This is a genomic window from Acetobacter estunensis, assembly GCF_011516945.1.
GTDB classification, from domain to species: Bacteria; Pseudomonadota; Alphaproteobacteria; order Acetobacterales; family Acetobacteraceae; genus Acetobacter; species Acetobacter estunensis.
The window spans coordinates 1-41,625 of record NZ_WOTH01000024.1; the positions used below are offsets into that span (position 1 = coordinate 1).

40 protein-coding genes and 3 pseudogenes are annotated in these 41,625 nt (G+C 59.6%); 33 read left to right on the forward strand and 10 right to left on the reverse strand.

The genetic code is table 11. The features are described from left to right. Positions 1 to 220: 220 nt before the first annotated feature. The 12 genes and pseudogenes from GOB87_RS11145 to GOB87_RS11200 all read left to right on the forward strand — a co-directional run. Positions 221 to 388, forward strand: a pseudogene (locus tag GOB87_RS11145) (YrrC family ATP-dependent DNA helicase); the annotation flags it as partial. Positions 389 to 450: 62 nt separating this feature from the next. Next, a pseudogene (locus GOB87_RS11150) lies at positions 451 to 1,532 on the forward strand (IS5 family transposase). Between the two features lie 213 nt (positions 1,533 to 1,745). Then, positions 1,746 to 3,149, forward strand: a complete 1,404-nt coding sequence (locus GOB87_RS11155) for an aminotransferase-like domain-containing protein (protein ID WP_166316577.1) — start codon at positions 1,746 to 1,748, stop codon at positions 3,147 to 3,149. 340 nt (positions 3,150 to 3,489) lie between these two features. Continuing rightward, positions 3,490 to 3,972, forward strand: coding sequence for an MSMEG_0572/Sll0783 family nitrogen starvation response protein (locus tag GOB87_RS11160; protein ID WP_010512648.1), 483 nt, complete (start codon positions 3,490 to 3,492; stop codon positions 3,970 to 3,972). Between the two features lie 24 nt (positions 3,973 to 3,996). Continuing rightward, the gene (locus GOB87_RS11165; RefSeq protein ID WP_166316580.1) at positions 3,997 to 4,980 is read left to right on the forward strand and encodes a Nit6803 family nitrilase; all 984 of its coding nucleotides are present in this window, start codon (positions 3,997 to 3,999) and stop codon (positions 4,978 to 4,980) included. Next, positions 4,977 to 6,086, forward strand: a complete 1,110-nt coding sequence (locus GOB87_RS11170) for an MSMEG_0568 family radical SAM protein (RefSeq protein ID WP_166316583.1) — start codon at positions 4,977 to 4,979, stop codon at positions 6,084 to 6,086. The genes GOB87_RS11165 and GOB87_RS11170 overlap by 4 nt, the downstream gene beginning before the upstream one ends. Continuing rightward, positions 6,083 to 6,646, forward strand: coding sequence for an MSMEG_0567/Sll0786 family nitrogen starvation N-acetyltransferase (locus GOB87_RS11175; protein ID WP_166316586.1), 564 nt, complete (start codon positions 6,083 to 6,085; stop codon positions 6,644 to 6,646). Before GOB87_RS11170 ends, GOB87_RS11175 begins: the two co-directional genes overlap by 4 nt. Beyond that, complete coding sequence (locus tag GOB87_RS11180; RefSeq protein WP_264806054.1) at positions 6,643 to 7,617, forward strand: sll0787 family AIR synthase-like protein; 975 nt, start codon at positions 6,643 to 6,645, stop codon at positions 7,615 to 7,617. The genes GOB87_RS11175 and GOB87_RS11180 overlap by 4 nt, the downstream gene beginning before the upstream one ends. Then, entirely contained in the window at positions 7,614 to 8,792 is a 1,179-nt protein-coding gene (locus tag GOB87_RS11185) for an MSMEG_0565 family glycosyltransferase (protein ID WP_166316592.1), read from the forward strand. The genes GOB87_RS11180 and GOB87_RS11185 overlap by 4 nt, the downstream gene beginning before the upstream one ends. Next, positions 8,780 to 9,067, forward strand: a complete 288-nt coding sequence (locus tag GOB87_RS11190) for an MSMEG_0570 family nitrogen starvation response protein (protein ID WP_130732860.1) — start codon at positions 8,780 to 8,782, stop codon at positions 9,065 to 9,067. The genes GOB87_RS11185 and GOB87_RS11190 overlap by 13 nt, the downstream gene beginning before the upstream one ends. Before the next feature lie 16 nt (positions 9,068 to 9,083). Further along, positions 9,084 to 10,331, forward strand: coding sequence for an MSMEG_0569 family flavin-dependent oxidoreductase (locus GOB87_RS11195; RefSeq protein WP_166316595.1), 1,248 nt, complete (start codon positions 9,084 to 9,086; stop codon positions 10,329 to 10,331). A gap of 14 nt (positions 10,332 to 10,345) precedes the next feature. Continuing rightward, entirely contained in the window at positions 10,346 to 12,118 is a 1,773-nt protein-coding gene (locus GOB87_RS11200; protein WP_166316598.1) for an AMP-binding protein, read from the forward strand. Between the two features lie 40 nt (positions 12,119 to 12,158). Here the strand turns inward: GOB87_RS11200 and GOB87_RS11205 are convergent, their stop codons facing one another. Further along, complete coding sequence (locus GOB87_RS11205; RefSeq protein WP_166316601.1) at positions 12,159 to 12,920, reverse strand: SDR family NAD(P)-dependent oxidoreductase; 762 nt, start codon at positions 12,918 to 12,920, stop codon at positions 12,159 to 12,161. 104 nt (positions 12,921 to 13,024) lie between these two features. On the opposite strand from GOB87_RS11205, the gene GOB87_RS11210 reads away from it, so the two are divergent. Beyond that, positions 13,025 to 13,957 carry a LysR family transcriptional regulator gene (locus GOB87_RS11210; RefSeq protein ID WP_166316604.1) on the forward strand — a complete coding sequence of 311 codons (933 nt, stop codon included), beginning with the start codon at positions 13,025 to 13,027 and terminating at the stop codon, positions 13,955 to 13,957. Here GOB87_RS11210 and GOB87_RS11215 read toward each other — a convergent pair. Continuing rightward, entirely contained in the window at positions 13,933 to 14,874 is a 942-nt protein-coding gene (locus GOB87_RS11215) for an AEC family transporter (protein ID WP_166316607.1), read from the reverse strand. The genes GOB87_RS11210 and GOB87_RS11215 overlap by 25 nt on opposite strands. 99 nt (positions 14,875 to 14,973) lie before the next feature. On the opposite strand from GOB87_RS11215, the gene GOB87_RS11220 reads away from it, so the two are divergent. Continuing rightward, the gene (locus tag GOB87_RS11220) at positions 14,974 to 15,861 is read left to right on the forward strand and encodes a LysR family transcriptional regulator (protein ID WP_166316610.1); all 888 of its coding nucleotides are present in this window, start codon (positions 14,974 to 14,976) and stop codon (positions 15,859 to 15,861) included. Positions 15,862 to 15,919: 58 nt separating this feature from the next. Here the strand turns inward: GOB87_RS11220 and GOB87_RS11225 are convergent, their stop codons facing one another. Further along, entirely contained in the window at positions 15,920 to 16,549 is a 630-nt protein-coding gene (locus tag GOB87_RS11225) for a LysE family translocator (protein WP_166316613.1), read from the reverse strand. A 205-nt stretch (positions 16,550 to 16,754) separates the two neighbouring features. Between GOB87_RS11225 and GOB87_RS17160 the strand changes: the two are divergent. From GOB87_RS17160 to GOB87_RS11235, 3 genes and pseudogenes are all read left to right on the forward strand, one after another. Then, positions 16,755 to 16,843 (forward strand): annotated as a pseudogene (locus GOB87_RS17160) (AsnC family transcriptional regulator); the annotation flags it as partial. A 33-nt stretch (positions 16,844 to 16,876) separates the two neighbouring features. Next, complete coding sequence (locus GOB87_RS11230) at positions 16,877 to 17,206, forward strand: Lrp/AsnC family transcriptional regulator (RefSeq protein ID WP_242006328.1); 330 nt, start codon at positions 16,877 to 16,879, stop codon at positions 17,204 to 17,206. Positions 17,207 to 17,267: 61 nt separating this feature from the next. Further along, the gene (locus GOB87_RS11235) at positions 17,268 to 18,380 is read left to right on the forward strand and encodes a Fic family protein (protein WP_166316663.1); all 1,113 of its coding nucleotides are present in this window, start codon (positions 17,268 to 17,270) and stop codon (positions 18,378 to 18,380) included. 50 nt (positions 18,381 to 18,430) lie between these two features. Here GOB87_RS11235 and GOB87_RS11240 read toward each other — a convergent pair whose 3' ends face one another. The 3 genes from GOB87_RS11240 to GOB87_RS11250 form a co-directional block, all read right to left on the reverse strand. Then, positions 18,431 to 19,597 (reverse strand): site-specific integrase, encoded by a 1,167-nt coding sequence (locus tag GOB87_RS11240; RefSeq protein ID WP_166316666.1) that lies wholly within the window; start codon positions 19,595 to 19,597, stop codon positions 18,431 to 18,433. Positions 19,598 to 19,773: 176 nt separating this feature from the next. Beyond that, positions 19,774 to 21,438 carry a recombinase family protein gene (locus GOB87_RS11245; protein WP_166316669.1) on the reverse strand — a complete coding sequence of 555 codons (1,665 nt, stop codon included), beginning with the start codon at positions 21,436 to 21,438 and terminating at the stop codon, positions 19,774 to 19,776. A 12-nt stretch (positions 21,439 to 21,450) separates the two neighbouring features. Beyond that, positions 21,451 to 21,627 (reverse strand): hypothetical protein, encoded by a 177-nt coding sequence (locus GOB87_RS11250; protein ID WP_166316674.1) that lies wholly within the window; start codon positions 21,625 to 21,627, stop codon positions 21,451 to 21,453. Positions 21,628 to 22,098: 471 nt separating this feature from the next. Between GOB87_RS11250 and GOB87_RS11255 the strand changes: the two genes are divergently transcribed. The 4 genes from GOB87_RS11255 (at position 22,099) to GOB87_RS11270 (ending at position 26,628) form a co-directional block, all read left to right on the forward strand. Continuing rightward, on the forward strand, positions 22,099 to 23,211 hold the full coding sequence (locus GOB87_RS11255; RefSeq protein WP_166316677.1) for an iron-containing redox enzyme family protein: 1,113 nt from the start codon (positions 22,099 to 22,101) through the stop codon (positions 23,209 to 23,211). Positions 23,212 to 23,433: 222 nt separating this feature from the next. After that, positions 23,434 to 23,994, forward strand: a complete 561-nt coding sequence (locus tag GOB87_RS11260; RefSeq protein ID WP_231621157.1) for a TetR/AcrR family transcriptional regulator — start codon at positions 23,434 to 23,436, stop codon at positions 23,992 to 23,994. 163 nt (positions 23,995 to 24,157) lie between these two features. Continuing rightward, entirely contained in the window at positions 24,158 to 26,179 is a 2,022-nt protein-coding gene (locus tag GOB87_RS11265) for a conjugal transfer protein TraG (RefSeq protein ID WP_166316680.1), read from the forward strand. Next, positions 26,176 to 26,628 carry a hypothetical protein gene (locus GOB87_RS11270; protein WP_035350883.1) on the forward strand — a complete coding sequence of 151 codons (453 nt, stop codon included), beginning with the start codon at positions 26,176 to 26,178 and terminating at the stop codon, positions 26,626 to 26,628. Before GOB87_RS11265 ends, GOB87_RS11270 begins: the two co-directional genes overlap by 4 nt. 27 nt (positions 26,629 to 26,655) lie before the next feature. Here the strand turns inward: GOB87_RS11270 and GOB87_RS11275 are convergent, their stop codons facing one another. Continuing rightward, positions 26,656 to 27,534, reverse strand: a complete 879-nt coding sequence (locus GOB87_RS11275; RefSeq protein ID WP_408737138.1) for a MucR family transcriptional regulator — start codon at positions 27,532 to 27,534, stop codon at positions 26,656 to 26,658. Positions 27,535 to 27,935: 401 nt separating this feature from the next. On the opposite strand from GOB87_RS11275, the gene trbB reads away from it, so the two are divergent. The 12 genes from trbB (at position 27,936) to GOB87_RS11335 (ending at position 38,613) form a co-directional block, all read left to right on the forward strand. Then, the gene (gene trbB / locus GOB87_RS11280; RefSeq protein WP_086898811.1) at positions 27,936 to 28,958 is read left to right on the forward strand and encodes a P-type conjugative transfer ATPase TrbB; all 1,023 of its coding nucleotides are present in this window, start codon (positions 27,936 to 27,938) and stop codon (positions 28,956 to 28,958) included. Further along, positions 28,958 to 29,311 (forward strand): TrbC/VirB2 family protein, encoded by a 354-nt coding sequence (locus GOB87_RS11285; protein ID WP_173572147.1) that lies wholly within the window; start codon positions 28,958 to 28,960, stop codon positions 29,309 to 29,311. The genes trbB and GOB87_RS11285 overlap by 1 nt, the downstream gene beginning before the upstream one ends. Beyond that, complete coding sequence (locus GOB87_RS11290) at positions 29,311 to 29,586, forward strand: VirB3 family type IV secretion system protein (RefSeq protein WP_089179097.1); 276 nt, start codon at positions 29,311 to 29,313, stop codon at positions 29,584 to 29,586. The genes GOB87_RS11285 and GOB87_RS11290 overlap by 1 nt, the downstream gene beginning before the upstream one ends. Positions 29,587 to 29,598: 12 nt before the next feature. Continuing rightward, positions 29,599 to 32,043, forward strand: coding sequence for a conjugal transfer protein TrbE (gene trbE / locus GOB87_RS11295; protein WP_166316683.1), 2,445 nt, complete (start codon positions 29,599 to 29,601; stop codon positions 32,041 to 32,043). Continuing rightward, positions 32,040 to 32,804 (forward strand): P-type conjugative transfer protein TrbJ, encoded by a 765-nt coding sequence (gene trbJ, locus GOB87_RS11300; RefSeq protein WP_166316686.1) that lies wholly within the window; start codon positions 32,040 to 32,042, stop codon positions 32,802 to 32,804. Before trbE ends, trbJ begins: the two co-directional genes overlap by 4 nt. Before the next feature lie 3 nt (positions 32,805 to 32,807). After that, on the forward strand, positions 32,808 to 34,220 hold the full coding sequence (gene trbL / locus GOB87_RS11305; RefSeq protein ID WP_166316689.1) for a P-type conjugative transfer protein TrbL: 1,413 nt from the start codon (positions 32,808 to 32,810) through the stop codon (positions 34,218 to 34,220). Then, entirely contained in the window at positions 34,220 to 34,903 is a 684-nt protein-coding gene (trbF, locus tag GOB87_RS11310; protein ID WP_166316707.1) for a conjugal transfer protein TrbF, read from the forward strand. Before trbL ends, trbF begins: the two co-directional genes overlap by 1 nt. Beyond that, positions 34,900 to 35,907: a P-type conjugative transfer protein TrbG gene (gene trbG, locus GOB87_RS11315; protein WP_166316692.1), complete on the forward strand. Its 1,008-nt coding sequence runs from the start codon at positions 34,900 to 34,902 to the stop codon at positions 35,905 to 35,907. Before trbF ends, trbG begins: the two co-directional genes overlap by 4 nt. Beyond that, on the forward strand, positions 35,904 to 37,127 hold the full coding sequence (locus tag GOB87_RS11320; RefSeq protein ID WP_176373140.1) for a TrbI/VirB10 family protein: 1,224 nt from the start codon (positions 35,904 to 35,906) through the stop codon (positions 37,125 to 37,127). Before trbG ends, GOB87_RS11320 begins: the two co-directional genes overlap by 4 nt. Next, the gene (locus tag GOB87_RS11325) at positions 37,120 to 37,359 is read left to right on the forward strand and encodes a DUF2274 domain-containing protein (protein ID WP_086898505.1); all 240 of its coding nucleotides are present in this window, start codon (positions 37,120 to 37,122) and stop codon (positions 37,357 to 37,359) included. Before GOB87_RS11320 ends, GOB87_RS11325 begins: the two co-directional genes overlap by 8 nt. A gap of 97 nt (positions 37,360 to 37,456) precedes the next feature. Beyond that, a complete protein-coding gene (locus tag GOB87_RS11330) occupies positions 37,457 to 38,347 on the forward strand; it encodes a pyridoxamine 5'-phosphate oxidase family protein (RefSeq protein WP_166316695.1) in 891 nt (296 codons plus the stop codon). Continuing rightward, complete coding sequence (locus GOB87_RS11335) at positions 38,344 to 38,613, forward strand: hypothetical protein (protein WP_194303331.1); 270 nt, start codon at positions 38,344 to 38,346, stop codon at positions 38,611 to 38,613. Before GOB87_RS11330 ends, GOB87_RS11335 begins: the two co-directional genes overlap by 4 nt. A gap of 323 nt (positions 38,614 to 38,936) precedes the next feature. On the opposite strand, the gene GOB87_RS11340 is transcribed toward GOB87_RS11335, so the two are convergent. From GOB87_RS11340 to GOB87_RS11350, 3 genes are read right to left on the reverse strand one after another with little or no spacing between them, the layout of a single operon-like run. After that, entirely contained in the window at positions 38,937 to 39,716 is a 780-nt protein-coding gene (locus tag GOB87_RS11340; RefSeq protein ID WP_166316698.1) for an SDR family oxidoreductase, read from the reverse strand. Next, positions 39,703 to 40,467 (reverse strand): SDR family NAD(P)-dependent oxidoreductase, encoded by a 765-nt coding sequence (locus tag GOB87_RS11345; RefSeq protein ID WP_166316701.1) that lies wholly within the window; start codon positions 40,465 to 40,467, stop codon positions 39,703 to 39,705. Before GOB87_RS11345 ends, GOB87_RS11340 begins: the two co-directional genes overlap by 14 nt. After that, positions 40,464 to 41,453, reverse strand: a complete 990-nt coding sequence (locus GOB87_RS11350) for an oxidoreductase (RefSeq protein ID WP_242006329.1) — start codon at positions 41,451 to 41,453, stop codon at positions 40,464 to 40,466. Before GOB87_RS11350 ends, GOB87_RS11345 begins: the two co-directional genes overlap by 4 nt. Positions 41,454 to 41,625 lie beyond the last annotated feature (172 nt).

Here is a 41,625-nt window from a genome sequence, read left to right on the forward strand (position 1 = left end):
TCCTATCCCCGCAACCAAGCGCAAGTCCTTGATAGGACACGATAAACCCGCCCTAACACGGCGGGTTTTTTTGTGCCCGAAACGCGGCGCAGGATGCGTATAGGATGCAGATGGGAGTGAAACTCCAGCGTAGGTTGGGCTGAAATCGGGACTCTTCACGATTGCGTGTCAGGCGTGTTGGAGCCCGGCGATACGGTCGGCAGCGCGATCCTGTGTTACGATGGATCATGGTTTCCGACCCTCTCGATTCCGCGCCTGCAGGAGCGTCCCGTTGAGTGGCACGGCTGCCTTATCCGAGGCACTGGCCGGTCTCGTAGAGCGGGTGACGTTCCACAACGCCGAGAACGGCTTCTGCGTCCTGCGGGTGAAGGTGGAGGGTTCGAAGAACCCTCTGGTTTTGGGTCTCCCTGTGTGATTCCATTCCTCATGTGAAGAGTGGGGGGATGGCTTATGAAGCAACCAGGTTTCTTTGATGTTGAAGAGCGTCTTGCTCGGCTGAGCGGGCTTGGTGATCAGCTCGAAGCATTTTCCCGGACTGTGGATTTCGAAACATTTCGTTCTGAGCTGGATAAAGCTCTGGCCTATGCAAACGGCAGTAAAGGCGGTCGTCCACCGTTTGATCCGGTCCTGATGTTCAAGATTCTGGTCATCCAGACGTTGAACAACCTGTCCGACGAACGGACGGAATATCTGATCAACGATCGGCTCTCCTTCATGCGTTTTCTTGGTCTGGGGCTGTCGGACCGCGTACCTGATGCCAAGACGGTCTGGCTGTTTCGCGAACGTCTGACCCAGGCTGGCGCGATTGAAAGGCTGTTTGACCGGTTTGACGCGACCCTGAGGACTGCCGGTTATTTGTCAATGTCAGGCCAGATCCTGGATGCGACATTGGTGGCAGCTCCAAAGCAGCGCAACACCAACGCTGAGAAAGCAGATATTCGGGAGGGACGGATCCCACAAGACTGGCAGGACAAGCCCTCAAAGCTTTCTCACAAAGATCGTCATGCACGCTGGACTTTGAAGTTTACCAAGGCAAAGCGGCAGGATGACGGAACGATCCCTGCAACGGATCTCGCCATTCCCTTCTTTGGCTACAAGTCCCACATTTCCATCGACCGGAAGTTTCGGCTGATCCGGAAATGGAAAGCGACAGATGCAGCAGCCAGTGATGGTGCCCGACTGCGCGAGGGGCTGCTGGACAAAACCAACACCGCCTCAACAGTCTGGGCAGACACAGCCTGCCGCGCTCAAAAGCCAACGAAGACTTCATGGACAAGCAGGGCTTTGTCTCGAAGGTCCACAGGAAAAAGCCGCATCTCAAACCCATGCCCCGGCACATCCAGCGCTCCAATGCCGGAAAGTCCATTATTCGATCGCGTGTCGAGCATGTCTTTGCTGATCAGAAGTCACAGACCGGGCTGTTCGTCCGGACTGTGGGCATAACTCGAGCCACCATGAGGATCGGGCTGGCCAATATCATCTATAATATGCGCCGCTTCCTTTTCCTCGAGAGGATCAGGGTCGCCACGTAGCAAGCCAAAGCCAATGTCCAACGCTCTGCGAAAAACGCAGCGCTAAAATCAGGATCAGGAACCAGAAATCAACACGTCACAAACCTGAAATCAGGCGCAAGGGGAATCAATCAATGGTTCTTCGAACCCTCCACCTTATTGATATCGTGATTGCGCTGATTGTATGGCATGTGGTCGAATGGAATTTCATAGAATGTATGGAAATTCCATCCCATGTCAGCATACCCCTATCTCGCCCATTGGAAAGAAGAGATCAGCCGGAGTCCGAATGCGATTTACATGACGTTGGCTGATGCCCTGGCGCTTTCCATCCGCAAGGGCGACCTGCGGGAGGGGGACAGGCTGCCGCCACAGCGAATGATCGCAGAGTATCTTGGCACTAATCTGACGACCGTGACCCGGGCCTTTACCGAGGCCCGACGGCGCGGCCTGATTGACGCGACGGTTGGCCGGGGCACCTTTGTTCGTGTTGGTGCCGGGGAGAGTCATTGGCGGCATACGGGGCCGGCCGTGGTTGACCTGACCATGAACCTGCCGCCGATCCCGCAGGACCCGCCGCTTCAGCGGCTTATCCAGAGCGATATTGCGACTATCCTGAAACAGCAGGATCTGAACAGCCTGATGTCCTACCGGGTCACGGGCGGTACATTGGAGGAACGCCAGCTTGGCGCGAAATGGATCGCGCCCGTCATCGGGCAGCGGCGAACGGAGGAAATCCTTATCTCACCGGGCGCCCAGAGCGCTCTGGCGGCCATTGTCAGCACCCATACCCAACCGGGCGATGTGATTGTTACCGACCGTATTGCCTATCCCGGCATCCGGACCATAGCAGCGCAGTTCGACCTCATCCTGGTCGGTGTGGGCAGTGACATGGAAGGCATGATGCCGGACCAGCTTGATCGGGTCTGCGCCGAACATCATCCCCGGCTGCTCTACTGTATCCCGACCATCCACAATCCCACCACGGCCACCATGTCGCTGCAACGGCGCATGGATATTCTGGCGGTCGCCCAGCGTCATCATCTGCATATTGCCGAGGACGACCCCTACAGCCTGCTGATGGACACTCCACCACCGGCGCTGGCAGCCCTCGACCATAGCCGTGTCAGCTACGTAGCTACCCTCGCCAAGACGCTCAGTCCCGGCCTGCGCACCGCCTATGTGGCCCTGCCCAATGCGGACATGACCCGACGGGTCGCGGCGGCCATCCGGGCAATCGCGCTGACCAATGCCGGTCTGCTCAGCGCGCTCACGGCGCGATGGATGCAGACTGGACAGGCGCATACGATCCTGCACGCCATCCAGAAAGAACTGCGCCTGCGCCAGTCCATTGCCCGCAAGGTGCTGGGGGAGGGGCACTGCATGAACCCCGACGGGCCGCATGTGTGGCTGAAACTGCCGGACTGGTGGGGCAGTGCGGATTTTGTGGCGTATGCCCGCAGGCGAGGCCTGGCGCTGGTGCCTAGCACTGTTTTCACCATCAGCGGCGAGCCGCCGCAGCGGGCGCGCATTGCATTGGGCAGCGCACCGGATGCTGCAAGCCTTGAGGAATCCCTGCATGGCGTGCTGTCGGTCCTGCAACACAAACGCTCACCCGGCTTTGCCGATATTGTGTGACCTGCGCGCAGTGTCTGGAATCGATCGGAACATCTGATTCCGGGGCGCGCCATGCGGGCGCATGGAAAAACAAAAAGGCACTTCATTCACGACTTCGTGATTATAAAATCACGCTAAAACAGACCCTTATGGATGCCCCTTACGATTGTATGGTTGTTGTATATTTTTTGTATGTCTCTGTCTTGGCAGGATGGCGGCATGTGATCTGATTTGAGCCGTTTGTACCCTTTTCATAAGGCATACAATATTTTGGCTCTCTGCCATCCCGTGCCACGTTTGCCTCGGCAACGCGGTCAGTCTCGGCTCCCTGCCGGAGACCGCAGCACACGGGAGAGATACCATGCCGAAAGTCGAACACGCTCCGCATAAAGATGGCGACTGCTTCGTCAATTATGAAAACAAGGTCTTTGAGGACGTCAAAGCCCAGCCCGGCGAAAAAGCCCTTATCACCTTCCATACCGTGGCCAATGAAGGTTCGGTCGGGTTTGTAAACCTGCTGCAGGCCACACGCCTGATCCGCAAAGGTTTCGAGACGTCGGTGCTGCTGTATGGCCCGGGTGTGACCCTTGGTGTGCAGCGCGGCTTTCCCCGCCTGGGCGACGAAGCCTTTCCGGGCCACATGAATTGCAACAAGCAGATCGCGAAAATCCTTGAGGAAGGCGGAAAGGTCTATGCCTGCCGCTTCGCGCTTCAGGCCCTCTACGGCTACGGCGAGCAGAACCTGATCCCCGGCATCACGCCGATCAATCCGCAGGACGTGCTGGACATCATCCTGCTGGCCCGGCGCGACAACGCCTTCATCCTTAATACCTGGACTCTCTGAAGGCCGAAGGGAGGACCGCAAGCCATGTCCCGTATCGTTCGCGCTGCTGCCATCCAGATCAGCCCTATCCTTGGTGACGATGGTCTGGGAACAGCCCGGAAAGTCTGTCAGGCCATCCGCGATGCCGCCGAGAAGGGTGTTGCGCTGGCGGTCTTTCCCGAAACCTTCGTGCCGTACTACCCCTATTTCTCATTCATCCAGCCGGCTTTCCGCTTCGGTGGAGAGCATCTGGAACTCTACGAGCGCGCCGTCGTCATTCCCGGTCCGGTCACCGACATGGTGGCCGAGGCCGTGCGCCAGACCGGCATGGTCGTGGTGCTGGGTGTAAACGAGCGCGATTTCGGCACGCTTTACAACACGCAGATCATCTTCGACGCCACGGGTGAGATCCTGCTCAAGCGCCGCAAGATCACGCCCACCTACCATGAGCGCATGGTCTGGGGGCAGGGTGATGGTTCCGGTCTGAAAGTTGTCGATAGTGCTGCCGGTCGCATCGGAGCGCTGGCCTGCTGGGAGCATTACAATCCACTCGTCCGCTACGCGCTGATGACCCAGCATGAGGAAATCCACTGCGCGCAGTTCCCCGGTTCACTGGTGGGTCAGATATTCGCCGACCAGATGGAAGTCACCATCCGTCACCACGCGCTGGAATCCGGCTGCTTTGTGGTGAACGCTACCGGCTGGCTGACGGAAGAGCAGATCACGGAGATCGCCCGCGATCCCGCGCTGGAAGGGCCGCTGCGGGGTGGGTGCTTCACGGCCATCGTCTCCCCCGAAGGGAAACTGCTCGGCACACCTCTGACGGAAGGCGAGGGAATGGTGATTGCCGATCTCGACTTCGCCCTGATCACCAAGCGCAAGCGGATGATGGACTCCGTGGGTCATTACGCACGCCCCGAATTGCTCAGCCTGCTTCATGACCGGCGTCCAGCGCGCGCAGTGCATTATGTCGGTGAGCACGCAGCAGTCGAGCCGATCGGTCCCTCCAATGACGAGGCCAAGCCATGACCGTCCCAACACTCGGCACGCTTTCCGGTCGTAAGCTCATTACGGATCTGCAGTCCTTTGGGCTTCAGATCGGCGAAGATATCGGTGGTATCGCCCGCAAGGGCGGAGCCGGTCCTTCCGACCACAAGACAATCACCATCGCGGGTCAGACCGTCATGGTTCCGGTCTATACGTCCGGTGCGCGGCGGTCTCCGTTTCAGGCCAGCCCGCCTGACCGGAGTGGTGCCAGCACGCTGCTGCGTGACGGCCAGACGCTGGGCACGATCCATTTCCCGGCGGCCCCGCGTTTTTACGGGCTGAGCACGGTAGACGGTATTCCCTACTGGAAGATCGCCCTGTTGCATGGCCGTGACACGCTGGCGACCACGGTGCACCAGACCTGCATCCGTTATGCCGACCGGCGCACCTCCTGCCAGTTCTGCGCCATCGGCCAGTCGCTGGAGGCCGATCGCACCATTGCCTACAAGACGCCAGCGCAACTGGCTGAGGTCGCCAAAGCCGCCGTGGAACTCGACGGTGTGCGCGACATGGTGCTGACGACCGGCACGCCCAATGTGGTTGACCGGGGTGCTGCTGTGCTGGCGGAATCCGCCCGTGCTATTCGAGCAGTGGTGAATCTGCCGCTTCAGGTTCAGTGCGAACCGCCACGTGATCACGGCTGGTTCCAGCGTCTGCGCGAGGCGGGGGCCGACAGTCTGGGTATGCACCTCGAAGCCGCAACACAGGCAGTGCGCGAGAAGATCATGCCCGGTAAGGCCACGGTCAGCGTCGATCGCTATATGGACGCTTTCGCCAGCGCCGTGCCGATCTTCGGGCGCGGACAGGTCAATACCTACATTTTGGCCGGTCTTGGCGACAGTGCCGCAGATATTCTGGCGCTGGCCGAACGGCTGATTGCGCTCGGGGTCTATCCCTTCGTCGTGCCGTTCGTGCCCATCTCCGGTACCCCGCTGGAAACTCATGTTCCGCCTTCAGCCGAGTTTATGAAATCCGTTCTGGCGCCGCTTGGGCGGATGTTGCGGGAAGCGAACATGAAATCCACCGACATCCGGGCCGGGTGTGGTCGATGCGGCGCCTGTTCCTCGCTTTCGGCGTACGAACAATGAGCACGATCCTCGAAGGCGTGGAAGACCGGCCGTTCATCCCCATGGAATATGTTGTGCGCCTTGCCCGTACACCATGGGAATGCGCCGGTTATCACGCGCTCCGTCGCGAAGTGTTCTGCAGTGAACAGCATGTTTTTGCAGAGGATGACCGCGATGCAATCGATGAGGTCGCCATTCCCATCATCGCGGCGTGCTGCATGGCGGGCATGCCGGACCGGGTGGTGGGGGCGGTGCGCATCCATGAAGCCGACGCCGGCGTCTGGCGCGGCTCCCGTCTGGCCGTCCATGAAGACCACCGCAAACTGGGACGGATCGGCGCGGAACTGATCCGCATGGCGGTCAGCACGGCGCACGGGCTTGGGGCCACGCAGTTTCTGGCTCAGGTGCAGGAGCAGAACGTGCTGTTCTTCCGTCGCCTGCACTGGAAGAGTCTCGGCGTCATTACGCTGCATGGTCTGCCGCATCACGATATGGAGGCCGACTTGTCACGCTATCCGGCGCACGGTCTGGATCAGACCTGGCTGCTGCGTCCGCAGCCCCGGATACGACAGGTGGCGTGATGACACACGAACTCGCCACACTCCTGCGCAAGCTCCGGAACGGTCGCGCGCTGGCGGGTAAACAGGACATTGCCGAAACTGCGGCAATCCTGAAGCCTGCCAGCCATGATGTCATCCGCCTTGGCGATGACTGCGCCGCGATCCCGGATGGCGATGGCTATCTCCTGCTGGCCAGCGAGGGCTTTCAGGATAGCTTTGTCCGCTCAATGCCGTGGTTTGCCGGGTATTGCGGCGTGATGGTCAATGTCAGCGATATCGCGGCGATGGGTGGTCGTCCCGTGGCCGTGGTGGATGCGTTGTGGAGCGATACGTCCGAGGCGGCCGCGTCCATTCTGAGCGGTCTGCATGAAGGCGCACACACCTATGGCGTGCCAGTTGTTGGCGGACACACCAACATGCGCAGCACCCATAACTCACTGTCGGTGGCGATCCTGGGTCGTGCCCGTCATCTGCTGACCAGTTTCGATGCACGACCGGGTGAAGTTCTGATTGCCGCCATTGACCTGCGTGGCCGCTGGCACGACCCGCATCCATTCTGGGACGCCAGTTCCGCGTTGTGCGGTACCGAGGGGACGGCCCGGCTGCGGGGGGACATCGAACTTCTGCCAACTATCGCTGAGGATGGGCTGAGCCGCGCCGCCAAAGACATCAGCATGGCCGGACTGTTGGGCACGGCCCTCATGCTGGCCGAATGTTCTGGCGTGGGCATGACCATCACGCTTGATGACATTCCGCGCCCCAAAGATGCGCCGATGGAACGCTGGCTGTCTGCATTCCCCAGCTATGGCTACCTACTCACGGCGCGTCCCGAGGATGCCGAGGCGATCATGACCCGGTTTCGCGGGCGTGACATTACGGCTTCTGTCATCGGTCAGTGTGACAGCACGCAGCGGCTGGATGTCACATGGGCGGACGAGAAAGAAACCTTCTGGGATCTCGCCCGGACGCCGCTCATGGGGTTTGTGCCATGAGTCTGTCCATTGGCATCCTGACCCATTCGACCAATCCGCGCGGTGGTGTGGTGCACGGCATGGCGCTGGCGGAAGCCCTGTGTGACGCGGGCCATGACGCAACGCTGATTGCGCCGGACGTGACAGGGGCTGGTTTTTTCCGCACGCCCCGCTGCGCCACAAACTGCATCCCGGCCGTGCCGGAGACTGACCTGCCAACGCTGGTGGAGGGCCGCATCGGCGAAATCAGAGACGCATTGCGCGGACAGCATTTTGACGTGCTGCATGCGCAGGATCCGATCAGCGCCAATGCTTTGGCCGATCTGGTGCAGGAAGGGCGGATACCGGGCTTTGCCCGCACGGTCCACCATCTTGACCATTTCACGCACCCGGTCCTCGCCGCGCGGCAGGAACGGGGGATCAGGACGGCGGCCGAACTGTTTACCGTCAGCACAATGTGGGAAGATGTCCTGCGCAACGACCATGGCCGCGAAGCTCCGATCGTGGGCAACGGGGTTGATCCCGTGCGTTTTTCGCCCGTAGCAACCGCGCACGATGCCGCGTTGCGGGCGCGGTATCATCTGCCAGCCGGTCAGCACCTGATCCTGTCCGTGGGCGGGATCGAGCAGCGCAAGAACACGCTGCACTTGCTCGATGCATTTCTGGCCCTTCGTTGCGAACAGCCTGATGTGCATCTGATTGTGGCCGGCGGGGCCTCGCTGCTGGATCATTCTGCCTACCGCACCCGATTCATGGCGCGTCTGCGCGAAAGCGGTGCGGCTGATCATGTTACCATCACCGGGCCAGTTGCGGATGAAGACATGCCTTTATTCTACCGGCAGGCGGACGTGCTGGCCTATCCATCCGTAACCGAGGGGTTCGGACTGTGCCCGCTGGAAGCCCTGGCTTGTGGCATCCCCGTGGTGGTGCCAGCCGCACCACCTTTCACAGAACATTTTTTGGCAACGGATGTGCTGTGGTGCCAACCGGCGCACCCCGACACCTTGTTCATGGCGTTGCGCGACGCCCTGCGCGTCGAAAGCCGTGACCATTTCCGGGCCAGCGGCCCCGCAACCGCCCGCCGTTTCGACTGGGGCAGCGTCGCCAGTCGGCACCTCCCCGGATACCGGCGTCTCGCGGCATTACAGCACGCTGACGTCCCTGATTCAGGAGTTTTGTCACCATGCCCGAAATGACCTTTCGCGTGCGCTGGCCCGATGGGAAGGAGACTGACTGTTATTCCCCGTCGCTGGTCATAAGGGACCACTTCACGCCCGGTCAGGATTATCCGGTCCGGGAGTTTCTTGAAAAGGCGGACACCGCCCTGACGGACGCCAGCGAGCGGGTTCGCGCCCGCTACGGCTTCCCATGCAGCCGCGCCCTTGGCCAGCTTCAGGCCATAAGGCAGGCCGGTGCGCCTTTTCTGAACCAGTCCGACGCGCAGGTGCGCGTCCTGTCTTTCAGTTATTGAGACGAAAAGAACGACCATGACACAGAACGAGAAAACCATCCCCGTCATCATCGTGGGCGGCGGACAGGCCGGGCTCTCCATGAGCTGGTATCTCTGCCGCGAGAAGGTGGAGCACATCGTCTTTGAGGCAAAGACCGCCTGCCATTCGTGGGATGATGAGCGCTGGGACAATTTCTGCCTGGTCACGCCAAACTGGCAGTGCGAACTTCCCGGTCATCCCTACAAGGGGAGCGACCCGCACGGCTTCATGGTGAAGAAGGAAATCATCGAATACGTGAAGGGCTTTGTGGCCTCCTTCAGCCCGCCTTTGCACGAGCACACGCCCGTCACCTCCATCACGCGCCATGAAGGTGGTGGTTACCGCGTGGTGGCAGGCGGTGAAACCTGGCGCGCAAAGCATGTGGTCATCGCATCGGGCGCGTATCAGGATGCGGTGATCCCCGGTTACGCCAGCGCGATCGACCCCGCCATCCATCAGGTTCACTCGCAGGATTACCGCAACGCGGCCCAGTTGCCGGAAGGGGCCGTTCTGGTCGTGGGCAGCGGCCAGTCTGGCGCGCAGATCGTCGAGGACCTGTTCCTTGAAAAACGCAAGGTCCATCTCTGTGTCGGCTCTGCCCCGCGTGTCTCACGTTTTTACCGTGGCCGCGATGTGGTGGACTGGCTGGCGGATATGAACTTCTACAACCTTACGGTGGATAATCACCCCCTGCGTGACGGCGCACGCGACAAGACCAATCATTATGTCACTGGTCGAAATGGCGGCCACGATCTTGATCTGCGACTGTTTGCAAAGGAGGGCGTGGGCCTGCACGGCACGCTGGAGACAATCCGCGATGAAGTGGCGCACTTCGCGCCGGATCTTGCGGAAAACCTTGATGATGCGGACAAGACCAATGCCGACATCAAGAAATCCATTGATGCCTACATCGCCCGTGAAGGGATCACAGCTCCGACCGAAGCTCCTTATGTGCCTGTGTGGGAACCCGATGGCAGTAACACCCCGCTCGACCTGAAGGCTGCCGGGATCACTTCGATCCTCTGGTGCATCGGCTTTCGCCCGGATTATCGCTGGATCGACGTGCCTGTCTTCAACGGGGCCAACAAGCCGGTCTGGCATCGCGGCGTGACCGATGCGCCGGGCTTTTACTTCCTCGGCCTGCCATGGCTGCACACCTGGGGATCGGGGCGGTTCTCCGGTGTCTCACGTGATGCCGCGTGGCTGGCCAGCCAGATCATCGGCAAAGACGTGCCCGTAGCCTGAACGGAGTAAACGCCATGCTTCCATGGACGACATACGAGGCGATGTATGACGCAGCCCTGAACCAGCCAGAGCAGTTCTGGCTGGCTGCGGCACAACGCGTCACATGGAAGCAGGCCCCTGTGACCGCATGTAGGACACGGTTGGATGGCTGGCATGACTGGTTTCCCGACGCCACACTCAACACCTGCCATAACGCAGTGGATCGGCATGTTGAAAATGGTCGCGGTGAACAGGCGGCATTGATCTGGCATTCCTGCGCCACCAGGGAACGTCAGGTTGTAACCTACAGGGAGTTGCAGGGCAGGGTGGCCGGATTTGCCGGTGGTCTGCGCTCGCTGGGGGTGGAGAAAGGCGACCGCGTCCTGATCGCCATGCCGACCATGATTGAGACAGCCATCGCCATGCTGGCCTGTGCACGGATCGGCGCTGTACATGTCGTGGTCTTTGCCGGTTATGCCGGGCCCGAACTGGCGCGCCGTATCAATGACGTGGCACCGAAGGTCATCATCATCGCGAGTTGCTGCTTTCAGGGGAAGACGCCCATTCCGTCCGCGCCCGCCCTGAACGAGGCGCTCGCTACGGCGACGCACAGACCACAGGTTTGCGTGATCGTGCAGCGCGAAGCCTGCCCGGCCTCGCTTCTGCCTGTACGGGATCACGATTTTCACACGCTGGAACAGTCCGCACCGTCAGAGCCGGTCATGCTGCGTTCCGAAGATCCCCTGTATATTCTTCACACGTCCGGCACGACGGGCAATGCCAAGGGCATTGTGCGTGACAATGGTGGCCACGCTGTCGCTCTCGCCTTGTCCATGGATCTGATCTACGGCTGCAAACCCGGTGATACCTTCTTCACGACATCGGATCTGGGTTGGGTGGTTGGCCATTCATACGGCGTCTATGCGCCGCTGATCAGCGGCTGCACCAGCGTGATCGTCGAAGGCGGTGCTTCAGCTTTTGCGATCCGTGCGCTCTGTCACGAACACGCAGTGAAATGCCTGTTTACCACGCCCACTCAGATGCGGCTCATGCGGCAGGAAAGCCGTCATCTGTCAGGGGCCATCCTGCCCGCGTTGGCCCGCATCTTCGTGGCCGGGGAGTATGCGGACCCGACATTGCTGGACTGGGCGCGGTCGTATTTTCGCAAACCCGTAGTCAATCACTGGTGGCAGACTGAAACCGGATGGAGCATCACCGTCCATTTTTTTGGTCTGCCCGAGCGTGAGCCGGTCTCGCTCATGAATGATATCGGACGACCTGCGCCGGGATTCTGCCCGGCCATCGTGCCGTCCATGCCGGGTGAACAGTGTGGCGAAATTGTTCTCTCCCTGCCGTTGCCACCTGGCTGTCTGGCGGGTGTCTGGAAGGACAGGGAGATCCGTGTTCCTGCCGCCTATCTTGATGAAACGAACCGGTATTATCGCACCTTCGACGAAGGCATGATGGAGGCCAGCCGCGCCGTGCATATGCTCGGGCGTTCCGATGATGTCATCAAGGTTGCAGGCCGGCGGATTTCGGGCGTGCAGATCGAAAAGATCATCGCCACCCATACAGCCGTTCATGCGTGTGCCGTAGTTGCAATTCCGGACGAACTGCGAGGGCAGCGACCTGTTGCCTATGTGGTCGTTGACCCCCAGGTCGTCTGCGAACCATCTTCCGAGGAAATCGTCGCGCTGGTCAACGAAGTCCTCGGAAGATGGGTTGGTCTGAAGGAAGTCCGCTTCGTCAGGCATTTGCCGACCACCGTGTCCGGGAAGATCACGCGGAAACGCCTGCTGGTGTCCTGACGGAATCAGTGCGGCATTGCATTTGTGGAACGGCCAGCCTTCAGATGGCCTGACCGCCGGAGACTTCGATCCGCTGCGCGTTCACCCAGCGATTGTCCTCTGAGAGGAGCGAAGCGATCATCGGGCCGATGTCGTCCGGAAGGCCGGGACGTCCAAGCGCGGTGACCTCTGCGATGTGACGGACAATGTCCAGGTTATCCCGTACCATGCCGCCCGAGAAATCCGTCTGGATGGCGCCTGGCGCTACCGTGTTGACCGCGATGCGGCGTGGGCCGAGTTCCCTGGCCATGTAGTGCGTCATGACTTCTACCGCACCTTTCATGGCGGCGTAGACAATCCGGCCGGGATAAGCAAAGCGCGTCAGGCCGGATGAGATGTTCACGATCCGGCCACCGTCCGCGATCAGCGGTAACAGCGTCTGTGTCAGGAAGAACGGACCTTTGGCGTGCACGTGATAGGCGGCATCGAAATCGTCTTCAGTCACCTCGCCGAACAGCCCCTCATGGGAGGTGCCAGCCATGTTGACCAGATAATTGAAACGCTCGGCATCCCATGTGCGTAGCACGCGCTGGACTTCCTCGGCGAAGGCAGGAAAGGCATGCGTGTCGCCGGTATCGAGTTGCAGGGCCACTGCGCGGGTACCGCTCTGTTCGACACTGTCGAGCACTTCGTCGGCCGCAGATCTGTTGGTGTGGTAGGTGAAGATGGACGAGACGCCGCGTCGGGCGAGGGCCTCAACGGTGGCGCGACCCAGTCCACGGCTGCCGCCAGTGACGATGGCAATGGTGTTCGTTTCGGGCATGGGTCTCTCCGTTTGATGATGAGGAACCAATCCTGATCACACCATAGTCCGTTCGATAAGAGCGCTCTTTCCGTCAGCATTGTTTTGCCTCATGGAATAATCCCATGGACAGGCTTGCGACACTCGACCTCTTCGTCCGCATTGTTGACCGCAGCAGCTTCAGCGCCGCGGCCGCCGATTGCGGCGTCTCCCGGCCGGTTGCGACCGCCGCGATCAAGGCGTTGGAGCAAAGGCTCGACACGCGACTGCTGCACCGATCGACCCGTCACGTCCGACCGACCGAGGAAGGCGCTGCCTACTATCGTCGGTGTGTTGCGATCCTTGCCGATATCGAGGACGCGGACCGGAGCGTGAGCGGTGCTGTTGCGGGACTTCTGCGCGCTGATGTCATCGGGCGTCTGGCGCGCATGATCCTGCTGCCGGCATTGCCAGACTTTCTGGTCCGGCATCCGGCGCTGACCGTTCATCTTGGCGAGGGTGAGCGGTTTGTCGACCTGGTGCGCGAAGGGGTGGATTGTGTGGTCCGGACCGGAAGCCTGCCGGACAGCGGCATGATCGCGCGGTCGCTGGGCGTTATGGAGGAGGTAACGGTTGCCAGCCCGGCGTATCTGGCTCGGCACGGAACGCCTGTCTCTCCCGACGATCTTGAAGGCCATCAGATGATCGGTTTCGTGTCCTCGCGCACCGGCCAGCCCGTGGCGCTGGAGTTTACGCGCGGAGAGGAGGCGATCGAGGTCTCGCTTCCGGCACGCCTGCTCGTTGGGGGTGTTGATACCTATGCTGAAGCGGCCCGGCTCGGCTTTGGCCTCGTGCAGGTTCCGCGCTACGGCTTTGAGGATGACCTTGCGAAGGGCACGCTGATCGAAGTCCTCCCCGATTTTCCACCCACGCCAACGCCGGTTTCGGTGCTTTATCCGAGTAACAGGCAGCTTTCTCCACGCGTGCGTATGTTCGTGGACTGGCTGGTGGAGATTATTGGTTCGAGGTTTCATCAAAACGCCGATGAACGCCCCTACGCGGGCGCAAAGGCGAGATAGAGCGAGATCGTTGCAATCGAGAACACGGTGGAGGCCAGAACGACCCGCCCGGTAAGGGCTGCCTCCCGGTCATAGAATTCCGCCAGCATGAACGAGCCAGTTCCCGTGGGCAGTGCTGCAAGAAGCACGGCAATGTTTGTCATCGGTGGCGGCAGGTGGAGCACAGGCGAGGCAATGATCCACGTAACCAGAGGCTGGGCGATCAGCTTCAGGCCAACAAGAATGGCCGCAGTCGACGGGCGTGCAGACACGGTACCGGCAGAACTCCCGGCAAGGAACAGACCGAGAGCGATCAGGGCGCAAGGGGATGCGGCTCCACCGAGAAGTTTCAGGAAGGCATGAACCGGTCCCGGCAGATGGCCACCGGATACCATGACAAGGCCACCAAGTGCTGGCGCCACCAGCAACGGATTTTTCACCAGTGAGAAAAGCGTTTTCGCGACAATGTCGCGACGGCGCGCTTCGGTTTGCAGTCCGGCCTCGATCAGGACGATCGCTATGACAAACAGCACACAGACCGTCACGATCGTGGCGATGAGCGTCGGTGCCATGCCGGTATCGCCGACGAGCGACAGGACAAGCGGGAAACCGACGAACCCCGTATTGGCGTAGCTCGCGTTCAGTCCGTCAATGGTGGCATCGGCAAGATGATGTCCTGTTGATACCCGCCACCACAGCGTCCCGGCAAACACGATGAAACAGCCGAGCGTGAACGCCACAATGAATCCCGGCTCCCACAGATCGGTCATTTTTGCATTCGCCACGATATCGAACAGCACTGCGGGCAACGCAAGATAGACTACGAGCCGATTGACCTCGCGCGTGGCATTGGGACCCAGCGCACCCGATTTGCGCGCGATCCATCCGGTAAGGATGAGGGCAAAGATAGGCAGGACGATCAGTAGATTGTTCAGCATCAAGGAACTCGGGAAGTCAGCAAAGGCGTGACGCTACCGGAGGCTATTGATATAATCCAATACTCAAATAGTGCACGATTAATGCTTTCAGGGTATCAGATGGACACGCGGCATATGCGGTATTTCATGGCTCTGGCCGAGACGCTTCATTTCGGTCGGGCCGCCGAGCGGATGAACATGAGCCAGCCTCCGTTCAGTCGTCAGATTGCCATGATCGAGCACACGTTGGGCGTGAAGCTGTTTGAACGAAACTCGCGCAATGTGGCGCTGACCCCGGCTGGAAAACACTTCATGAAAGACTGCCGTAACGTGCTGGGGCAGTTTGAGGAGGCCTGCCGGGATGTCAGGCTGGTTGCCAGTGGCATGAAGGGCGAATTGCGGTTTGGTTTCATGATGCATGCCGCCCACAGTGTCGTGCCGCAACTCGTACAGCTTTATGCGGAGGCGAGGTCGGATGTCCGCCTTGTTCTTGATGAACGCACGCCGACAGAGATTGATGAGATGCTGGTGGCAGGAACACTGGACGCCGCCGTAACATTCGATTGCGGATATGCGCCACACCTGCAGACCGTGCTGCTGGCCAGGGAGCGATTACGCATCATCATGCGAAAGGACCATCCCCTTGCCACGGCCGGGCAGATTGGTCCTGAGGAACTCCGCGTGGAGAAGATCATCGCGGCACCCGCCGCAACGGCGCCGGCTCTGCGATCCGCGATCAACAGCTATTTTTTGGCCAGGGGAATCGTCCCGCATGTCGTGCTTGAACCGCGGTTGCAGCACACGATCATCCAGCTTGTTGCAAAAGGACTTGGCGTAGCCCTTATCCCCGCATCGCTGTGTACCGAACTGGGAGCGGGGCTGATGTCACGGGCTTTGACAGACGCTCCCCAACTGGACGTCGTCCTTCGAGCGCCGGTCACTACGAAAAACCCAGCAGTCTCGACATTCATGGAAATCGGGAAATCGATACAGCGAACTTTACTCTGATCCATGGAACCTGTGCAGAGAGCCAGTTTCCAATATCTTCACTCTCCATATTCCATCTTCATGAGTGGAGTAATTTTATGATGTCTTCCGACGCCAGACCCAGACCAAGCATAATCATGATTACTCCGGATATGTAGCCGGTCACGATGGACGCCCTAGGGCGGCTGCTTAATATTGTCCGCGCGCCAGATCCGACCATCAGATAGATGGATACGCAGTTCATTGTATGAATGATTCCCAAGATCCCGATTTGTAAAAAGATCGGCCATGATGAACCCGGATTTGTAAACTGGGGCAGAAGGGCGAGAAAAAACAGAAGAGCCTTGGGGTTCAGACCACTGATGGCGAACCCTTTGGTAATCCAGCGCCGCGCACCAGTTTCCCGTTCATGTCCCTCTTTCGGCAGGGAGGGATGACGCAACAGGGAAATGCCGAGTTTTATGAGATAGGCCGCACCTGCAAACGTCAGAATGGTGATCGCAAGCGGCATGCTGGCCACAAGCGCACCGATACCACCCGCGATTGTTGCGGTAATGGCGATATATCCCAGGAACAGGCCGAATACCGCGGGAATGACTGCGGCATGATCACGTATTCCAGCGGAAATGACATACGCCCAGTCAGCACCAGGAGTTGCGGCAAGGAGGATGGAGATCGTCCAGAAGGCAAGAAGTGTATGCAAATTCATCGAAGACGCGTCGCTTTAGAAGAAAATCCACAAGGTCCCGCGGCGTTTCATGCTCTCCGATTATGCTCCGGATCGCCATACCTGCGACGCGAGAGAGGGCAGGATAGCGCGGACCAGCGGATATGGGGTTGCGTTTATGCCAATTTTTCCGCCAGTATCTGGCATATGATTGCGCCAGAATGTTCATGCATGATATAAAATGCCAATGAAACTGGATGCGATTGATCGGCGTATTCTTCACGTTCTCCAGGAAGATGGCCGCTGCCCCAATAATGAGCTTGCGAGGCGCGCCGGCTTTCTCCCTCGCCGTGCCTGCGCCGGGTGCGGATGCTGGAAAAAAGTGGCGTTATCGAAGGATATGTCGCCGTTGTGAATCCCGCAAAAGCCGGGTTCGGCGTGACGGCTTTTGTCAGAATATGGCTGACGGGAGAAGACGAGCGGCAGTCCGAGCATTTCGTCGAGGAAATTGGAAAACTTCCACAGGTGACGGAAGCGCATGTCCTTGCGGGAGATTGTGATTTCCTGTTGCGCGTTGTTGCAGAAGACCTTCCAGGACTGCGACGTTTTCAGAGCGAACACCTTGCGCGGATCAAAGGCGTGCGGAGTATGAAGACTGACATCCCCCTCCTGAAGGTCAAGAACGCAAGCTTTGCGTAGGGTATAATCTTGCAGTTTACGGTGATTAGGCGCCATATTCCCCGTAAGGAGTGCGGGGAATATGGCGCGATACATTTGTCAGCATGCAGACTGGCCCGGCTTCCAGTGGGACAAGGACACCATTGCCCATGAACTGGCCGCCGTGCGTCATCGGCAGGGACGCCTCCTGGGCCGTATGGAAAGTCTCGGCTTCGATTCCAGGTCGGAAGCCGTGCTCCAGACCCTGACGGAAGATGTCATCAAGTCGAGCGAGATCGAGGGTGAAAACCTTGATCGTGAGCAGGTACGGTCTTCCATCGCCCGCCGACTGGGGATGGATATTGGCGCGCTGGCACCGGTGGATCGGGATGTCGAAGGTGTCGTGGAGATGATGCTGGATGCGACCCGGCATTTTGTCGATCCGCTGACGGGAGAGAGGCTGTTTGCCTGGCATGCGGCTTTGTTCCCGACGGGCCGAAACGGCATGGCACGCGTTCTGGTCGCAGAGTGGCGCGATGACAGAACCGGCCCGATGCAGGTCGTGTCAGGCCCTGTCGGACGGGAGAAGGTTCATTATGAGGCGCCGACAGCCAGCAGGGTGCCTGCAGAGATGCAGGTCTTCCTCAACTGGTGCAATGCCGGGCAAGCACTGGATCCTGTGCTGAAGGCAGCCATCGCACATTTGTGGTTTGTCACCATTCATCCGTTTGAGGATGGAAACGGGCGCATGGCGCGGGCCATCGGCGACCTCATGCTGGCGCGTTCGGAACAGACAGACCAGCGTTTTTACAGCCTGTCGGCCCAGATCCGTCAGGAGCGGAAGGATTACTATGCAATCCTTGAGGCCAGCCAAAAAGGGGATATGGACATCACGGCCTGGCTGCTCTGGTTTCTGGGGGCTTTGGATCGCGCCTTTGATCGCGCTGAGCTGGTCCTGGGAAAAGTCATCCAGAAGGCCCGTTTCTGGGACAATCTGGCCGGGCAATCGATCAATGACCGGCAACGCCTTATGCTGAACCGTCTGCTCGATGGGTTTGAGGGCAAGCTGACCTCATCCAAATGGGCGAAGCTCGCAAAGACGTCACCGGATACAGCCCTGCGAGATATCAATGACCTTGTATCGCGGGATATTCTGGCCAGGGACGCGGCAGGAGGAAGAAGCACCAGCTATGTGCTGGTTGTTCCCGAGACGTAAAACGCGGGTCGATGCTGACGGACAGGCCGCTGATCGGGTATGATCGGCATTCAGGCCTGTATCCTTGCATCGGTGAGCGCGGATGAAATGCGCTGGGCGACCTGATCCGTCGAGCGTTTGACATTTTCCCGCTTTAGGTGGGCGTACCGGGAGGTGGTCTTGATGTCGCTGTGGCCCAGCATCCGGCCGATCATTGTCAGGTCCGCTCCCATCTCCAGGGCATCCGATGCGAAGGAATGACGGAGGTCGTGGAGCCTGACGCCATCCAGTCCTGCCGCCTTGCGGATACGACGCCACGGCTTTTGCAGGTCAGTGAGGTATTCGCCAGCCTTGCGTCCGGTGATGACATAGGGATTGTCGGGCAGGCGAGGGGTGGCCTTCAGGACATCAACCGCAGCCGTGCCTAACTGGACTGTTTTCGCTCCGGTTTTGCTGTCCGGAAGGCGGAGTTCGGCTTCATCCAGCCTGACATGCGCCCACTGGAGCGTCTGGATTTCCCGCAACCGACAACCTGTGAGAGCAAGCAGGCGAATGGCCCGTGCCGCTTCGGGCATATCTTCCGCGGCCTCGTCGAGGCTGTTTCCCAGGCGTGCATACTCATCCCGGGTGAGGAAACGTTCTCGTCTTTCCTCCCGGTAGCGTTTGACGCCCCGGCATGGATTCACACCGTCCTGGCGGATACCCCATAGATCGGCAAGGCTGAACATCTTTGACAACACGCCCAGTGTCCGGTTGGCCTGATAGGGGATATGCCGGAAGCTGCCATGGAATTCGACGACTTCCGCCCGTGAGAGGTCGGCCATCCGCCAGCTTCCGAATTTCGGGACAATGAACAGTTCCACCGAGCGCCTGTATTCCCCCCGTGTTCTGGGTTTCAGGTGGACATCGACATATTCGTCGAGAAAGCGCCTGGAGAAGCTTGTGACGGTCATGGCCTTACGGTCATCGGACCGTTTATCCGCCGGGTTTTCCCCGGTATGAACCCGCGCGAGGATCCTGATGGCTTCATCACGGGCGAGATCCGCCGTCCACGGGCTTCCATGCTGGCCAATCGTGTAACGCCGCAGCCTTCCGCCAGAGCGGTAGTGAATGACGTAGACCTTGCGGCCCGATGGCCAGACCCGGACCGCAAAGGCCGGGATGCTGTCATCCCACAGGAAATAATCTTTTGCTTCGGGCGTCGCCGCCGTGACGGTTTTCTTGTTGAGCCGGGCCATTCTCGCCTCCGCCGCAGGAAACACATAGGAAACAGATGAGAGCGCAACCGAGCGTAGTCGGTGAACGAATGACGTATCCCGACGAGGCTATTTTTCAAGGAAAAACAAAGGGTTTTCGTGGTCTGGCGCTATTCTGTCGGCGTGGGCGTTGGTCAGCGTAGGCTAAAAAATCTTTCTCATAACCTGAAGGTCATAGGTTCAAATCCTATCCCCGCAACCAATGTATCCTGTTCAATGAACGATTGAAGAACGTCGTGGTCCGGATGGACTCCGGCGCTTTTTTTGTTCGAAGAGAAGTTCAGGATAGCCGCGAGGTCTCCTTCGAGGAAGATGGCAAGCTCTCCATCCTGCGGGATCAGCTTGATCCTTGATACCAGAGCACGCAGCCTCTCGACGGCTTCAAGGCTTGCATCCTCTTTCTGGAGGTTCTCATACAGCGCGTCGATGCGCTGCCGATAAATCACAGCCATGTTCGGATGCAGCAGAGGAGGGGGCTGTGGCGCATCAGCCAGAAGAGCCGTCAGTTCTTCCTTACGCGCCTCCAGCCTTCCGATCTTGTCCTTCAGCTTGATGCCGGGTACGCCGTCGAGAATGGCTTGGATCGCCTTATCAAGCTCACGATCAACGCGTGGCAACTCCGCGCGCATCGCAGCGAGATCTGCGCCCCGCTCCATTCTGACGCGGTTGACCTCCCGGGTGAATTCATCACAGAACTCTTTGAAGAGCGCAGGGTCCATGAGGCGCGTCCGCAGCCCGTTAAGCACGGACTTTTCGAGCACGTCCCGCCGGATCATCATGCGATTGTCGCATGTACCCTTGTTGCGCGCAGTCGAACAGCCGAGCAGAGCTTTCGAGATCATTGAAAAACCACCGCCACAGCAGCCGCAGCGTGTCATCGCAGTGAAGAGGTAACGAGGGCGCTTGAGACTGTTCAGAGGATGGACACCGTCGCCACGTGTCTTTTGCGACCACGTTGTTGTTGCCTGACGGGCCTTGGCGGCTTCCCACAGGTCAGGCTCAATAATTCGAAGTTCAGGAACCTCCTGCAGGATCCATTCATTTTCTGGATTCAGGCGCGAGACGCGCTTGCCGGTCTCCGGATCTTTCAGATAGCGAAGGCGGTTCCAGATCAGCCGGCCGATATAAAGCTCGTTGTTGAGGATGCCGGTGCCGCGGTCACGGTTGCCGTGGATGGTGGATGGTCCCCAGGCACCTCCCAACGGTCCGACGACCCCTTGGGCATTGAGATCGAGCGCGATCGCCCTTGGCGCCTTGCCGTCCGCATAGTCACGAAAGATACGTCGCACGATCGCAGCTTCGCTGACGTTGATCGTCCGCTCTCCGCGTATAGCCTCGCCGGCATCATCGAATTTTCGTACGACGTCATATCCATAGCACAGACCGCCGCCCGATTTACCGGCTTCGACGCGTCCCCGTATGCCGCGCCGCGTTTTGTCTGCCAGATCCTGCAGAAAGAGGGCATTCATGGTGCCCTTGAGCCCGACGTGGAGTTGGGTGACGTCGCCCTCCGAAAGCGTGATGATCCGCACCCCGGCAAATTTCATTCTTTTGAACAGACCAGCGATATCTTCCTGATCGCGCGAGAGACGGTCCATGGCTTCGGCGAGAATGATCGAAAACTTCCCGCGCTGCGCGTCCTGCATCAGTTCCTGAATGCCGGGACGAAGCAGGGAGGCACCAGAGACGGCTCTGTCGCTGTAGCTGTCGACGACGTTCCAGTCCTGACGGGCCGCAAATTCCCGGCACAGCCTCAGTTGATCCTCAATGGAGGCATCGCGCTGGTTGTCGGAAGAGTAGCGGGCATAGAGCGCGACCTTCATGAAGACCTCCTGTCATTCCTCCGATCGTGTACGGATCGGTCCGTTTTCATGTTCAACGTAATCCCGCGCCGCCTGCCGGGCGAGGGCTCGTATCAGCGCCCGCAGACCCTCACCGGTGCCTTCCGTATGGCCAGCAGGGTCGAGAATGACACGGGGCGACGTTGACACTGTAGCGTCTTTTGCGCGCATCGTCCTGCCTTTTCTTGAAGCTCAGATAGGTGCCATCGTGCCTTTCATCGGCGCACGCGCAAACAAAAAACCTCAATAAAACAGCATGGTAAGGAGTATTGTGGCGGGTCGGGGCGTGCCTGTGTCGGTCGAGGCGCGGTGTTTCACGGCCGAAACATTCACGTTCTTGTGAGAGTTCGCGCTGACTGGATCACGAACAGAACAGTCAGTGCGATTCGAAGTACTGCGGTCTTCGGCCACCTCCGGCCACGGAGTGGCTGTAAAACCGCCTAAAAACAACATGCTGCGCAGATCGTAATTCCGTGAGGGTATTATAGCGGCGGCGCAGCCTTCGGTTCTTGCTCTGCAATTATGACGAATACGCGTCAGCATGGTCTTTTTTCTTGACTTAAAACGGACCGTTTCGTCACTCTGCAATCTACAGGTCGCGAGCTGTTTCCAGATTGTACACACATTGCAAGGAACTGCTTTATGCTGACACATGCTGGCGGCGCTGCTTTTGCGCGACCGGAGATCAACATCGCTGACGACACGCCGCAGGCGCTGCGCCGTCTGGTGAACGATGCACTTTCCAACGACAATGCGGATACCTTCCTTGCCTCTCGCGGAGCCTCGGGTCAGTTGGAGGCGCTTGCGCAGCGATGCTGTGATATGGCGTTCGCGGAGAACGACCTCGCCGCACGGAAAACCGTTCATCGGGTCTTGCATGACCTGTATGGTCTGCATCTCTCCAGACCACACCCGGGCCTTACTGACAACCAGTACAGCATCGAACTGCTGCGAGCCCGCCGCGCGATCGAAGCTTCGTGGATGGAGTGGGAATTAGGCCAGGCGGGACCGATCCCGGCCAACGTCGAGCCGGAGGCAATTGGTGACGCCATTAAATCCCTCTGGAAGAGCCATTCCGGGTATAACCACGCGGTGTTCGATTTCATGAAGACCGATGCATCGCGGCCGCAGATCATCAAGTATTTCACGACCGATTACGCGCTCAACATGCGTTTTTATGACCTGATCGTGTTGTCTTTGGTCGGCATCGACGAAGATGTCCGGATGGAAGTCGCGCATAATTTCTGGGATGAGATGGGGCAGGGCAATCCGGCACGGACGCATGTGCGTCTCTATCGTGACTTGCTCGACTATCTAAAGATTGAAGACAACCCGACGCAGTTTGTCGATGTGTTGGGTTGGGAGGGCCTTTCCGGGTATAATCTGCTCCTCTATTTTGCGTTTACGCGGCGAGAATATTTCCGCTCGATCGGCGCGCTCGCGATTACGGAACTCTCGGATCCCGACCAATACGCCAAATTGCTCTCCGGATGCCGTCGCGTCGGTATTGGCAATGATCAGCCATCGGTTCTGGATTATTATAGTGAGCATGTCGAGGTCGATGCCCTGCATGGCGATGGCTGGATCGACAATGTCATTGTGCCTGTTCTCCGGCGCTATCCCGGTGAAGCGCGATCTGTGCTGGAGGGCGCGGCAATGCGCCTGAATTCCAGTAAGGCCTACTGGGACTGGCAACTTGCTGAAATGAAAGCGGCCAAGCCAGTTCCGACTGTGGCTCTGGCGACAGTGAGTTGACCGGGTAACGTCAACTATATGAACGACCGGTACATCAGATATCGCTTTATTAACTTGTGGGAAGGGAGTTGCTGTGGCTTGATCTGTGCCTCGAACTTGTTGACGAACAAAACGTTCCGATTATGAGTGAGACGGATTGATGCGAATTTCTGTGAGGTCATGGACGTGCCACAGCAAAAACTCCGCAGAAAGCGGAATGGTCCGGATAGTCGGGCTACTCTCTTGACGACAGCGGGCTCTCTCTTTGCCCGCTCGGGTTTCCACCAGGTCAGTGTCGATGACATCGCCGACACCGCGCAGGTCGCGAAAACGGCAATTTACTACCACTTTGGCAACAAAGAGGGGCTGGTGACCGACTTCCTGGAAGGCCATATCGAAACGCTGGAGGCCTCGCTCATTGAAGCCGTGAGCGCTCATAAGGAGCCGAGAGCGCGCTTGCGCGCGGTGTTTGACTGGCATACGTCCTGGTTTCGTCAGCCCGATTTTGCAGGATGTGTGTTCTCCAGGGCAACTGAGGAATACAAGGGAAAGCAGGATGCGATCGCCGAGATTTCGCGGCTGCAAAAGCGCAGCCTGCGCAACGCCATCCGGGCGCTTCTGGAAGCGGCCGGAGTTCTGGAAGAGCGATCCGAACAACTTGCCCACTTCATGATCTACCTGCTTGACGGCGCGGTTGTCTCAGCGAATGTGCTGGACGAGAAAGATGCTGCGGATCAGGCGTGGATCGCTGCGGAACGCCTGCTGGACGATGAAACGCGCGACCACCCGCCCAGGAAAGGCTGACTCTTCCCCATCTGCCCGGAGCCAGGAGACGCTTCAAAGTGAGACTTACGCCCGCGCCAGTTTGTTTACGCCCGCGCACGCCCGTGCCGTCAGTTCACCAGGAAAAGTCTTGAACTGACGGGCGTGTCGCCATGCAGAGTTCCTCCATGCCCGGGAGGAATTCATGTCTGGTTCTCGTATCCTGTGGGGGCAATTCTGCCTCTGTTTCCTGATTGTCCTTGTGGCGTGGTGGGCCGCGACGCAGTGGGTCGCCTGGCGGCTCGCATTCCAGCCAGAACTCGGTCCTCCGTGGACTTTGGTGGCCGGACGGTGGCCGCTTTACGCGCCATTTCTGTTTCCGTGGTGGTGGTACGAGTTCGACGCCTACGCGCCACACATTTTCGTCGAAGGCGGGTGGATTGCCGGATCTGGCGGCGTGCTGGCCTTCCTGACAGCTGTGGTCCTGTCCGTCAGACGCGCTCGGGAGCACAAACGCACCGCGACCTATGGTTCCGCGCGCTGGGCCGAACGCGGCGATATCGAGCAGGCCGGACTTCTCGGCCAGGATGGCGTGGTACTGGGGCGGTGGGAGCGCGACTATATCCGGCATGATGGCCCGGAGCATGTGCTCTGCTTCGCGCCGACGCGCTCGGGCAAGGGCGTAGGGCTGGTGATCCCTACGTTGCTGACCTGGCCGGGTTCAGCCATCGTTCACGATATCAAGGGCGAAAACTGGTCCATTACGGCGGGGTTCCGGGGCCGCTTCGGCAGACTGATCCTCTTCGATCCAACCAATCCATCGTCCTGCGCCTACAATCCGCTGCTGGAAATCCGTCTCGGCGAGTGGGAAGTGCGCGATGCCCAGAACGTCGCGGACGTGCTGGTCGACCCTGAAGGTTCACTGGAACGACGCAATCACTGGGAGAAAACCTCGCATTCCCTGCTCGTGGGGGCAATCCTTCACGTTCTTTATGCCGAGCCCGACAAGTCCCTGCGCGGTGTCGCCAGCCTGCTGTCCGATCCGAAACGTTCAATCGCGGCCACCCTCGTCGTGATGATGGGCACGCGCCATCTTGGGGAGCGTGGCGTCCATCCCGTGGTGGCATCCGCCGCACGCGAATTGCTGAATAAATCCCCCAACGAGCGCTCCGGCGTGCTGAGTACGGCCATGTCGTTCCTGGGCTTGTATCGTGACCCCGTGGTGGCCGATGTGACGAGCCGCAGCACGTGGCGGATTGGCGATCTCGTCAATCCGGCCCGGCCGACGACGTTATACTTCGTTGTCCCGCCCTCGGACATCAGTCGCACCAAGCCGTTGATCCGGCTGATGCTCAACCAGATCGGGCGTAGGCTGACCGAGGATCTGTCTGGCGCAGGGGAGCGCCAGCGTCTGTTGCTGATGCTCGATGAGTTTCCGGCGCTGGGGCGGCTCGATTTCTTCGAAAGCGCGCTTGCTTTCATGGCTGGCTATCGGATCAAAGCGTTTCTGATCGCCCAGTCGCTCAACCAGATCGAAAAAGCCTACGGGCAGAACAACTCGATTATCGACAACTGCCATGTTCGTGTCAGCTTCGCGACCAACGATGAGCGCACGGCCAAACGTGTGTCTGATGCACTTGGCACTGCAACCGAAATCCGCTCGCAGAAAAACTATGCGGGCCATCGCCTGTCACCCTGGCTGGGGCACCTCATGGTGTCCCGTCAGGAGAGTGCGCGACCACTGCTGACCGTCGGCGAGGTTCAGGAATTGCCAGCAACCGACGAACTGGTCCTGCTGTCGGGGATGTCGCCCGTTCGAGCGAAGAAGGCCCAGTATTTTCGTGACAGCCGGTTTCGGGACCGGCTCCTGCCCGCGCCCGAGACGGGGACGCGTGGAGTGCCGGTTTCACCCGACGACTGGACCGCACGTCCGCAGCCATCAAAGCCTGAGGTCAAGCCCGACACACCAGAGGACGCAGTCAGGGAGGCGGGGGCGGAAGAAGATCCTGTCGGCACCGAGGCGCGTCGGCAGCCGGAAATGGACGTCTCCGAGGAGCCCGACCTGCCGCCGCAGGACGATGAGGACCCCGCGCGAGAAGCGCCCATGCGCGAGCGTGAACGCGATCCGATGGAAGAGGAAGATCTCCATGCCGTGCTGACGGCGGACCTCGCCCGCAAAGCCCGCCAGGCGGCACTCGATCCCGGCAATGATCTGGGGATGTCATGAGCGGCGCGCGCCAGAAGAAGAAGCGGCTTTCGGTCTATCTGGAGCCGCATCTGTGGAAGGGGCTACGGACGCAGGCCGCCCGACGGTCGGTGTCGGACTCCCTGCTGGCTGAAGCGGCGATTGCGGCCTGGCTTGACCCGGAAGGCGCTGGGGGCGATCCCAAAGCCTCGCTGCAAGCCGCCGTGCAACGACTTGATCGCCGACAGGCGCGGATCGAGCGCGACCTGTCGATCTCGGTCGAGACGCTCGCGCTGTTCATCCGGCTCTGGTTCACCAGTATGCCGGGTCTTTCGGACAGCATGGCCGCAGCGGCCCGCGCCCAGGGAGGGGAACGCTACGACCGTTTCGTCGAGATGCTGGGCCGACGGCTGGCCAGCGACAGACGGTTCCGGACGGACGTTGAACGTGAGGCGAACGAAGGAAGCGACGCCGCTGTGAAAAAGGAGTGACGAACCACTCCGACGCGTCGTCTCAGATCAACGAGAGAATGCGTTGGCCAGTCGATGTTCATCCCCTTTTCTTGCTGACCGCTCCTTCGGGCCGGCCTTAGCCTTGTTTCGTGTGGGTGACTGTTTTCCCGGGGCCGATGGTGCCGACGCATCCGCACGGTCTGTCGTGTCGTCATTCTGGGAAGCACGCTTTCCAAGACCGATCTTTTGCGCCACCTGACGTCGCATCTCCGTATAATTCGGCGCGACGGTCGGATATTCGTCAGGCAATCCCCATTTGGTCTTGTAGTCCTCAATGGTCATCCCGAAGGCAGCCGTGAGGTGACGCTTGAGTGATTTCAGCTGTTTCCCATCTTCCAGGCAGATGATGTAATCGGGAAAAACGGATTCCTTGATAGGGACGGCCGGTTGCTGTTTTTTCTCGACGGTCAGAACCGTGGGTGACGTCGCTTCCGCCAGTGCCTCGTCGACAGTTACGGATGGTTCTGTCTTTTCAGGAGGCAAGGGAGCATCGCTGGCTTTTCGGGATGCTGCCACTCCTGTCGTATTCGCCACGGGCTGATCTTCTGAAAGCGACGCATAAAGCCGGCGTACGAATTCCGGAAGCTGGTCGGTCTCCACTTTCGTCGTCGCAAGGTGCGCCGTTACGATCTGTGCCATCGCATTCAGACGACCGAGAATGATGTCCTTGTCGCTGCTCAATAGGGTAGTCCTCAATATAGGGGGTGACTCGTCATAAGCTTCGGAAAGCCTGTATTTCACCAACAGATTTGCGCCTTGTCGATTCAAGCACGGCTCACACCTTCGGAGCAACTTTTTGACGGTGTGTGACGCCAATCTTCGGCGCACCGAAAATACCGTTAATCTGCCGTCTTCGTTAGTGTATAGCGTGTCGGGTACAATCACGCGTCAGTTTTTAGTTCCACATACAGTAAAAACTCGCCTTATCCAAATATCGTATTGTCCTCGTTGTTGTTGACGAGCGTGCCCTGATACTCCCATTCACACTTAATATTTGGCCCGACCTGAAGTTTCGCGTTCGCGAAGTCAGTCATCGCTCTGGTCGCAATCGGTTTCTTTGGCCCCAGCGTCGTTTCTGACAATAAGGGGTTCAAGATTTCAGACCTAATACACTGATAAAACGCCAAATTTTTAGCCGTCTACGCCTCTGCCAGTTTGTATACGCTTTCGTACGCTCCAGTACGATGATCGCCGAATTTCTTGTTGCGATCTGGAAACGCGTGCCTCCTCTATTTGTCCCCGTTGCGGTCCGGAATGGCCGGGCCAGCTCGACAACGGGAATGACGATGCACAGCCATGCGACAACGAACGACGCAGCGGCACGTGGTTTTTCCATGCTGCGCACTGCTTTGGGAGGGGCCATCATAAGACAGCTCGCCGATCCGGCCGTTGTCGAGGTGATGCTCAATCCCGACGGCCGGCTCTGGATCGACCGGCTGTCCGAGGGACTGTCCGACACGGGTGATACGGTCGGCGCAGCCGATGCGGAACGCATCATACGTCTGGTCGCGCATCATGTCGGTGCGGAAGTCCACGAGGGAGCGCCCCGTGTCTCGGCGGAACTGCCGACGGGCGAGCGGTTCGAGGGATTGCTGCCGCCGGTCGTAACAGCGCCCAGTTTCGCGATCCGCAAGCCCGCCGTCGCGGTGTTCACGCTCGACGATTACGTTGAGGCAGGGATCATGACGGTCGCACAGGCGCGCTTCCTGCGTCACGCTGTTGCAGACCGGAAGAATATCCTGGTCGCGGGCGGAACCAGCACGGGCAAGACGACGCTGGTCAACGCCCTGTTGGTTGAGGTCGCGAAAACCGGGGATCGCGTGGTCCTGATCGAGGATACGCGCGAATTGCAATGCACAGCACCCAATCTCGTCGCCATGCGAACCCGTGAAGGGATCATCACGCTTTCCGACCTCGTTCGGTCCAGCCTTCGGTTGCGTCCGGACCGCATACCCATCGGGGAGGTGCGTGGCGCCGAGGCGCTCGACCTGCTCAAGGCGTGGGGCACCGGTCATCCCGGTGGTATCGGCACCCTGCACGCCGGATCGGTGCTGGCTGCCCTGTATCGTCTGGAACAGCTGATCCAGGAAGCCGTCGTTACGGTCCCGCGCGCTATGATCGCCGAAACCATCGACGTCATCGCGGTCCTATCCGGACGCGGTACTGTCCGCCGCCTGTCGGAACTCGCAACGGTGGACGGACTGGATCCGGCAACAGGCCTTTACCGCCTGACTTCATTTGATGTCCCGCCCAGCGAAGTGGGGCGTCCACACTCCTTCAACCTCTCCAGCATCGAGGACACACTCTGATGTCGCAGACCCTGTCCGCGCGCGTCATGACGCGCGCCCATACCAGTCGCCTGTCCCGTCTGACCAGCATGGCCGGCATCGCGCTGTTTGCAGCAACCTCCTCTGCCTGGGCATCCGGGTCCGGAATGCCTTGGGAGGAACCGCTCAACCAGATTCTGGAATCCATCCAGGGTCCGGTCGCGCGGATCGTCTCGGTGATCATCATTACCGTGACTGGCCTGACCCTGGCCTTCGGCGAAACCTCGGGAGGCTTCCGCCGCTTGATTCAGATCGTCTTCGGCCTGTCCATCGCTTTTGCGGCGTCCAGCTTCTTCCTGTCTTTCTTCTCCTTCTCCGGGGGAGCACTGATCTGATGGCGGGATATGACGACGACGCGGTGCCGGGCTTCCATGTCCCGGTGCATCGCTCCCTGACCGACCCGATCCTGCTGGGCGGCGCGCCACGGACGCTGGCGATTGCCAACGGCACGCTGGGGGCGGCGATCTCGCTGGGCCTGCGGCTCTGGCTGGTCGGCGCCGTGTTCTGGATCGTGGGACACAGCCTCGCGGTCTGGGGCGCAAAACGTGACCCGTTGTTTGTCGAAGTGGGGCGACGGCATCTCCGTTACCCCGCCTGGTTTCGGGCATGAGGAGGCTGGGCGATGATGTCTCTTGGTGAATACCGCAATCGTGCGGCACTTCTCTCGGATTACCTGCCCTGGGCCGCGCTGGTTGAGAAAGGCGTTGTTCTCAACAAGGATGGTTCCTTTCAGCGTACCGCGCGCATTCGTGGTCCGGACCTGGATTCCGCCACACCCGCCGAACTCGTCGGGGTGACTGGTCGCCTGAACAATGCGTTGCGCCGTCTGGGTTCCGGCTGGGCCGTGTTCGTGGAAGCGCAGCGCGTGCCGGCCACGATCTACCCGGAAAGCGATTTCCCCGACGCGGCCAGCCAGATGGTCGATCTGGAGCGTCGGGAGCAGTTCGAGGACGAAGGTGCGCATTTTGAGAGCCGGTATTTTCTCACGTTGGTCTGGCTGCCGCCTGCGGAATCTTCCGACCGGGCATCGCGCTTTCTCTATGAGGGCAGGGAGCGCGACGGACCGGATCCCCACGGCATCCTGAATGCCTTCATCGATCGCAGCGACAGGCTTCTGGCTTTGCTGGACGGGTTTATGCCGGAGGCTGCCTGGCTGAATGACGGCGAAACCCTGACCTATCTGCACAGCACCATTTCCACCCGAAACCAGCGTGTGCGGGTGCCCGAGATCCCGATGCACCTGGATGCCCTGCTGGTGGACCAGCCGCTGTCGGGGGGGCTGGAGCCAAAACTCGGTGAGGCCTTCCTCAAAACCCTGACGATCACCGGTTTTCCGTCGCGAACCTTTCCTGGAATCCTCGACGATCTGAACCGCCTTGCCATGCCTTATCGCTGGTCCACCCGCGCCATCCTGCTCGACAAGACGGATGCGACGAAGGTGCTGACGAAAATCCGCCGTCAGTGGTTCGCAAAACGCAAGAGTATCGCGTCCATTGTCCGCGAAGTGATGACGAACGAAGCTTCGGTTCTGGTGGATAACGACGCCGCCAATAAGGCAGCCGATGCCGACCTGGCCTTGCAGTCTCTAGGCGCGGATGATGTCGGGCAGGCCTACATCACCGCGACCATCACGGTGTGGGATGGCTCCGCATCCATTGCGACTGAAAAACTCCGACTTGTGGAAAAGATCATTCAGGGTCGTGACTTTACCTGCATGGCTGAGACTCTCAATGCGGTCGAAGCGTGGCTCGGCAGTCTGCCCGGTCATGTTTACGCCAATGTTCGGCTCCCCCCGGTCTCGACCCTGAATCTGGCGCATATGATTCCGCTCTCCGCCGTCTGGGCCGGTCCGGAGCAGGATGTCCATTTCAAGGCGCCCCCATTGCTCTATGGCAGGACGGCGGGAGCCACACCATTCCGGTTTTCGCTGCATGCCAGCGACGTTGGCCATACGCTGATCGCCGGACCAACAGGGGCAGGGAAGTCGGTGCTGCTGGCGCTGATGGCACTCCAGTTCCGGCGCTACGTGGGGTCGCAGATCTTCGCCTTCGATTTCGGCGGCTCCATGCGCGCCGCAACACTCGGCATGGGTGGGGACTGGCATGATCTCGGTGGCGGCCTGACGGATAGCGACGGGTTGGGCGTGGACGATTTTCCCGGCGTCTCGCTCCAGCCGCTGGCGCGGATCGACGATCCGGACGAACGGAAATGGGCCAGCGAATGGCTGGGCCAGATTTTTGTCAGTGAAGGCGTCGCGCTGACGCCGGAGGTGAAATCCTATCTCTGGTCGGCCCTGAATTCCCTCGCGTCCTCCCCAGAGGAGGAGCGGACCCTATCGGGCCTGGTCGCACTTCTTCAGTCCAACGCACTGAAACAGGCGCTCGCACCCTACTGCCTCGGCGGTCCCTACGGTCGCCTGCTTGATGCTGACACCGAGCGCCTGGGTGATGCCGATGTGGTGGTGTTCGAAACCGAGGGGCTGATCGGCTCCGGCGCCGCGTCTTCCGTGTTGTCCTACCTGTTCCACCGCATTGAAGGACGGCTGGACGGACGACCCACCCTGCTGGTGATCGACGAAGGCTGGCTCGTTCTCGATGACGGGAATTTTTCCGGCCAGTTGCGTGAATGGCTCAAGACGCTGCGGAAGAAGAACGCATCGGTGATTTTTGCCACGCAGTCCCTGTCCGATATCGCCAATTCCCCGATTGCGCCAGCGGTGGTGGAAAGCTGCCCAACGCGGATTTTCCTGCCCAATGAGCGCGCGATCGAGCCGCAGATTTTGGCCATCTATCGGGATTTCGGTCTCAACGACCGGCAGATCGCCATTATCGCCCGCGCGACGTCGAAGCGGGAATATTACTGCCAGACGCAACGCGGCAACCGTCTGTTCGAACTGGGGCTCGGGCCGGTCGCACTCGCCCTGTGCGCCGCGTCGGGCAAGGACGATCACAGGCTGATTGACGCCGTGCTGGCGGACCACGGGCGGGATGGCTTTCTCCCCGCATGGTTCGCGGCCCGTGGTGTCACATGGGCCGCGGATCTTCTGCGGGACGGAGGCGTGCCATGACGGAAAAATCTTTCCGTATCCGGGAAAAACGTTTCCGCTCCGGATGTGTCTTGGCTCTTGGCCTGATTTCATTTGCGTCCCTCCCGCCAGCCCATGCCCAATGGGCGGTGTATGACGGGGCCAATCACGTGCAGAGCATCCTGATTGCGGCACGCGAACTCCAGCAGATCGACAACCAGATCACATCACTCGCCAATCAGGCGCAGATGCTGGTCAACCAGGGTCGCAATCTCGCGAGCCTCCCGCTTTCGACATTGTCGACGCTGCAATCGACGGTTTCCCAGACCACTGCACTCCTGGCTCAGGCGCAGAACATCGCCTACAGCGTGCAGTCGGTCGAGCAGCAGTATCAGCAGTCCTACTCATCCGTCTCGTCCGGCATGTCTGACAGCACCCTGTTCAGCCAGGCGCAGACGCGGTGGCAGAATTCCGTGGGCGGGTTCGAGGACGCGCTGAAACTCCAGGCCCGGGTGGTGGGTAACATCCCGTCCGACAGTTCGGCCATGACGCAGCTTGTCTCCGCCAGCCAGAATTCTACGGGCGCGTTGCAGGCGGCGCAGGCCGGAAACCAGCTTATGGCCCTGCAATCGCGCCAGTTGTCCGACATCCAGGCGGAACTGGCCGCCAACGGTCGGGCTGCTGAACTGGAACGTGCCCGACAGGCTGCGAACGAAGCGGGGGCCGAGGCGCAATACCAGCATTTTGCGCAGTACGACGCCTATGTCCCCGAGGCGGTCTCTGTTCCCGGTTCGGGAGACTGATCGATGGACGCCAGCAATGTCGGCATTATCGACGGGTTCCTGAACACCTTCGAGACAACCATCGATTCCGGTTTTGGATTGCTGCGGGGCAGCGTCGTGTCCCTCGCCGGATCGCTCTCCGTCCTTGATATGCTGCTGGCAGGGCTGTTCTGGGCCTGGGCGGTGGACGAGGACATTGTCCAGCGTCTGGTCAAAAAGACGCTTTACGTCGGCTTCTTTGCCTTCATCATCAACCATTTCAGCCACCTGGCGAGTATCGTCTTCAACAGTTTCGCCGCGCTCGGTCTTAAAGCCGGTGGGGGAACGCTGACACTTGCCGATTTCATGCATCCGGGACGACTGGCCGCGACCGGCCTGTCCGCCGCACAACCGCTGCTCGATGCGGCCAGCAAATTGGCGTTCTCCTTTGGCGCAATTACCAGCATCGTGCAGATCCTCGTGCTGCTTCTGTGCTGGGTCATTGTGCTTGCGGCCTTCTTCATCCTCGCGGTGCAGCTCTTTGTCGCGATCGTCGAGTTCAAGCTCACCAGCCTCGCCGGCTTCGTGCTGATCCCGTTCGCCCTGTTCAACCGCACGGCCTTTCTGGCCGAGAAAGTTCTCGGGAATGTTGTCTCCTCCGGTGTGAAGATCATGGTGCTGGCGGTAATTTCCGCCATCGCCTCCGGCCTCTTCAAACAGTTCACGACCTCCTACGGGAACAGCGCGCCGACCATCGGGCAGGCGCTGTCGGTCGTACTGGCCTCACTCTGCATTGTCGGGCTCGCAATCTTCGGCGGCTCCCTCGCCAACGGCCTGATCTCGGGCGCGCCACAACTTGGCGCGGGTGCTGCCGTAGGCACCGGTATGGCGGTCGGCGCCATGGGAGCGGCGGCTGTCGCGGCCCCGGCTGCCATCGCGTCCGGTGGTGGGGCGGCTATGGCCGCGACGGCCGCTGCCGCACGCGGTGGGGCCGCTGCCGCGGGAGCGGCGTCGAGCGCTTATTCCGTGGGTGCCATGAGCGCTGCTGGCGGGAGTGCGGGAGCGCGCATGGCTGCCGGACTCGGTGGTGTCGCGCGTGCGCCGGGTGCTGCAGCCATGAACGCAGCAAAGAGCAGGGCGTCCGGCGCAGCAGCGTCCATGAAACAGAGTTACGGCGCCGGGGCTCGCAGCGCCTTCACCGCGACAGGGGGGCGCTTTACCGGCGGATCCGCATCCGATGCCACCTCAGGTGGGGGCGGTGGAGAGGCTGGTGGTTCGTCCGGCAGCGGCGGCGGCAATGGCGGCCCTCCCTCTGGTCCCGACAGCAAGCCCCCGCGCTGGGCACAAAAAATGAAGCGCCGCAATGCTGCGACCCACGCGGCCGAGGCGGCCCATGTCATCCGCTCCGCCGATGGCGGCGGCGGATCCGCATCCATCGATCTTTCGGAGAAACAATGATGTTCCGTCGCTCCACCACACGGTACGGGATTACGCCCGCGCCCGTGACACCCTATCAGCAGGCGGCCCAGATCTGGGACGAGCGGATCGGCTCCGCACGGGTGCAGGCCCGGAACTGGCGGCTGATGGCTTTTGGCAGTCTGTTCCTCTCGGCAGCACTCGGGGTCGGTCTGGTCTGGCAGTCCGCGCGTGGGACCATCGTGCCCTGGGTCGTGCAGGTCGACAAGCTTGGGCAGACACAGGTGATCGGCCCCGCGACCACGTCCTATGTCCCCACGGATCCGCAGGTGTCGTGGTATCTGGCGCGTTTCATTGAAGATGTGCGTGGCCTGTCCGCCGATCCGGTCGTTGTGCGGCAGAACTGGCTCCGGGCTTACGAGTTCACCATGATTTCCGGCGCACAGGCGCTGAACGACTATGCCCGCCTCAACGATCCGTTCTCGCGGATCGGTCATGAGCAGGTCGAAGTCGATGTGTCGTCGGTGATCCGCGCGTCGCCCGGCAGTTTCCGCGTTGCCTGGACCGAGCGGCATTATCGCGATGGCGCCTTCACCGGAACCGAACGCTGGACCGCCATCCTTACCGTCAAGGTCGTCACCCCGCGCACGGCCGATCGCCTGCGGAAAAATCCGCTCGGCATTTTCGTCACCGCCATCAACTGGTCGAAGGAACTCGGACAATGATCCGTATGGTCTTGCGCGCCCTGCCACTGGTGCTGCTTACCCTGTCCGCCTGCGCCGGACAGTATCATCCGCCCGCCATCCGCTATGATGACGCAGTGCGGGCGACACGCCTGCCCGATCCGCCCAAACCGGTGCAGGTGATCGAAGTCGCCCGGCCTCTGCCTTTGCCGGGACAATTGAAGCCGCTGCCGCCGCGCGGTCTGCGGACGCGGCATGTCGCTCCCGACGTCGCAGACCCGACCGTGCGCGTCGTCCAGGCCAATCTGGCCGCGCGGATCCAGCCGACGCGGGCGGGATTTATCAATGCCGTGCAGGTCTATCCCTACAGTCCCGGTGCGCTCTATCAGGTCTATGCCTCTCCCGGCGACATCACCGACATCATGCTCCAGCCCGGCGAGAAGCTGGTCGGCAGTGGACCGGTTGCGGCCGGTGACACCGTCCGCTGGGTGATCGGCGACACGTCAAGCGGCTCTGGGGCAGCCAAACGCGTTCACATCCTGGTCAAACCGACCCGCCCGGACCTCACGACCAATCTGATCGTCAACACCGATCGCCGGACCTATCTGGCGGAACTGCGCTCGACGCCCGCGACCTATATGGCGTCCGTGTCGTGGGACTACCCCGAGGACGATCTGATCGCGTTGCACCGGCAGGATGAGGCAGCAGAGGACGAGGCGCCCGTGGAGACCGGGCTGGATCTCGACGATCTGCATTTTCGCTATGCCATCCAGCCCGCGAAAGGGGGTGTCCCACCGTGGCTGCCTACGCGCGCCTTTGACGACGGACGGAAAGTTTATATCGCGTTTCCGAGCGGGATCGGGCAGGGGGATCTGCCACCTCTCTTCGTGCTGGGACCGGACGGCAATCCGGCGCTGGTCAATTATCGCGTCCGTCAGAACTGGATGATCGTCGACCGGCTGTTCGCCGCAGCCGAACTGCGCCTCGGCGACAAGACCAGCGAGCAGCGCGTGCGCATCGTCCGCACGGACGGGCGGCCGTCATGAGCGAGGAGAGAGAAGAGGGGGCAGGACCGGACACGGCTCCACGTCCTGACCAGAATGCTCCGTCCAGTGGGGGAAGCCCGGCGCCACCCGATCTGCGCCTGCGTGCCGAGCGGCCGCGCGTGGTGCGCCTGTCGCGGACCGTGATCTGGTCACTCGGGGGAACCGGCGTCATCGCCGTGGCGTTCGCCCTTGGCTATGCTCTGGAAGCCAGCCATCGACCACCAGCGACGCCAGCCGGTTCGGAGAATGCGTCACCGCCATCCGCGGCAGGTCTGGACAACCTGCCGAAAGATTATACGGGTGTGCCGAAACTGGGGCCAGCACTGCCCGGTGATCTGGGACGGCCGATCCTGCACGCGCAGCAGCAGGGCAAGTCAGTCCCCACCAACGCCATCGGCAATGAGGATGCGCGCCGGGCACAGCAGGAGATTGACGCCGCTATTGGCAGCAAGCTTTTCGCCGCTGTCGAGGCGCGAGACCAGCATGACGGGCAGCCGGTTCAGACGGTAGCCTCAGCGTCATCCGGTCAGACGCAGGGAACTCCGGATTCAGGGGCACAGGCTGGAAACCGTGCCTTCCTCGCGGGCCAGCCCGATCGGCAGACCATCAGTCCTGACCGGATCATGCCGCTCGCCTCGCCTTATATAGTGCAGGCGGGAACCGTGATTGCCGGGGCGCTGAATACGAAAATCAGTTCCGATCTGCCTGGCCAGATCGTCGGCCATGTCACGCAGAACGTTTATGACAGCCCGACCGGGCGCTATCTCCTGATCCCGCAGGGGAGTACGCTGTTTGGCGCCTATAACAGCGGCATCTCCTTCGGGCAGCAGCGCACCCAGATCATCTGGACCCGACTGATCTTCCCGGACGGCGAGAGCCTCGTGCTGGAGAAGCTGCCGGGTGCGGACGCGATCGGCCAGTCCGGCCTGTCCGACGAGGTGAACAACCACTGGGGCCAGTTGTTCAAGGCCGCGCTGGTGACAACGCTGCTCAGTGTCGGGTCGGAAGCCGGAACAAGCCAGAGCGAGAACAATCTGGCTCAGGCCATTCGCAGCGGGGCCAGCAACGGGTTCTCTCAGGTGGGCTACCGGCTGGTCGACCGTTCCCTCGATATTCAACCGACCCTCACCGATCGCCCCGGCCTTCCGTTCACCCTTCTGCTGGGGCGTGATCTCATTCTCAAACCCTATATCGCGAAAGGAGACCGTCAGAATGGATAAGCTTCGCATTACCGCTATACCCGACAATCGCCCGGTCCGGATGACGATCGCGTTTCCCGCGGAAATTCACCGTGACCTTCTCCTCTATGCCCGCTTTCTCGCAGAAGAAAGCGGTGGAGACGCCACTGTCGGCAAGAATCCCGCGCGTCTGGTTCCCATCATGGTTGCCCGGTTCATCGAACGTGACCGCGTGTTTCTGAAGAAAAGGAAGGAGCAAAGCGAAAAGCAGTGAGAACCGGATTTGAATAAACGGACTGTTCCGTATTGTAACGTTTGGGCAAGACATGCCATGATCGCCTCGTTCATTCCCGGTGTGGGGGATCACAATGATGGACGAGGCGGCAACCGCATTTCACGAAGGCGAACGGCGTGCGCAGGCACTGGCTGACGTTGCAGCACCTTCGAGCGCCTTCATCCGCCCCTACATGACGGAGCAGCATCGCACTTTCTTTGCATCGCTGCCTTACGTCGTGCTGGGTGCGCTGTCTCCCGATGGATGGCCGGCGGCCACCATTGCAACCGGACTGCCAGGCTTTCTGTCCAGCCCGGACGACACCGTTCTCCGGCTTGCCTGGTACCCGATGGTCGGTGATCCTGCGGTGGAAGCGATCGCCCCGGGACGTCCTTTTGCTGTCCTCGGCATCGAGTTCCCGACACGACGACGCAACCGCGCCAATGGTGTCATCCTGTCCAGCGACGCGGACAGCATCCAGGTGTGCGTTCGACAAAGCTTTGGTAATTGCCCAAAATATATCCGCATCCGTGAAAGCAGACCGGTGCATCGTATACCCGGTAACGTGGAAAGATTAGTCACACTCGATGAGGAGGCACGTGACCTCATCACGAGCGCGACCACGTTCTTCGTTGCGTCCTACGCGCCGTCTGGTGCCCATGGTGGCATGGATGTCTCGCATCGCGGCGGCCCGGCCGGGTCTGTCCACGTCGAGGGCGATGTGCTGACTGTCCCGGATTATTCCGGTAACCGCTATTTTAATACATTCGGGAACTTCCTGGAGAACCCGCGAGCCGGCCTTCTCTTTATCAATTTCAAGAACGGCGACCTTTTGCATCTGACGGGTGAGGCAACCGTCTCATGGAGCAACGGTGGACGTTCCTTCGATGTGCGTATTCGTGAGGTGATCCGGCGTAGGGCAGCTCTTCCGCTGGACTGGACAGAGGGACCTGAAATCACGGCCGTGTCTCCAGGTCTCAACGCATGACGGCAAGCCGTGTCCATCGCCCGTATGTCGTGGAGCGTGTGCTCGCCTGGGCGTCACTTGGTCTGCCACCGCTTTTCTGGGCGGGAAACTTCATTGTAAGCCGCGCGGTGCGCGATCTGACCGCGCCCCTGACTCTGTTGACCACAGGCTGGGTAATCGCCTTTGTCTGCCTCTTGCCATTTGCGGTCTCTATAATGCGTCGTGATACGCCACTCTACTGGCGTGAGATCTGTCTACAGACGCGCGATGCTGAGCGACTTGTATAATCGGGATCAAAGCGTAACATTTCGAATGTTACAAAAACGGTTTGCTCCGTGACCTCCCATGATCAGGGCCGATAGTCGGAGATCTTTGCAAGGCCGGTCATTATCCATGACGCTGCGTCGGAGAGCATGGGAGGTATCATCCTGGTCCTTGAGCATCAGCACGGTCTCTGGGCAGACCGAGGCGATTAACGCACTCATCAAGTTGCTGCGAGACCATCAGAACACGCCACCAAAGCGCGCACTTATGAAGAAGGTATCGTTCTGGTGTGGCAGGCGATTTCCGCTGGCGCTGCTCCGACGCTTTTACATAATTGTGGAACCTTTTAATTTGTAGCTGACACTTCATTCTGGTCGCGCAATAGGGTCCGTATTTCGGAAAATATTCCGGATTTGATATTGAACCGATCTGTATTGCTCACGATGAAAGCGAGTTGTTCTGCTCTTATCTCGGGGGGCGTCATGTAACCGGCTTGCTCGCATCTCATTGCCAGCGCACTTAGTTCGGGAAATTGGCTAATGTTCGGTTGCGCGAGCATTCGCCGCGACAGATCTGTATCCATTGTACACAATCCTATGATTATGAAAAATGTTGCAGGATTTTCTTGAGCATAGACACCTGCCATTGCGGTTAGCGCGGCTTTGGAAACAGAATACGGAAGCATACCAGCCCGGAAACGCTGCCCTGCTATTGAAGCGGAAAAAACACATTTCTCTGGCAAGGCAGCGAGTTTTATAAAACCATCCAGACAGAGCTTGATGCTATAGGTATTAACCATGCAAACACGCTCGAGGTCTTCCAGGGAACAGTCTTCCGCGCGCACAGGTATATCTCCGCTTATCCCGGCATTGAAATATACGGTGGTCAAGGGTTCTCTTGTCAACGAAGGAAGATTGTCTGCAATGAAGCGTTGAACAGAAGAGCGATCGCCGAGATCTACAGGGAAGAACTCAAAGTTCTTGAATGTTCTCAAGTCTTCTGGATGTTTTCTTGAAATACCGACAACGTGAATACCTCTTTCGAGATAGTGTTTCGCGAGTGCATGACCGATCCCTTTATGAACTCCGGTGATGAATATACGATCGGATGAGTTAGAATTTTCCACTGGAATAGCCTCCATCAATCGGCAGAACTGTTCCGGTCATATAAGAAGCGTCGTCACTTAGGAGCCATAGCACGAGGGCAGCAATCTCCTTCGGGTCAGCAAAACGCTTCATTGCGGTTACAGCCAGTTTCTGGCGGGTGCCTTCAGGATTTGCCCGTAACCGTTCCTCAGTGTTCATTCCACCCAGGATCGGACCAGGGCATATGGCATTTATTCGAATTGCATGCTGATCCTGCTGCTCCTGTGCGTTCTCCAAAGCTGCAACCTGGCTCAACATATTCAACGCTGCCTTGCTAACGGAGTAAGCACTCTGGTTGGCTACACCAAGCAATCCCGCACACGACGAAACGTTGACGATCGATGCTCCGGCATGCCGCCGCATGACACCAATTTCAGCTTTCATCAGATACAATGCGGCCAGAAGATTCGTGTCCATGACATCCCTCCAGGCGTTTATGTCGGTATCGGCAACCGACATGCGTTTGGTAGTGATCCCTACATTGTTCACGGCCCATGATAGGTGGTCACACTCCGCCTGAACTCTAGCGACCAACGCTTCGACTTCGACTGGATTACGGACGTCTGCTCTGAAAAAAGTGACGCCGAGATCCTGTTCGAGTTGCTTACCAGCCTCTTCGTTCCGACCTGATACGAAGACGCGATGGCCCCTTCCGACAAGTTCCTGTGTAATGATAAGTCCGAGACCACGAGTGCCGCCTGCAACCAGAACGGTTTTGGAAGATGATGTCATTGTCTGCTCTCCTCGTATTTTCTCTGAAGTTGCTCTGGTCGGCGATAGGACGGATTGACACAACAATACACCCGCGTTGCCTGTTCCTCGCGCTTGTCGCGGAAGCAAAAGGCATCCCCTTTGCATTGTTGAGGATTGAAACCCGATAAATCGGCATTGACCAGATTGGGATTGGCTAGGGCAGCGCGCGCAAATCCGATAAAATCAGCATCACCTGATTCCAGAATGGCTTCAGCTTGCAACAAACTTGTCAGCGAACCCGTAAACCCCATAGGTATCGGGGTGTTTCGTTTCAGGAGCCTTACTGCCTTGCGCAGGCAGGCAATTGTATCGTCCGGGGAGGAAAAGAACTTTGAAAAAGTTTCCGCGATCCCGACCGAGCACGCTATCGCACTCGCTCCGGCCTCCGCTACCGCAGGCACGACGTCTCCCAGTAGCTCGGGAAGCTGGCCATCCTCACCAAGGCCGTCGTCAACTCCTATTCGTACGGTAACGTCAACATCGTCGGGTAAAACCCGCCGTAGTTTTCGAACGAGTTCCACTAGAAATCGAGCCCGTCGAAGTGGCGTTCCTCCCCATTCATCATCCCGGATATTAGTCGCGGGTGAGAGGAAACTGCTTATAAGATATCCGTTCGACGCTTGTATCTGGATGAGGCGACATCCCGCGCCGACAGCGTATCGAGCGCTAGTCAGAAATAAATCGATAATATGCCATATATCGCCTTCAGACATGATCCTCGCTTGTGTCTGAGGAACACGACGCCGCGTGGACGAGGATATATGTCCGCTTGGCGTCAGGAGTGGAGCTTCAGGGCTTCGCGGGATTCCTTGCGCTCCGTAATGCTGCAGTTGAACGCCTAATGGAACGTTGAGATGACGCGAAAGCTCAAAAAGGGGAGACAGTTTTTCAGCCTGACCTGATGCCACGAGCGTGTGTCCGCGTTGGTTGTATCCAACTGACGTATCAACTGACGAATTCCCCATGAAGCCAAAACCGAACCCCCCTTTGAGAAAACGTGTATATTGGGACAGAAATTCATCGCCGGTAAGCTCCCGGCGACTGACGCCTTGCTGAATACTTCTGGTCTGGTTCAGCTATGAAGCATGAACGATTTAAGAGATAGGGACGCGGTACTACCTGCGAGTGTCGCAGGTA

Bases quoted from the DNA above. Each gene is read 5' to 3' on its own strand.
- trbJ (WP_166316686.1), top strand. From the start codon at position 32,040: ATGACGGAAAAATCTTTCCGTATCCGGGAAAAACGTTTCCGCTCCGGA.
- GOB87_RS11345 (WP_166316701.1), bottom strand. From the start codon at position 40,467: ATGACATCATCTTCCAAAACCGTTCTGGTTGCAGGCGGCACTCGTGGT.
- GOB87_RS11195 (WP_166316595.1), top strand. From the start codon at position 9,084: ATGACACAGAACGAGAAAACCATCCCCGTCATCATCGTGGGCGGCGGA.
- trbL (WP_166316689.1), top strand. From the start codon at position 32,808: ATGGACGCCAGCAATGTCGGCATTATCGACGGGTTCCTGAACACCTTC.
- GOB87_RS11250 (WP_166316674.1), bottom strand. From the start codon at position 21,627: ATGCGCGCAAAAGACGCTACAGTGTCAACGTCGCCCCGTGTCATTCTC.
- GOB87_RS11220 (WP_166316610.1), top strand. From the start codon at position 14,974: ATGGACACGCGGCATATGCGGTATTTCATGGCTCTGGCCGAGACGCTT.
- GOB87_RS11255 (WP_166316677.1), top strand. From the start codon at position 22,099: ATGCTGACACATGCTGGCGGCGCTGCTTTTGCGCGACCGGAGATCAAC.
- GOB87_RS11335 (WP_194303331.1), top strand. From the start codon at position 38,344: ATGACGGCAAGCCGTGTCCATCGCCCGTATGTCGTGGAGCGTGTGCTC.
- GOB87_RS11205 (WP_166316601.1), bottom strand. From the start codon at position 12,920: ATGCCCGAAACGAACACCATTGCCATCGTCACTGGCGGCAGCCGTGGA.
- GOB87_RS11320 (WP_176373140.1), top strand. From the start codon at position 35,904: ATGAGCGAGGAGAGAGAAGAGGGGGCAGGACCGGACACGGCTCCACGT.
- trbG (WP_166316692.1), top strand. From the start codon at position 34,900: ATGATCCGTATGGTCTTGCGCGCCCTGCCACTGGTGCTGCTTACCCTG.
- GOB87_RS11245 (WP_166316669.1), bottom strand. From the start codon at position 21,438: ATGAAGGTCGCGCTCTATGCCCGCTACTCTTCCGACAACCAGCGCGAT.
- GOB87_RS11350 (WP_242006329.1), bottom strand. From the start codon at position 41,453: ATGGGGAATTCGTCAGTTGATACGTCAGTTGGATACAACCAACGCGGA.
- GOB87_RS11175 (WP_166316586.1), top strand. From the start codon at position 6,083: ATGAGCACGATCCTCGAAGGCGTGGAAGACCGGCCGTTCATCCCCATG.
- GOB87_RS11200 (WP_166316598.1), top strand. From the start codon at position 10,346: ATGCTTCCATGGACGACATACGAGGCGATGTATGACGCAGCCCTGAAC.
- trbE (WP_166316683.1), top strand. From the start codon at position 29,599: ATGATGTCTCTTGGTGAATACCGCAATCGTGCGGCACTTCTCTCGGAT.
- GOB87_RS11290 (WP_089179097.1), top strand. From the start codon at position 29,311: ATGGCGGGATATGACGACGACGCGGTGCCGGGCTTCCATGTCCCGGTG.
- GOB87_RS11210 (WP_166316604.1), top strand. From the start codon at position 13,025: ATGGACAGGCTTGCGACACTCGACCTCTTCGTCCGCATTGTTGACCGC.
- GOB87_RS11225 (WP_166316613.1), bottom strand. From the start codon at position 16,549: ATGAATTTGCATACACTTCTTGCCTTCTGGACGATCTCCATCCTCCTT.
- GOB87_RS11165 (WP_166316580.1), top strand. From the start codon at position 3,997: ATGTCCCGTATCGTTCGCGCTGCTGCCATCCAGATCAGCCCTATCCTT.
- GOB87_RS11235 (WP_166316663.1), top strand. From the start codon at position 17,268: ATGGCGCGATACATTTGTCAGCATGCAGACTGGCCCGGCTTCCAGTGG.
- trbB (WP_086898811.1), top strand. From the start codon at position 27,936: ATGCACAGCCATGCGACAACGAACGACGCAGCGGCACGTGGTTTTTCC.
- GOB87_RS11185 (WP_166316592.1), top strand. From the start codon at position 7,614: ATGAGTCTGTCCATTGGCATCCTGACCCATTCGACCAATCCGCGCGGT.
- GOB87_RS11160 (WP_010512648.1), top strand. From the start codon at position 3,490: ATGCCGAAAGTCGAACACGCTCCGCATAAAGATGGCGACTGCTTCGTC.
- GOB87_RS11240 (WP_166316666.1), bottom strand. From the start codon at position 19,597: ATGGCCCGGCTCAACAAGAAAACCGTCACGGCGGCGACGCCCGAAGCA.
- GOB87_RS11215 (WP_166316607.1), bottom strand. From the start codon at position 14,874: ATGCTGAACAATCTACTGATCGTCCTGCCTATCTTTGCCCTCATCCTT.
- GOB87_RS11270 (WP_035350883.1), top strand. From the start codon at position 26,176: ATGAGCGGCGCGCGCCAGAAGAAGAAGCGGCTTTCGGTCTATCTGGAG.
- GOB87_RS11155 (WP_166316577.1), top strand. From the start codon at position 1,746: ATGTCAGCATACCCCTATCTCGCCCATTGGAAAGAAGAGATCAGCCGG.
- GOB87_RS11285 (WP_173572147.1), top strand. From the start codon at position 28,958: ATGTCGCAGACCCTGTCCGCGCGCGTCATGACGCGCGCCCATACCAGT.
- GOB87_RS11330 (WP_166316695.1), top strand. From the start codon at position 37,457: ATGGACGAGGCGGCAACCGCATTTCACGAAGGCGAACGGCGTGCGCAG.
- GOB87_RS11170 (WP_166316583.1), top strand. From the start codon at position 4,977: ATGACCGTCCCAACACTCGGCACGCTTTCCGGTCGTAAGCTCATTACG.
- trbF (WP_166316707.1), top strand. From the start codon at position 34,220: ATGTTCCGTCGCTCCACCACACGGTACGGGATTACGCCCGCGCCCGTG.
- GOB87_RS11325 (WP_086898505.1), top strand. From the start codon at position 37,120: ATGGATAAGCTTCGCATTACCGCTATACCCGACAATCGCCCGGTCCGG.
- GOB87_RS11265 (WP_166316680.1), top strand. From the start codon at position 24,158: ATGTCTGGTTCTCGTATCCTGTGGGGGCAATTCTGCCTCTGTTTCCTG.
- GOB87_RS11190 (WP_130732860.1), top strand. From the start codon at position 8,780: ATGCCCGAAATGACCTTTCGCGTGCGCTGGCCCGATGGGAAGGAGACT.
- GOB87_RS11230 (WP_242006328.1), top strand. From the start codon at position 16,877: ATGCTGGAAAAAAGTGGCGTTATCGAAGGATATGTCGCCGTTGTGAAT.